56 protein-coding genes and 1 pseudogene (2 of these 57 cut by a window edge) are annotated in these 57487 nt (G+C 53.0%); 26 read left to right on the forward strand and 31 right to left on the reverse strand.

Translation table 11 applies throughout. From position 1 onward, the window contains the following. From ACR0B3_RS14670 to ACR0B3_RS14690, 5 genes are all read left to right on the forward strand, one after another. Positions 1-343: the 3' end of an aromatic ring-hydroxylating oxygenase subunit alpha gene (locus ACR0B3_RS14670; protein WP_480809733.1), read on the forward strand. It extends 749 nt beyond the left edge of the window; 343 of the gene's 1092 nt are visible here — the last part of the coding sequence; its start codon lies off the left edge, out of view; it ends in the stop codon at positions 341-343. A gap of 19 nt (positions 344-362) precedes the next feature. Next, entirely contained in the window at positions 363-797 is a 435-nt protein-coding gene (gloA, locus tag ACR0B3_RS14675; protein WP_480809734.1) for a lactoylglutathione lyase, read from the forward strand. A 4-nt stretch (positions 798-801) separates the two neighbouring features. After that, positions 802-1200 carry an AraC family ligand binding domain-containing protein gene (locus tag ACR0B3_RS14680; RefSeq protein ID WP_480809735.1) on the forward strand — a complete coding sequence of 133 codons (399 nt, stop codon included), beginning with the start codon at positions 802-804 and terminating at the stop codon, positions 1198-1200. Between the two features lie 102 nt (positions 1201-1302). Further along, positions 1303-2742 (forward strand): glutamine synthetase family protein, encoded by a 1440-nt coding sequence (locus ACR0B3_RS14685; protein WP_480809736.1) that lies wholly within the window; start codon positions 1303-1305, stop codon positions 2740-2742. 16 nt (positions 2743-2758) lie between these two features. Next, complete coding sequence (locus ACR0B3_RS14690; RefSeq protein WP_480809737.1) at positions 2759-3775, forward strand: alpha/beta fold hydrolase; 1017 nt, start codon at positions 2759-2761, stop codon at positions 3773-3775. A 579-nt stretch (positions 3776-4354) separates the two neighbouring features. Here ACR0B3_RS14690 and ACR0B3_RS14695 read toward each other — a convergent pair. The 5 genes from ACR0B3_RS14695 to ACR0B3_RS14715 all read right to left on the reverse strand — a co-directional run bounded on the left by ACR0B3_RS14695 (position 4355) and on the right by ACR0B3_RS14715 (position 6548). Continuing rightward, the gene (locus ACR0B3_RS14695; protein WP_480809738.1) at positions 4355-4702 is read right to left on the reverse strand and encodes a hypothetical protein; all 348 of its coding nucleotides are present in this window, start codon (positions 4700-4702) and stop codon (positions 4355-4357) included. A 922-nt stretch (positions 4703-5624) separates the two neighbouring features. After that, the gene (locus ACR0B3_RS14700) at positions 5625-5762 is read right to left on the reverse strand and encodes a hypothetical protein (RefSeq protein ID WP_480809739.1); all 138 of its coding nucleotides are present in this window, start codon (positions 5760-5762) and stop codon (positions 5625-5627) included. 11 nt (positions 5763-5773) lie between these two features. Next, entirely contained in the window at positions 5774-5932 is a 159-nt protein-coding gene (locus tag ACR0B3_RS14705) for a hypothetical protein (protein ID WP_480809740.1), read from the reverse strand. Between the two features lie 21 nt (positions 5933-5953). Beyond that, a complete protein-coding gene (locus ACR0B3_RS14710) occupies positions 5954-6304 on the reverse strand; it encodes a hypothetical protein (protein WP_480809741.1) in 351 nt (116 codons plus the stop codon). A gap of 115 nt (positions 6305-6419) precedes the next feature. Beyond that, the gene (locus tag ACR0B3_RS14715) at positions 6420-6548 is read right to left on the reverse strand and encodes a hypothetical protein (protein ID WP_480809742.1); all 129 of its coding nucleotides are present in this window, start codon (positions 6546-6548) and stop codon (positions 6420-6422) included. 257 nt (positions 6549-6805) lie between these two features. On the opposite strand from ACR0B3_RS14715, the gene ACR0B3_RS14720 reads away from it, so the two are divergent. Continuing rightward, a complete protein-coding gene (locus tag ACR0B3_RS14720) occupies positions 6806-7618 on the forward strand; it encodes a hypothetical protein (protein ID WP_480809743.1) in 813 nt (270 codons plus the stop codon). A 394-nt stretch (positions 7619-8012) separates the two neighbouring features. On the opposite strand, the gene ACR0B3_RS14725 is transcribed toward ACR0B3_RS14720, so the two are convergent. The 3 genes and pseudogenes from ACR0B3_RS14725 to ACR0B3_RS14735 form a co-directional block, all read right to left on the reverse strand. Further along, on the reverse strand, positions 8013-8693 hold the full coding sequence (locus ACR0B3_RS14725) for an IS6 family transposase (RefSeq protein WP_480809744.1): 681 nt from the start codon (positions 8691-8693) through the stop codon (positions 8013-8015). 82 nt (positions 8694-8775) lie between these two features. Then, a pseudogene (locus ACR0B3_RS14730) lies at positions 8776-8931 on the reverse strand (IS110 family transposase); the annotation flags it as partial. 305 nt (positions 8932-9236) lie between these two features. Then, a complete protein-coding gene (locus ACR0B3_RS14735) occupies positions 9237-10415 on the reverse strand; it encodes a TIGR00180 family glycosyltransferase (protein WP_480809745.1) in 1179 nt (392 codons plus the stop codon). Positions 10416-10630: 215 nt separating this feature from the next. Here ACR0B3_RS14735 and rfbF point away from each other — a divergent pair, with 215 nt between their 5' ends. The 10 genes from rfbF (at position 10631) to ACR0B3_RS14785 (ending at position 19168) form a co-directional block, all read left to right on the forward strand. Next, positions 10631-11398 (forward strand): glucose-1-phosphate cytidylyltransferase, encoded by a 768-nt coding sequence (gene rfbF, locus ACR0B3_RS14740; protein WP_480809746.1) that lies wholly within the window; start codon positions 10631-10633, stop codon positions 11396-11398. Next, positions 11398-12453, forward strand: coding sequence for a CDP-glucose 4,6-dehydratase (rfbG, locus tag ACR0B3_RS14745; RefSeq protein WP_480809747.1), 1056 nt, complete (start codon positions 11398-11400; stop codon positions 12451-12453). Before rfbF ends, rfbG begins: the two co-directional genes overlap by 1 nt. Continuing rightward, entirely contained in the window at positions 12444-12992 is a 549-nt protein-coding gene (gene rfbC / locus ACR0B3_RS14750) for a dTDP-4-dehydrorhamnose 3,5-epimerase (RefSeq protein WP_480809748.1), read from the forward strand. The genes rfbG and rfbC overlap by 10 nt, the downstream gene beginning before the upstream one ends. After that, complete coding sequence (locus ACR0B3_RS14755; RefSeq protein WP_480809749.1) at positions 12989-14212, forward strand: class I SAM-dependent methyltransferase; 1224 nt, start codon at positions 12989-12991, stop codon at positions 14210-14212. Before rfbC ends, ACR0B3_RS14755 begins: the two co-directional genes overlap by 4 nt. Then, positions 14212-15333: a DegT/DnrJ/EryC1/StrS family aminotransferase gene (locus ACR0B3_RS14760; protein ID WP_480809750.1), complete on the forward strand. Its 1122-nt coding sequence runs from the start codon at positions 14212-14214 to the stop codon at positions 15331-15333. Before ACR0B3_RS14755 ends, ACR0B3_RS14760 begins: the two co-directional genes overlap by 1 nt. Then, positions 15330-16016 (forward strand): methyltransferase domain-containing protein, encoded by a 687-nt coding sequence (locus ACR0B3_RS14765; RefSeq protein ID WP_480809751.1) that lies wholly within the window; start codon positions 15330-15332, stop codon positions 16014-16016. Before ACR0B3_RS14760 ends, ACR0B3_RS14765 begins: the two co-directional genes overlap by 4 nt. Next, a complete protein-coding gene (locus tag ACR0B3_RS14770) occupies positions 16013-16681 on the forward strand; it encodes a formyltransferase family protein (protein ID WP_480809752.1) in 669 nt (222 codons plus the stop codon). Before ACR0B3_RS14765 ends, ACR0B3_RS14770 begins: the two co-directional genes overlap by 4 nt. Beyond that, complete coding sequence (locus tag ACR0B3_RS14775) at positions 16669-17397, forward strand: WbqC family protein (RefSeq protein WP_480809753.1); 729 nt, start codon at positions 16669-16671, stop codon at positions 17395-17397. Before ACR0B3_RS14770 ends, ACR0B3_RS14775 begins: the two co-directional genes overlap by 13 nt. Further along, a complete protein-coding gene (locus ACR0B3_RS14780; RefSeq protein ID WP_480809754.1) occupies positions 17384-18169 on the forward strand; it encodes a cephalosporin hydroxylase family protein in 786 nt (261 codons plus the stop codon). Before ACR0B3_RS14775 ends, ACR0B3_RS14780 begins: the two co-directional genes overlap by 14 nt. Before the next feature lie 324 nt (positions 18170-18493). Continuing rightward, positions 18494-19168, forward strand: a complete 675-nt coding sequence (locus tag ACR0B3_RS14785; RefSeq protein WP_480809755.1) for a hypothetical protein — start codon at positions 18494-18496, stop codon at positions 19166-19168. Between the two features lie 264 nt (positions 19169-19432). On the opposite strand, the gene ACR0B3_RS14790 is transcribed toward ACR0B3_RS14785, so the two are convergent. Next, positions 19433-20242: a hypothetical protein gene (locus tag ACR0B3_RS14790; protein WP_480809756.1), complete on the reverse strand. Its 810-nt coding sequence runs from the start codon at positions 20240-20242 to the stop codon at positions 19433-19435. Between the two features lie 241 nt (positions 20243-20483). Beyond that, the gene (locus ACR0B3_RS14795) at positions 20484-20696 is read right to left on the reverse strand and encodes a hypothetical protein (RefSeq protein ID WP_480809757.1); all 213 of its coding nucleotides are present in this window, start codon (positions 20694-20696) and stop codon (positions 20484-20486) included. Between the two features lie 1157 nt (positions 20697-21853). On the opposite strand from ACR0B3_RS14795, the gene ACR0B3_RS14800 reads away from it, so the two are divergent. Continuing rightward, entirely contained in the window at positions 21854-22714 is an 861-nt protein-coding gene (locus ACR0B3_RS14800; RefSeq protein ID WP_480809758.1) for a pentapeptide repeat-containing protein, read from the forward strand. A 435-nt stretch (positions 22715-23149) separates the two neighbouring features. On the opposite strand, the gene ACR0B3_RS14805 is transcribed toward ACR0B3_RS14800, so the two are convergent. Both ACR0B3_RS14805 and ACR0B3_RS14810 read right to left on the reverse strand, forming a co-directional pair. Beyond that, positions 23150-23593 (reverse strand): hypothetical protein, encoded by a 444-nt coding sequence (locus ACR0B3_RS14805; RefSeq protein WP_480809759.1) that lies wholly within the window; start codon positions 23591-23593, stop codon positions 23150-23152. Between the two features lie 37 nt (positions 23594-23630). Then, positions 23631-23999 (reverse strand): antibiotic biosynthesis monooxygenase family protein, encoded by a 369-nt coding sequence (locus ACR0B3_RS14810; protein ID WP_480809760.1) that lies wholly within the window; start codon positions 23997-23999, stop codon positions 23631-23633. 139 nt (positions 24000-24138) lie between these two features. Between ACR0B3_RS14810 and ACR0B3_RS14815 the strand changes: the two genes are divergently transcribed. Then, positions 24139-24585: a MarR family winged helix-turn-helix transcriptional regulator gene (locus tag ACR0B3_RS14815; RefSeq protein WP_480809761.1), complete on the forward strand. Its 447-nt coding sequence runs from the start codon at positions 24139-24141 to the stop codon at positions 24583-24585. A 305-nt stretch (positions 24586-24890) separates the two neighbouring features. Next, positions 24891-25367: a VOC family protein gene (locus ACR0B3_RS14820; protein ID WP_480809762.1), complete on the forward strand. Its 477-nt coding sequence runs from the start codon at positions 24891-24893 to the stop codon at positions 25365-25367. A 429-nt stretch (positions 25368-25796) separates the two neighbouring features. Here the strand turns inward: ACR0B3_RS14820 and xylA are convergent, their stop codons facing one another. From xylA to xylF, 4 genes are read right to left on the reverse strand one after another with little or no spacing between them, the layout of a single operon-like run. After that, positions 25797-27104 carry a xylose isomerase gene (gene xylA, locus ACR0B3_RS14825; protein WP_480809763.1) on the reverse strand — a complete coding sequence of 436 codons (1308 nt, stop codon included), beginning with the start codon at positions 27102-27104 and terminating at the stop codon, positions 25797-25799. Positions 27105-27113: 9 nt separating this feature from the next. After that, a complete protein-coding gene (locus tag ACR0B3_RS14830; protein ID WP_480809764.1) occupies positions 27114-27917 on the reverse strand; it encodes an ATP-binding cassette domain-containing protein in 804 nt (267 codons plus the stop codon). Beyond that, entirely contained in the window at positions 27917-29215 is a 1299-nt protein-coding gene (locus tag ACR0B3_RS14835; protein ID WP_170685390.1) for a sugar ABC transporter permease, read from the reverse strand. Before ACR0B3_RS14835 ends, ACR0B3_RS14830 begins: the two co-directional genes overlap by 1 nt. A 60-nt stretch (positions 29216-29275) precedes the next feature. Then, a complete protein-coding gene (xylF, locus tag ACR0B3_RS14840) occupies positions 29276-30295 on the reverse strand; it encodes a D-xylose ABC transporter substrate-binding protein (protein WP_170663757.1) in 1020 nt (339 codons plus the stop codon). Positions 30296-30446: 151 nt separating this feature from the next. On the opposite strand from xylF, the gene ACR0B3_RS14845 reads away from it, so the two are divergent. Beyond that, a complete protein-coding gene (locus ACR0B3_RS14845) occupies positions 30447-31664 on the forward strand; it encodes an ROK family protein (RefSeq protein ID WP_480809765.1) in 1218 nt (405 codons plus the stop codon). After that, on the forward strand, positions 31654-33165 hold the full coding sequence (locus tag ACR0B3_RS14850; protein ID WP_480809766.1) for a CRTAC1 family protein: 1512 nt from the start codon (positions 31654-31656) through the stop codon (positions 33163-33165). The genes ACR0B3_RS14845 and ACR0B3_RS14850 overlap by 11 nt, the downstream gene beginning before the upstream one ends. Here the strand turns inward: ACR0B3_RS14850 and ACR0B3_RS14855 are convergent, their stop codons facing one another. The 4 genes from ACR0B3_RS14855 to ACR0B3_RS14870 all read right to left on the reverse strand — a co-directional run bounded on the left by ACR0B3_RS14855 (position 33166) and on the right by ACR0B3_RS14870 (position 38023). After that, on the reverse strand, positions 33166-34467 hold the full coding sequence (locus ACR0B3_RS14855; protein WP_480809767.1) for a cytochrome-c peroxidase: 1302 nt from the start codon (positions 34465-34467) through the stop codon (positions 33166-33168). 1 nt (position 34468) lies between these two features. Next, positions 34469-35416, reverse strand: a complete 948-nt coding sequence (locus ACR0B3_RS14860; protein ID WP_480809768.1) for an aldose epimerase family protein — start codon at positions 35414-35416, stop codon at positions 34469-34471. Then, positions 35413-36870 carry a xylulokinase gene (gene xylB / locus ACR0B3_RS14865; protein WP_480809769.1) on the reverse strand — a complete coding sequence of 486 codons (1458 nt, stop codon included), beginning with the start codon at positions 36868-36870 and terminating at the stop codon, positions 35413-35415. Before xylB ends, ACR0B3_RS14860 begins: the two co-directional genes overlap by 4 nt. 724 nt (positions 36871-37594) lie before the next feature. Next, positions 37595-38023 (reverse strand): hypothetical protein, encoded by a 429-nt coding sequence (locus ACR0B3_RS14870; RefSeq protein ID WP_480809770.1) that lies wholly within the window; start codon positions 38021-38023, stop codon positions 37595-37597. Positions 38024-38145: 122 nt separating this feature from the next. Between ACR0B3_RS14870 and ACR0B3_RS14875 the strand changes: the two genes are divergently transcribed. Together ACR0B3_RS14875 and ACR0B3_RS14880 are read left to right on the forward strand one after the other, a co-directional pair. Next, a complete protein-coding gene (locus ACR0B3_RS14875; RefSeq protein WP_480809831.1) occupies positions 38146-38892 on the forward strand; it encodes an MmyB family transcriptional regulator in 747 nt (248 codons plus the stop codon). A 256-nt stretch (positions 38893-39148) separates the two neighbouring features. After that, complete coding sequence (locus ACR0B3_RS14880; protein ID WP_170687585.1) at positions 39149-40477, forward strand: MATE family efflux transporter; 1329 nt, start codon at positions 39149-39151, stop codon at positions 40475-40477. Positions 40478-40812: 335 nt separating this feature from the next. On the opposite strand, the gene ACR0B3_RS14885 is transcribed toward ACR0B3_RS14880, so the two are convergent. Together ACR0B3_RS14885 and ACR0B3_RS14890 are read right to left on the reverse strand one after the other, a co-directional pair. Beyond that, complete coding sequence (locus ACR0B3_RS14885; RefSeq protein ID WP_480809771.1) at positions 40813-41268, reverse strand: hypothetical protein; 456 nt, start codon at positions 41266-41268, stop codon at positions 40813-40815. 92 nt (positions 41269-41360) lie between these two features. Then, positions 41361-42443, reverse strand: coding sequence for a class I SAM-dependent methyltransferase (locus ACR0B3_RS14890; protein WP_480809772.1), 1083 nt, complete (start codon positions 42441-42443; stop codon positions 41361-41363). 353 nt (positions 42444-42796) lie between these two features. On the opposite strand from ACR0B3_RS14890, the gene ACR0B3_RS14895 reads away from it, so the two are divergent. The 3 genes from ACR0B3_RS14895 to ACR0B3_RS14905 are packed head-to-tail and all read left to right on the forward strand — an operon-like array spanning position 42797 to position 44337. After that, positions 42797-43318, forward strand: a complete 522-nt coding sequence (locus ACR0B3_RS14895; protein WP_480809773.1) for a hypothetical protein — start codon at positions 42797-42799, stop codon at positions 43316-43318. Next, positions 43319-43648, forward strand: a complete 330-nt coding sequence (locus tag ACR0B3_RS14900) for a hypothetical protein (protein WP_480809774.1) — start codon at positions 43319-43321, stop codon at positions 43646-43648. Next, positions 43648-44337 (forward strand): hypothetical protein, encoded by a 690-nt coding sequence (locus ACR0B3_RS14905; protein ID WP_480809775.1) that lies wholly within the window; start codon positions 43648-43650, stop codon positions 44335-44337. Before ACR0B3_RS14900 ends, ACR0B3_RS14905 begins: the two co-directional genes overlap by 1 nt. Before the next feature lie 48 nt (positions 44338-44385). Here ACR0B3_RS14905 and ACR0B3_RS14910 read toward each other — a convergent pair whose 3' ends face one another. From ACR0B3_RS14910 to ACR0B3_RS14950, 9 genes are all read right to left on the reverse strand, one after another. After that, positions 44386-44841 (reverse strand): GNAT family N-acetyltransferase, encoded by a 456-nt coding sequence (locus tag ACR0B3_RS14910; RefSeq protein ID WP_480809776.1) that lies wholly within the window; start codon positions 44839-44841, stop codon positions 44386-44388. A gap of 417 nt (positions 44842-45258) precedes the next feature. Next, positions 45259-46818, reverse strand: coding sequence for an acetolactate synthase large subunit (locus ACR0B3_RS14915; protein WP_480809777.1), 1560 nt, complete (start codon positions 46816-46818; stop codon positions 45259-45261). Between the two features lie 585 nt (positions 46819-47403). Further along, complete coding sequence (locus ACR0B3_RS14920; protein WP_480809778.1) at positions 47404-48687, reverse strand: TRAP transporter large permease; 1284 nt, start codon at positions 48685-48687, stop codon at positions 47404-47406. Positions 48688-48702: 15 nt separating this feature from the next. Next, positions 48703-49164, reverse strand: a complete 462-nt coding sequence (locus tag ACR0B3_RS14925; protein WP_480809779.1) for a TRAP transporter small permease — start codon at positions 49162-49164, stop codon at positions 48703-48705. Between the two features lie 70 nt (positions 49165-49234). After that, a complete protein-coding gene (locus tag ACR0B3_RS14930; protein WP_480809780.1) occupies positions 49235-50218 on the reverse strand; it encodes a C4-dicarboxylate TRAP transporter substrate-binding protein in 984 nt (327 codons plus the stop codon). Positions 50219-51087: 869 nt separating this feature from the next. After that, positions 51088-53748 carry a molybdopterin-dependent oxidoreductase gene (locus tag ACR0B3_RS14935; RefSeq protein WP_480809781.1) on the reverse strand — a complete coding sequence of 887 codons (2661 nt, stop codon included), beginning with the start codon at positions 53746-53748 and terminating at the stop codon, positions 51088-51090. Next, positions 53748-54080 carry a nitrite reductase small subunit NirD gene (nirD, locus tag ACR0B3_RS14940; RefSeq protein WP_480809782.1) on the reverse strand — a complete coding sequence of 111 codons (333 nt, stop codon included), beginning with the start codon at positions 54078-54080 and terminating at the stop codon, positions 53748-53750. Before nirD ends, ACR0B3_RS14935 begins: the two co-directional genes overlap by 1 nt. After that, entirely contained in the window at positions 54077-56512 is a 2436-nt protein-coding gene (nirB, locus tag ACR0B3_RS14945) for a nitrite reductase large subunit NirB (RefSeq protein ID WP_480809783.1), read from the reverse strand. The genes nirD and nirB overlap by 4 nt, the downstream gene beginning before the upstream one ends. 4 nt (positions 56513-56516) lie before the next feature. Beyond that, positions 56517-57487, reverse strand: the 3' portion of a protein-coding gene (locus ACR0B3_RS14950; protein ID WP_480809784.1) for an ABC transporter ATP-binding protein. 709 nt of this gene lie beyond the right edge of the window; the window shows 971 of its 1680 coding nt (coding positions 710-1680); its start codon lies off the right edge, out of view; it ends in the stop codon at positions 56517-56519.

Below are 57487 nucleotides of genomic sequence, written 5' to 3' on the forward strand. Positions count from 1 at the left end.
GGGTGTCAGCTCTCGTTATCTGACACTGTACCCCAATTTCATTCTGGGTCGTTACTTCCCGGATCAGCTGGGCGTTTATTTAAACGTTCCCATTGGCCCTGGAAAAATGCGCCAATACCGAGCGCTTTATACCACCGAGGGCCAGAAACTGAGCATCGAAGAAGTACAAGCTCTCAGGAACCTATGGTGGGATGTCCATAAAGAAGACCACGAGATGGTCGAGCGCATGTTTGAAGGCCGCAAATCCCCGGTCGCCGAGGATGGCGGGCTTTTGTCGCCCGCCTGGGAGGATAGTGTGCGCGCCTTTCAAGATTTGATCGAGCGTGACGTGGCCGGCGAATAAGCAAGAAGGAACAAAGACAATGAGCAACTCCATATCCAAAGGGTTTCGTCTGGCCCATACGATGATGCGGGTCACAAACATGGAGAAGTCGCTGGACTTCTATTGCGGAATTCTTGGTATGGAGGTGCTGCGGCGCACGAATTACCCCGAAGGAAAATTCACCAACACGTTTATCGGTTATGGGCCCGAGGCCGAGTTTCCCACGCTGGAGCTGACCGCCAATTGGGATCAGGACACGCCTTATGACAAGGGTAACGGCTGGGGACACATCTGTATCGAAACACCGGATGTCTATGCCGCATGCGAACAGCTGGCTGCGGCCGGAGTAAACATTACCCGCCCGCCGGGACCGATGAAAAACGGCACAAGGGTCATCGCCTTTTGCGAGGACCCTGATGGTTACAAAGTCGAATTAAACGAATCCATACTAAAACATCTGTCGCAGGAAGGCTGATCACATGGGTGAAACACCTCAACTTTTCAAATTCGATCTGGTTCAAAACCGTTACGACTCGATGGGCGACAGCGATACCTACATCAAACCGATGGTGACTAGCGAATTCAGCAAGTCGATGTGCGGCGGTATCAATGTACTGAATAACATCAAGGTGCCTTGGGATCTGACCTGTGACGAGATCATTTATTGTCTTGAGGGTACCTTCCGGTTGGTCTGCGACGGTAAAAGCTTTGTCTGCAACCGTGGTGACGTGCTGTTTGTTCCCAAGGACAACCACATTTCCTACGAGGCGGACGGCAAGTGCGTGATCTTCTATGCCGCCTACCCTCACAACTGGAAACAGCTTGCCGGGATCACTCAGGTTCCGGGCATTGACCCTGAAGATTTTGTACCCGGCTGAGCACCTATTCGCTGAGCGACAAGACGACAGAAACCAGTACAAACGCCGGGGCGTCACCCTCGGCGGACAAAATCTAATAGCCATTCGATGGGAGGATGCCGAATGCCCAAGGATAATGCCAACGCCCGCATCTATTTTGAGACATTCCACGACGCTGTAGAGCGGAACCGCCCGCATATCCCAGAAGTTCAACAACGTTTGGAAGAGACAGGTGTCAAGTATGTTATGGCCGCGTGGATCGACCTGCATGGCATTCCAAAAACCAAACCCGTCCCGATAAGCGATTTTGAACAGCTCTGCCTTGGGAAAGGCCCGCAATTTGCGGTGCATTCGATTTCGTACGTGCCCGAACTCAGCCCCGCCGACAGCGATCAAGTGGTGGTGCCGGATCTTGACGCCGTCTACGTCTGTCCATGGGACACATCAATGGCGATCATATTCTCGGACCTGTACTGGGAAGATGCGCCTTATAACGTTTGCCCGCGTCAGGCCCTGAAGCGCGCAATGCACGAAGCTGCGCTGGAAGGGTACACCGGTTATGCCGGGGTAGAGCCCGAGTTCATCGTAATGAAATACGACGACGCCGGTCAGCCGGTGAAGGCCTTTGACGACGACCCTTTTGTCGGCGTCCGACCACGCCGTCAGGCTTTTGGCTATGACGTTGAATACTCGATCGACTCGATGGCATTTTTGAAAGACATGATCGACATCATCGAAGGTCTGGGTTGGAACCTGCATGACGTAGTCGCCGAGGGTGCGTATTCACAGTTCGAACTTGATTTCCACTATACCAACATGCTGGAGATGTCCGACCGTCTTGCGTTTCTGAGGATCACTTTGAAAGAGGTGGCAAAAAAGCACGGGATGTTCGTGACCTTTATGCCGAAACCGACAGTGGGCGACTGGCGATCGGGAGCGCATATCAACATGTCGATGCAGCATGAAAGCCGTCCGGGTGAGAACATTTTCGAAACGCCCGATGGCGACTGGAGCGACGAAAGCCGATGGGCCGTCGGCGGATTGATGCAGCACGCTGAAGCGATCACCGCGATTACCTGTCCGACGGTGAACTCCTACAACGGCCTCGTGCCTCGTGTCGGTGGATTTGAGGGTGGCACAGTCACCTGGGCACCAACCAATATCACATACGGTTTCAATAACCGCTCGGCCCAGTTCCGCCTGCCGCAGAGCCGCCATTGCATCGAAAACCGCGCCTGCGACATGACCATGAATGTCTATCTCGCGATGGCGATGCATCTGAGTTGCGGAGTTATGGGCATCAAAAACAAGATTGACCCGGGTAAACCGACAGATTTCGACCTGTATTCCAAAACCGAAACCGAGCTTGCTGAGCTGGGGATCCGGCGTTTGCCGCGCACTTTGTTCAATGCGATCGAAGCCTTGCGCAGTGACGAAATGGCGGAACATGTGATGGGGCCAGTGATGCGTAAATCATACCTCGATTACAAGAACGACGAGTGGGAGCGCTATCATCAATCAGTCACGGATTGGGAAGTTAAGGAATATCTGCGGCTTTACTGAACCCAGGACGGACCAGATGATGGCGGAATTTCAGATATACGAGCTGGGTGACCTGCCGCTCCTGTCGGGCGACACATTGAAGGACGCCAAACTTGCCTATCAGACTTATGGCACATTGTCGGCGACAGGTGACAATGTCATCGTCCTGCCGACCTTTTACACAGGTACAAATTCTCGCAACGAAGGGTTTTTTGGCCCAGGTCGAGCGATTGATCCGGCACGGCATTTCATTGTCAGCCCAAACCTGTTTGGCAATGGTCGTTCGTCGTCGCCATCGAATACGCCTGCGCCGCAGGACGGCCCTCGCTTTCCGCTGATACAGATGTGGGACAACGTCGCCGCGCAGCATCGGTTGATCCACGATCACCTTGGCATCAAAGAAATCGCTCTAGTCGCTGGCTGGTCCATGGCGGGCTGTCAATCCTACCAATGGGCGGCGCAATACCCAGACATGGTCCAGGCGATATTGCCCTTTTGCGCGTCGGCCCGAACTTCACCGCATAATTTCGTATTCCTCGAAGGGGTCAAGGCTGCCCTCTGCGCAGATCAGAATTGGAAAGATGGCAACTATGTTAAACCGCCCGAGGTAGGTCTCAAGGCCTTTGGCCGCGTTTACGCGGGTTGGGCCTTCTCTCAGACCTTTTACCGCGACGGGCTTTATCGCCAACTCGGGTTTCAAACCATCGAAGAGCTGATGCAGGATTGGGAGCGCGACCACGTGCTGGGCTGGGATGCCAACGACCTGCTGGCCAAGCTTGCAACCTGGCAAGCTGGCGATATCTCTACCGGGCCGCTTTACAATGGGGATTGCAAACAAGCACTAGGTGCAATCGAAGCTCGTGCCATCCTGATGCCGTGTACGCAGGATCTGTATTTCCCACCCGAAGATAATGAAATCGAAGCCCAACACATGCCTAACGCCATCTTCCGCCCTTACGACTCGCCATGGGGTCATTGCGCCGCAAACCCGGGCAATGACACAGGATTTACGGCACAGTTGGATCTCAATATCCAAGAGCTTCTGCAAGATTAAAGCTTAGCAAAGAATATGAAATTGTACTCGGCCCTTTGTGACCGGCACTTTCTTCAAGTGAAGAGCGGCAAGTCGGAAACTGAACTGCAAACATAACGACTTAAGTAACTTTACCCTTTGGACAATTTGTCCCATTTTGCAATGTCCGCTTTTCTGCGTTTTACTGACAGTGACACCAGTTGCAGAATTTGACACAGTGGGCTCCTTGCAGAACTCGGTGCAGACGCAGCACAAGCCACTGCCCTGCTTTCCACGATACATCCAACGGCCCCAAGGAGACATTGGGCGGTACCCCGAGATGCTGCGATCGCAGCCCGCTTTCCGGTCATTCGCTGCGAGTGCGAAACTTTAGATAGGTCGAACTCCACAAATGCGGACTTTCCCGACATCCGTTTCGGTTGCTCCAATGTCGGCTTCCGGGAACGTCGGCAGCCAAAGATCCAAAACGGTTGTCGTCGCCCGATGAGCTGCTCATAGCGAAGAACTGTGAATATTAATCTTCCTTTGGCCCAATTGATGGTTCCCCACGGCGCAATTGCTTTCATCTTTTCCGGATAAGTTGCGCCGACAGCGTAACGGTTACTCTAGATTTATGTAAACGATTTTGCATCCGTCATCCGGATCGGTCGACTCTTCTATCCTAATATCAGTCATTTGATTGCCAACTTTCGCGGCTAGAATTGCTGTGAGCACATTCTTTCCAGCTGCACTTGTTGGGTCGAGGCGCAAATATTCACCCGCTTCAGGAATACAGCCAAGTTGAGTTTCGTCTCCCGATGTAGAAATCCAAACCGGATCACGATCAGCGCGTAGCGAGATAACATCAATAGACACGTCCTCACAACTAATACCGGAACACTCTGCAAAAGACGCATGTGGCGATGTAACTAGAAGCATCGAAGCGAACAAAAAGAGACTTTTTTTCAATGTTCTATCCTCCTTGCAAGATTAGTTCATTGAATGTGAGATCAAAGGAATAATTGCCGCCGGTCGCGGTGGGTACTTTTGTTCGGGGTTGCAAAAGAGCCGCTTTTGCTTGATTACATATGCCCCATTGTGAACACCAGTCACATACCACTGCGAGTGTTCACTCACATTTTGCGATGCCCAGTACTCTATGTGATCTACCATACCAACTACATAGCGAGGTATAGTTCCACTCGCAGAGTCGAACTTCTCCCTCGCGGAACTGGCTCCTTGGGTTCCCGGAATAATCGCGTCTAGGGCCGCTCCGAATAGGCAGTCGCCATTCACCGACATTGCCCTGACAAATGCTGCCGTTTTGGTGCTACCTCCTCTGGCTCCGTTGCTGAACTGCGATGAAATCCGCCACTCACCATCTTCGGCTAGACGTACATCAGTGAACGACTGCACCTTATGTCTGTACTCATGCCATATTGGTTCACCATTCAGATAGCGATTTGGATCAAGTCTGCGCACCTCCTGGGCCACTGAACTCGATATGTTCAGCAACACGGTACTCAAACACACAAGAATTATGCGATACGCGCCCATGATAGCCTCAGCTTGCGGCATCACTCAAATTCCAGTCAAGAATTTAATCCCCTGACAGCTCAGCAGACCCGTCCCGGGATTGGGCCTTGGTTCACCTTCCGGACCTACACTCACGTTAGTTAGCCTCGCACAAACGGCCGTCTTGGCCGCCGTTTCAAGACCGGACCTTCCAGCACGGCGCAGCATCCGTCATAGTTGGGCTCTCTCGTTGAATCCACCGCGCCGTGTGCGAATAGCCGCCTTGCCAAAATCCTTTAGAGTGTCATTTCGCCCCGTTCCCCAAAGGACCCCATTATAACTATAAGGCCCCGGATCTCCCCAGGGCCTCGCCGCCTTAGTGGTTATCTTCCCACCAGCAGAAGTCGACGATCTCAGTGCATTTGCACACCCAAACATGCGCTTCGGCGGTGCCTGAGCTGAAGGCGGTAAAGCCTCCAGCAATTAGCAGGCTTAAGATGAGTATTTTGTTCATCGGAACCTCCATTATTTGATGACACAGATGTAGCCTTTGTTTGTGCACATGCTTCCGGAACCGCAGTCATTGGTCTCGAACAGCTTGTTCCAGAAGTATCCGTTTCCGGCCTCGGCGGTGCCGGTCGATAGACTGGCCGCTAAGAGGACGGCGGGGATCAGTACTTTCATGGCTTTCTCCAGTTTTTTGAGTTAGATGACTGCGCAACCGGCGTAGGCTTCCTCAACGTAATTGTCGCGCCAGCAGACGATAATGAACGAAGCGAGATCTACCTCCTCCGGCGTGGCTACCTCAGCCGATACCGGGATCAGCTCACATTCATCGTACGAGACATCAGGCAGACACTTGTCGAAGGGCGACGAGATTGCGAGTTGGCGGTTGCCTAGCTGTTCACACTCTTCATAGGTGCCTAAGCACGCTTCATAAGCCGACGAGATTTTGACTGGACCCTGGTGCTCAGTGCAACCACCTGTATCGATGGCCAGTGCCTGGGTGGTGACGAGTGCCGCAGATGCGACGGTGGCGATAGAGAGTTTCTTCATGACTTTGGTCCCTTTATTTTGGGGCTGCCTAGAAACAGCCGATGAATGAAGAAGTACGGTGGTAGGCCAAGCTCTGTGGCGAGCTCGACCTTGGTTTTGGGCGACTTGCGCTCCATTATTTGACAACCTCACCGCATATGACGAAGCCACCAAAGGCCTTGATACACGCTTCCTCTGCCAGGGCAGAATTGGCTGCCAGGGTGGTTGTTGCGACGATCATGGCCGCCAAAAACTTGATCTTCATGTGTCTTCTCCTGAGTAAATTTTCAGTTTGTGATAGGTCACGAATCGATTGGTAACTCAGCGAGCGATTCTTTCCAAAACATTGAAATATTGTAATTATTTTTGAAATCAGAAGTATTTTCCCGGATCTGGATCGAGACTGGCTGTGGTAAAATAGTTTGGAAATCCATTCTATCTCGAAAGTTGATGGACAGCTTCGCTGAGCCATTGGTAAGTTGGCCTTCCGCAACACGCGCAGACATGCCTAGGAGGTTAAAGATGACCGACCAGACACGACTGAACACTGAAACCGCGGAAGCGGTAGATGCGAGCTCCTCATATATGCAGCGTGCATTTGTACGCATGGCATCGGAGTCAAATCGCCAAATTATGAAAAACAGAGCATGGAGAAGTGTATTCAACATTGATCAGCATTTCAGCAGCGATGAGCAGATTGTTGTGGGTTTTGCAGGCTTCATCATGAAGTATCTTGGTGCTTCATGCTCGCCTTATACGTGGCTGGGCAAAGACGAGGCCTATGGTCTTGTCGCGCAGCTAATTCGCGACCCGATCAAGATCGAGAATGGCAAAGCCAAGCGTATCACTGACGCGAAGATTGATGCGTTCCTGTCGGGTGCTGCCCAGCGTGGCTTGGTTGAGGTCATGCGTGAAGACAAGCGAGATAAGCGATTCAAGTGGTATCGTCTTGCAGAGGGTGTCTTGCCTAAGTTTGAACAGTACCTCCAAGATTGCGAGAAAATCGATCTCGTTGTGAAGGCTCAGATTGAAAATCCGGATAAACCCTTTGCCGGTAAAGAACTACTGCGAGAAGAGAGTATCTATAGCAACGCCCTTGATCAGCAATTTATCGATCCGCGGGCTTGTGAGATCCCATACTACAAGGATTCGAACGGAGACACAGTTTTGAAGACGGAGGGAAAAGTGCTAACACGCCCAGCAATGAGCCTTGCCGCGCTCGCTCTCGCGGCATTCGTAGGTTTTGGCAGCTATTTAGTTTCAGTCCAGGGTGCGCAGGCAGACATGTCTGACGCTCTAGGTGGATCGAAGCCAAAGCTGATCCAGACTCACTAAAACGTTGCTGTTCTTGTTGACTCAACAAGAACAGCAATGAGTTCAGAAGGTACTGTGAAAGCACAGTTAGTAGTCTGCCGTGATTGCGAAAGTATCGTGCTAGATGTTGCCGCAATGTGACCGAATCTTGAAAGATCGAGATTCGCAAGAGCCATCAACATCTGATAGTCATAACTGAATTTTGTTACACCTACTGAGCAATTGCCAAGAGATTGCCAACTGCATCAAGCATACGGTCCTGAAGCACTCCGCAGATCAGTCCAAAAAAGGCTGCCCAACGCCAGTTTGGTGTAACCTTTGCAGTAGGAAGCAATGGAACAGCAGTGGCTATGGCGAATAGAAGGTTTCGTTGCAAAGTTTTAGGTCAGCCAAATGGTTCTGCGATCACTTCAGTTCAGATTGCCAACGCGGAAAATTGACGAAACGGACAGAGTCCGGGCGTGAACTGGCCTTTACGGATCATGTGCGCAACCTCGAAGCCCGCCAGAGTCGCTGATGCCGAAACAAGAGACTTGAAGCCGAGCATCGGGCGGGTTCGTCTTTTGATGAATCGATGGTCCTGTTCCACGATGTAGTTCAAGTATTTCCGCCTGACCATTTCAATTGGGGCCGGGCAACCAAAACCTTTCAGCATCTTGTTGATGGCCTTGATGCCAGCCGTGTTAGCTCCACTTTTGTCGATGACAATCTTTCTCGGAAGGCCGTTGACCTCCAGCATTCGGGCGAAGAACATGGTGGCCGCGGGTTTGTTTCGACGCTGGGAAAGCATAAAATCAAGTGTCTTGCCGTGCTTGTCGACAGCTCGATAGAGATAGACCCAATTGCCTTTCACCTTGATGTAAGTCTCGTCCATTCTCCAGGAGCGGTCGCACGGTCCCTTTCGACGACGCGCCGCTTCACCGATTGCGCTTGCATACCGCGTCACCCAGCGATTCAGCGTCGTGTGATCCACTGCAACGCCTCGCTCATGCATGATCTCTTCTAGATCGCGATATGACACACCGTATCGGACATAGAAGAACACAGCGAATAGGATCACATCCTTCGGATACTGCGCGCCTTTGAAAGAGATCATAAAAACTGACTTTCGACTTCAATATTTCGATATCCAATCACTCGAAGCACTTATGAGCGTCAACGGTCAAAAGTTTGCAACAGATCCCAACCACACAACGCGGCAGTTCTGCGAAGAACTCAAGGAGCTGACCCCTGCGCAGTTTCTTCCGGAGAACAGCGTGACCTGTTCTAACCGCTCCGTGCACCTGGAAAATGTTCTTCGCCAAATCCAGGCCAATAATGCTAATCTCTTCCATAGACGCCTTCATTCAAGTTGTTTGCAAACCCACAATGGCACATCGAGGCCAACAGGGGCGCCTACACCTTCACAACCAACAGGAGTGGTCCCAAATGGAAGAAGTTTGGTCAAGTTATCCATTGTCCCATCGCTGATCTTCAAAACTATATCTCGCAATTAAGCCGCCTGTTTATTCATGTGGTTGTACCTGCTGATACGGATTGTGCTTAGACCGCTGTATCAAATGACCAAATGCACAATTAGAAAGGCCTATTGGTAGCGTTACTTGCGATGCTTTGAGACGGTTGACCTTCCGCTCAGCATTCATTGTAATTTGTTAAATCCAGACTTAATTCGCTGCAAAACGCCAGTCTTAGCGTCAGATGACCTCGTCTTCTTTTTGGACGGCAGACCGTCTTTGGTCGTTTCGGGTTTCTTTTCCTTGTTGAACCGCTTGGCAAAGGTGTCGTGGTCATTGATTGTTTCACGTGCATGGCGAAGAACTGGCACAAAAGTTTCAATAGTCGTATCGACATCACCGATTACCAGACCGTCATCCAAAGTCCCGAACAGCTCTAGGTCTGGAAGATCAAAGCGGCGATTTTGAACCTTTGGAATGCTTGGCGGTGGATCTAGCCTGTGAAGGCTTTTGTCACGAAAAAGTGCGTCCAACCATTCTTGCTTGCTTCGAAACGCAACTTCATAACGAGACTTGGCGTTAATTTCGTCTAGGCTCGGTTCCACCAATTCCGCTAATGCTTCAAGTGTCGCGGTATAGGTCGCTTTGATATTTGGATCGTTCGAAAAAACATGGCGCTGAGGACGCGCCAGGGGATCCGCGTTTCGTGGCATGATGCTTCGGACGCATGACGCCTCGGGCACCACTATGTAATCACCCTGCAAGGCAAGCCCATAACCCAGACAACCCTCACCCAGATAAGTCTCTTCTGCGCCCTTTTTTACACAAGATTGCGCAATACGGTATAGGCATGTCGTTCTATGTACAGCCCATACAAGCTGCATAATGTTTTGTGTCAGATATTCCATCCGACCCACTATGTTTTGGGATGCACGACGTGGAAACAAATTCTGCAGGTACTGCACCAAATAAAGAAGCTTAATATCTACCTCATTGGCTGAGTGGACCTGATATTGATAGAATGAGCCGACGGCAACAGAAGCGCCCGGATCGTTATTCAAAGCGGCGACGCAGGATTTGGTGCCATCTAAAAGAACAAAATCATCGTCCGCAGACATCAAGCAATAGGGTGTCGAGCAGGCCGATGAGCCATCGACAATGCGGGACATTACCGACGATTTTGGCCTGTGCAGATACGTGACTGCATCATCACCATCAAAGTTTCCCGGGTAAGCGACATCGCTACCATCAGCGACAATAATGTTGAGCCCCAGTTCCGTCTTTATGTAGTTAACCATCAGTCGCAGCTTTTCATGCCGATTAATGGTCAAGATCAACACTTCAACTTGATCTTTGAGTTGCATAATAGCTGCTTCCACCAAGCGATTATTTCGCGACTTTCTATATTCATGAGTGTCACCAAAAACAAGCGACGTTGTTCACTACGTCTTGTGCAAATTGTGTCAATAAGATAGCGCTCAGCGCCAGTAACCCTGGTTAGGTTCTATACTCGCGAAGTACCGAATGTATTGGTTTCGTATTGAGAGCCCGACCCGTGCAACTCAACTGGAGGGTGTTGATGAAGGCCGTCATACTTGCAGGGGGATTGGGTACACGCATCAGCGAAGAATCCCATTTGCGGCCCAAGCCAATGATCGAGATTGGGGGTCGTCCGATCCTTTGGCACATCATGAAAATCTATGGCAATCACGGCATTACCGATTTCGTTATTTGCTGTGGCTACAAAGGCTACTTAATCAAAGAGTACTTCGCGAACTACTTCCTTCACATGTCGGATGTGACATTCGATATGAAAAGCAATGAAATGGAAATCCACCATCGTAAAGCTGAGCCCTGGCGTGTTACGTTGATAGATACGGGTGAGATGACACAGACAGGTGGCCGTATCAAACGCGTCAAGGAACATCTCGACGATACTTTTCTGCTTACTTATGGTGATGGTCTCAGTGACGTTAACGTCAAAGAATTGGTCACCTTCCACAGGGCGCAAGGAGTTCAGGCGACGGTCACTGCCATCCAACCAGCGGGTCGCTTCGGATCAATACAGATGGAAGGCGCTAGGGTAAGCTCGTTCATGGAAAAGCCCAAGGGCGATGGTCAATGGATTTCCGGTGGTTTTTTTGTTTGTGAACCAAGTGTCATCGACTTGATTGAAGGCGACGATACACTTTGGGAGCGCGCACCTCTGGAAGCTTTAACAAAACTGGGGCAATTGGCGGTTTATCAACACAAAGGCTTCTGGGCCGCTATGGATACGCTGCGCGATAAGGTTTTTCTCGAAGAGCTCTGGCAGTCCGGTAAGGCACCTTGGCGGAGTTGGAGTTGATGCACGACTGGCAAAATTGTAGGGTTCTGGTCACCGGGCATACAGGCTTCAAAGGAGCTTGGTTATCACATTGGTTGTTAAGGCTAAATGCGGACGTAGCGGGTCTAGCATTGAAACCAGAGGCAATGCCAAACCTGTATGATGCGCTCGAACTTTCGAAGCGAGTCAAAAGCTTTATCTGCGATATTCGCGATCAGAATGCAGTTAAGACGACAATTGATAATATTCGACCAGATATCGTCATTCATATGGCTGCGCAGCCTTTGGTCCGTCAATCTTACCATGAGCCTATAGAAACATTTGATACCAATATTATGGGCACCGCCCATATCCTTGATGCGCTACGCGAACAAAACCGATCAATGGGCGTCGTAATTGTCACAACCGACAAAGTTTACGAGAACTTCGAACGTGACGAACCTTATGACGAAAGCGACAAGCTCGGCGGATTTGATCCTTATAGCGCCAGTAAAGCCGCTGCTGAATTGGTGACATCCGCCTATCGATCTTCATATTTTTCTGGAACCGCATGCCGTGTCGCGAGTGCGCGAGCCGGCAATGTCATTGGTGGTGGTGACTGGGCAATCGACCGCATTATACCAGATCTTGCTCGTGCTTTTGCCCGCGGTGAACCGCTTGAAATAAGAAACCCCAATTCTGTGCGACCGTGGCAACACGTATTGGACTCACTCCATGGGTACATGAAACTTGCCATGGGGCTATATGAAGGCAAATCCGGGTTTGAAACAGCTTTCAACTTCGGTCCTCCCCCTGAGGCAGACAAAACGGTCAAGGCAGTGGTCGAATTGGCAAGGGAAAATTGGGCGGGCGACGTTCGATTTGCCAACGAGTCCACGAGCCATCACGAAGCAGGTCGTCTGGTTTTGTGCAGCAATAGGGCCATGACCGATATTGGATGGCGACCGACATGGGATTTTGAAGCAGCCGTTTCGCACACCATTTTATGGTATAAAAAGTACTACGAAGGAGAAATGCCAGTTAACCTCGTGAATTTGGACATCTCAGAATTCGAGGCCATGGCCCTATGCGACTGACGGAACTCTCGATCGCAGGTCCGCTTTACATCGAACTCGACCAACTTGAAGACGAGCGGGGTTTTTTTGCGCGCAGCTTTTGTTCTCGAGAATTTGCTGAACACGGTCTATTTCAATCCATTGCACAGGCTAATACTTCCTTTACGACGAAAATGGGTACGGTGCGGGGGATCCATTTTCAAAGAGAACCATACAGCGAAGCTAAGTTGGTCCGTGTTGTTCGCGGCGCAATATTTGACGTTGCCGTCGATTTGCGTGCGGAGTCCCCGACTTTCGGCCGTTGGATAAGTAAAGAACTATCATCTGAGAATAGGGCGATGCTGGCCATCCCCGAAGGATTTGGTCACGGCTTCCAGACACTGACTGATGATGTAGAGATGATTTACCTGCACTCCGCGCCCTACGTTCCGAATTGCAACGGTGGTGTGAGATTTGACGACCCAGCCATTGGGATAACCTGGCCCTTGCCGATCAATTTGGTTTCACCTAAAGATTTGGGGCTTCCCTCAATTGATGATTTGGAGCCACTTGCACCATGAATTGTCGTCACTGTCATGCATTATTGGGGAAGGCATTTCTGGACCTTGGATTTGCACCGCCTTCAAATGCCTACTTGAAGGAAGAGGACCTCAGTGCGCCGGAAGTTACCTACCCGCTACGACTGTGTGTGTGTGAGAAATGTTGGCTTGTTCAGACCGAAGATTACGCAAGCGCTCAAGGTATGTTTGATGACGAATATGCTTATTTTTCGTCCACATCCAAGTCTTGGCTGAAGCACGCAGCCGAATTCAGCCAGATGATCACCAAACGTCTTGATTTAAGCAAAGCCTCGCTGGTTATCGAGGTCGCTTCAAATGACGGATACCTACTGCGTAACTTCTGCGACCAGAATATCCCATGCTTGGGTATCGAACCAACGAGCGGTACCGCTGATGCTGCCGAAGCTTTGGGAATTCCTGTCGAGCGAGCGTTTTTTGGCGAGAAACTGGCCCAAAGACTGGTTGCGCAGGGGAGAAAAGCCGATCTTATTGTCGGTAACAATGTCTTTGCCCATGTGCCGGATATAAACGATTTTACAACAGGTCTTGCAGTCGCCCTAAAAGCCGAAGGTGTGATCACTTTGGAATTTCCGCATTTACTGCGGCTGTTGCAAGACTGTCAGTTTGACACAGTATATCACGAACATTTCTCTTATCTGTCTTTGTCCGCCACTCTAAGGATTTTCGCCAAAGCAGGATTGCGTGTTTTTGACGTTGAAGAACTTGATACCCACGGAGGAAGCCTTCGGGTTTACGGGTGTTTAGACGACGCCAGTTACGCAACGACCGCAAATGTCGAGCGGACATTGAAGGCTGAAGACGCTAGCGGACTGAACTCAAAAACACCTTATGACGCTTTCCAGAATCGGGCTGAAGACATAAAGAATTCCGCTTTGGAATATCTTTTGAATGCCAAACGTCTGGGTAAAACCGTCGCCGCGTACGGTGCGGCTGCCAAAGGCAACACGTTGCTCAACTATGCCGGGATAAAGGCAGATTTGCTGACCTTTGTCTGCGATGCGGCGCCGTCAAAACAAAACAAATTTCTTCCGGGAAGTCATATCCCGATCTGCCACCCTGACCAGTTGCGGGAGAACCGACCCGATGTAGTCGTCATCCTGCCTTGGAACATAGCACCGGAAATTCGCGAGCAACTCGTCGAACTCGCAGACCAGGGAACACGTTTTGTAACTTTTGTCCCAGAATTGGTTGAGGCGTGATGGAACGAATACTCTACACGAAACCTTCGATTACAGATTTAGAAGTATCATATGCTAGCGATGCCGCAAAAAATGGCTGGGGCGCCCAGTGTTACGACTACATTAACCGCTTTGAGTGTGAATTCAAAAAACACCTCAATGTATCGCATGCCATCGCAACATCCAGCTGTACCGGCGCATTGCATATGGGTTTGTCTGCCCTTGGGGTAGGCCCCGGCGACGAAGTCATACTTGCCGATACGAATTGGATCGCCAGCGTTTCACCAATCGTGCATCTTGGCGCTACGCCAATTTTTGTGGATATTGAACCCGATACTTGGTGCATTGCTCCAGCGGCTGCCGAAGCCGCTATAACGCCAAATACCAAGGCTATCATCGCCACACATCTCTATGGCAACCTCGCAAATATGGACGAGTTGCTAAAGGTGGGAGATAGGTATGGGATTCCAATAGTCGAAGATGCCGCAGAAGCCATTGGTTCAGTCTGGAAAAACGCCCGTGCCGGATCAATGGGCCTGTTTTCAACATTTTCATTCCATGGAACTAAGACTTTGACAACAGGCGAAGGTGGGATGTTCGTCACGAACGACAGTAAACTCTTTGAGAGGGTACTGACCTTGTCGAACCATGGTCGAGCGCCAAATCAAATGAAACAGTTTTGGGCAGACGTTGTTGGGTTTAAATACAAGATTTCGAATATACAGGCGGCAATTGGCTGCGCTCAGTTGGAGCGCATTGAAGAACTGATACAGCGCAAGCGCGCGATACTAGAAATTTATCGCGATCGTTTTTCCGAGGTGCACGGTCTGTCAATGAACCCGGAACCAGAACACGGTATGAACGGCGCTTGGATGCCTACGGTTGTATTCACCAAAGAAACCGATATCAGCCGCGAGATGCTTCAGGCAGCCTTTAAAGATGCCAATATTGATGCGCGCGTGTTCTTCTGGCCGCTAAGCTCGCTCGATATGTTCGAAGCTCGACCTGAGAATCAGTATGCTTGGGATATACCGGGACGAGCGATAAATCTTCCCAGTTATCATGACATGACCACATTCGATATTGACCGGGTCGCGTCCGTTGTTAAGTCGTTGAATTTAGAACGGTTTCGCAGCAAATGACCCAAAAACCAAAGGATATTAGCACCGCGTTTGGTGCTCACTACACGGCTACCTTCAAACTTCATGGCGCCACTCACAAAGGTCTCGATTGGGGGGACGATCCTGCTGACCACCAACTGCGCCTAGACCGTATGTTGGCAATTACCGAACTTGGTTCGAAGGCGTCGTGCAGTCTGATCGATGTGGGGTGCGGTTTTGGTAGCCTGCTAGAGCGGGCTAACGACTTGAGAAAGACGTTTGAGTATACGGGCATAGATGTTTCTGACGCGATGATTGGAGAAGCGCGTCGACGTCACCCGAATGCAAATTGGATTGTCGGCGACATATTGGAATTGCCCGCACAGAAAACCTATGACTATGCGGTGTGCAACGGCATTTTGACTCAAAAACTGACCGCCTCACAAAGTGAGATGGACACTTTCTTAAAAACAGTTGTCGCGCGAATGTTTGCAATCACCAAGATTGGCATCGCTTTCAATGTAATGACGACCCATGTGAATTTCATGGCGGAGAACCTTTATTATCGAAATCCGACAGAGCTCCTTGGGTGGTGCATGACTGAGCTTAGCCCGCGCGTGCGGCTTGATCATGCATATCCATTGTTTGAATATACGATCTACCTTTATCACCCGGATGCGCCCGGGTTGGGCTATGGCGATCACCGCGGAGGTAATCAACCATGAGCCGTATCGGTCTGATATGTTCCGGAGGTGGGGCAGTAATGTCCAACGCCTTTGATTTGCTTGCCAAAACGGGCTTTGAACCTGATTGGGCAGTTGTGACAGATCGCCCATGCGGAACCGAAGAAAAGACAAGAGAAAGAGGAATCCCGCTCAACCGAATTAACTACTCAGATTGTACGCAGTTTAGCGTCGAGGCCGGAAAATGGTTGTTCAACGATATGGAGTGCGATCTTTGTGTCTTGTTGATCACTCGCCTTATTGGGCCGGAAGTTTTTGCTGCAGCGCCGTGCGTGAATATCCACCCCTCACTGTTACCGCTTTTTCCCGGACTTGGCGCACTTGAAGCCACAATAAATTCAGAAATGCGGGTAATGGGAGCAACAGCTCACCGCGTCGATTGCACTACGGATGGTGGCTCAATTTTGGCGCAAGTCTGGAGCGCCACACCTGGCAGTACAGAGATGATCCGGCGAGTGTCATTTGCACAGAAACTCTACTTAATGCTTTGGGCCTGCAGGGAATTCTCGGACGACACCGTTGTCTCCAATGTCCGTTGCAGTGCATCTGTGACACCATCATGGGCGCAACCTAGTTTTTCGGATTCCGCTCTATTCGCAGCATTTCTGGATTTTGTGAAATTGGAACGAATACCGTGGCCCCAGTAACTGTTGTCATTTCTCAATCCATGTATTTTCCTTGGGTTGGACTTCTTGAGCAGATCCGGATGGCGGATATTTTTGTGCATTATGATGATGTGCAATTTGCCAGGGGATTTCTAAATCGTGTTCAGATAAAATCAGAAAATGGTCTTCGTTGGATGACGGTGCCTACGCGCGATAGACACCGCGGACAAACAATAGATGAAGTCCTTATTGATGATCGCAAACCCTGGCGCGACGACCATCGAAATCAGATCAAATTGGCCCTAAAGGGCGCTCCCTATGTGGATGATGCACTGGGTCTGATGGATGAAGTTTTCAATCTGCCAGCAGTTACGTTGGCTGATGTATCCCGCGCGTCAGTTAAGGCCTTAGCGCGGTATTTTGAGCTCGACACCGCAACACAGTTCTTGAAGTCAAGAGAAATGGACCGACCCGGAAAATCAAGCCAAAGGCTCAGGGATCTGACACAGGCAGCTGGTGGTCAAGTTTACCTCACTGGTCATGGCGCAAAAAACTACCTAGATCACGAACTTTTTGAAACCGCGGGTTTAGAGGTTCGATATATGCAATATGCTTGCTCAGCTTACCCGCAACTTCACGGCGAGTTTACACCATACGTTACGGGACTGGATCTCGTTGCCAATCTCGGTAAGTCGGGAAAAGAACAAATCTGCTCCAGCTCTGTTAATTGGAAGGAGATCATTAATGGATCCGATTGAAGCCTTCAAGGAAGAAGTAAACGACAATATTGAAGGACTGCAACAAGATAGCGATCTTAAAGCCCTTTCCCGAATATGGGTTAGGGAGATCGCAATGCACAAATGGGCCTACAACTTTACATGGTTGGGCAGACCCGCAATTCAGTTTCCCAATGATGTTTGGGCACTTCAGGAAATCATCTGGTCGACACGACCTGATCTGATAATTGAAACTGGTATTGCCCATGGAGGCTCGCTGGTTGCGTCTGCTTCACTACTCGCCATGCTGGATTATTGTGATGCTGCAGAGGCCGGTGAAACACTGGACCCAGCGGTACCCAAGCGAAGAGTTCTGGGCGTAGATATCGATATTCGCCCGCACAACCGCGCCGCTATAGAAGCGCACCCACTCTCCTCGCGCATTTCCATGTTGCAAGGCTCTTCCATAGACAAAGATATCGTCGAGCAAGTACACAAGTTCGCAGCAAGTTATGAACGTGTGTTGGTTTGTTTGGACAGCAATCATACGCACGAACACGTTTTGGCTGAGTTGGAAGCGTATGCGCCTCTTGTGACACCCGAAAGCTATTGCATTGTGATGGACACAATTGTCGATGATATGCCTGTCTCGATGTTTCCAGATCGCCCTTGGGGACCAGGTAACAATCCAAAAACCGCTGTTCACGAATGGCTCAAGAACCGTGAGGATTTCGAAATCGACCGATCGATGGATGCAAAATTGCAAATCTCAGTGGCACCGGAAGGATTTCTACGAAAACGTTCATTAGCGTAGTTTTGCAATGGAAGCATGAAACGACTGCGCGGGATCAAATGTCTTAGCCGGTTGTCAACGTTGCTGAGAGTGCGATGATTGATCAAATACTTTGGGGTATCTGTCATGGTCGCAGCTTATGAAGGTGTTGAGAAAATCAAATAAACTCGTCAGCGGTGCAAAACTTGCCCACCGCTGTCGCTCTAGGGGTTCAGAATTGAACATTCTTGTCACTGTACCCTAATAAATCAGAATCTTGTCTGAAATTTTCCTTCAAAATCAACGGTAGTTTGTACTCTTAATTTTCATATTGTACCATTAATTACCGTACTACCGGAACTGTGGATGAGTGTCGGCCCATTGGGGCGGGGGATTTGCGTGGTCGACGATCGTATTGCGACACACTGTGCAGCGGTTCTTCGGCCGATCTTGGAGCTTGAAAAGAGAGGTGAGCCGATCAGCGCGGCGATCGGAGATGCCGCTTGGGAACTGGGCTTGGCGAAAAGCCACACATGGTCGCTATATCGGCGTCTGAGAGAGAACGATGCACGTGCTACGGCGTTGGAGTTGAACCGACGCGGGCCGAAACCAGGATCGAAACGGATTGCGGAATGCGTCGAAATCATCATCAATGAGAGCCTGCGAAAATACTATCTGGTCCGCGAACGCTCGAGCTTTCTTCGCATCTGGCGCGAGATTCGTGCCGAGTGCCTGGCGAAGGGGTTTCAGCCTCCGACCCAGAGAACGGTCAAAGCTCGCCTCGACGCGATGGATCAGCGAGAGGTCTTCCGGAAAAGGCGTGGGGCAAAGGAGGCTAACAAGGTCTTTGCTGCGCGTCCTGGCCGCCTTGAAGTTTCAGCCCCGCTGGAAGTCGTTCAGATTGATCATACAACTTCAGACATCACGTTGGTCGATCACGTCAATCGACGGCCACTTGCGCGCCCCTACGGGGTAGAGCGGAGCCGCTTAACCTGCTGGGTGAGGCAGCCGGTACACCCCATTAGCGGACCTCAGAGCTGACACAGCATGGGGCCTCTTCCCTGTTATCCACTATCTAACTGATGCGGCCCAAACCAGACCTTGGGCAGAGCACTGTCGCGGCACGTGTTCACATGCGGTAGACACAAAGCGATGTCGATGCTCGCGTTGCCAATTTGGTCATTCAGTACTTCGACTTTTTGAGAACCAAGACTGCACATTCTTTTCAACCGCGATGAACCACACAATCCGGGACAAACCCACCATCTGAGTGTATTTGTCGCCGTACAATTCGGTCCAAAACAATCAACGCAAATCTGTGTCACGCCGCTCAAGGTCCAGAACAGCATTGAATTCATTCTCCGGGTCCATCCAGGCAACTAGGATCGCGTCTTCGTCGATGTCGTATGTGTGGATTTCTGCTGGGGTCACATGGATAATGCGCTCATTCCCTAAGAATGCGCCGCCATGGGTTTCTCCGAACACGACACGGATCATCCGGGACCCCGGAGCAAACATGCGCAGATACGGATCTGCGGGCTTGCCCATGTTCAAAACCTCTGCCTTGCTACGAACCCAAGTTTCGCCAGCAATTCGCTGCTCAGGACTTCGCAAAGCCGAGACTGCGCCTTCTGCAACAGAAGCGACGGCTGCTGACAGCATGATCGCACCAATTGCCATCTGGGCTGCACCTGCGTTTGTCCCGCTGTAGTTCGTCCAGGCAGCAAGGCGCATCAAGCGCCGCTGCGGGTGATAGAGCACGTCGACCATGTCGCCGACCTCGACCGCGTTCCAAAGGTCTATCGGAGCAACTTCTTTTAGGGAAAATGCGCGCGGGTCATCCAAAAGTTGGAAGCGCAAAAAGTGACGTTTCGAAGGTTGCGTGCGATTCCGTTCGTCGCGACCAACGTGGCCCTTCTTGACCCACTTGTCGGTCACACGCGCCTGCCCAGGTCGACCGGCTCGCTTCAAATATGTCGAATTCAGATAGTGCCGATAGCCCCGCGCGGTGATGACCAATCCTACTACGCCGAGCGCAACCATCCCAAGAAACGGAAGCCAATTGAAGAGAATGTCAGCTACTGGATCTCCGGGGAGATGTATTTCTTGGATCAAGCGACTGTCTCCTGCGGTGGCGCGGCCATTAGAAGGTTGCCGGGCTGGTTTAGTCTGGAATGTAGCTAGAAAATGCCACTTCTGAACATGTCCCGGGAGTTAACCTCATATCTATAGGCCAGGTGTGGGCTGAGATCGCTAAAAAACGGAAAATAAAGCTATTACTGGATGTTCATTCACTAGGTCGGGGGCATTGGTTTTCTCCCTGTGCCCGCCCACACGTTTCTAGCGAAGATATGGGTCATGGTCCTTCACAGACCAGCGGAAAGACCCCGACCTCCGGGATCTTGAGCGTGCCAACGGTGATTTGGTCGTCGCCTTCAACAGCCGTTATCAGCCGCACTGATGCAACAATGCGGTCAAACTCAGGATCGGCGAAATCCAGCAATGTGTGCGTGTTCTCCGCAGCCCCCTGTGCCAAAACAAGGGGCAGCGCACCTGCTGTCTCTGTCATGCTCCAGTCCTGTCCATCCGCATGGATAGTCGCGCTGACAATCGCAAGGCCGGGTACGGATCCAAAGCCAAATGCTACCGCAACGCCTGACTCATCAGGTGCTTCACAGGACACAAGAAACGTCGCAAAAGAAGGGCTTGCAATGACGCTTGCCACAAACGCGAATCCGATTGTTCGTATAATGATTGGTTCCTCCGTTCGCAGCCCATTTCACAGCCTATGACGTTTTGGTCTCAACATGAACCGCCAATGCACTGTCGCGTTTTTGGCACTGTTGTGACATTGGCGATTAGAGGCAGTTCAAGTGAATACTGAAACTCTGAAATGTCAGCTCCGTGCTCGCATTGTGAGTCCATTTTCCGATAAGTGCTAAGGTTGTCTCTACTGACTGGTTTTGAGGCCGCGTTTCAGCACGAGAATTCGCGCAGCTGCAGAAGGATTTGTGCGACAAGCGCACGTATCGAGAATATTGAACTCACAGCGAGGGCTCGGAGCAGAACTGCGGGCAGTCCGCTTTGACGGCAGCCGTTGGTAGCGGCCCTTTCCGGACCTTTGATCTACCTTCAAGATGCTGCGGTCGCAGCCTGCTTACCGGACATTCGCCGCGAGAGCGAAGTCTGATGGAGGTCGAACTCACAGTCTGCGGGCTTTGGTGCCTTTCGCTGCAGATGCGCCAAGGTTGGCTTTGGGCGCTCCAGCTGTGTCCCCCCCCTGCGCAGACAGGGCCCAACCGCGGATCAGAACCTTCATACTTCCCCTTCCCATCAACTCCCGTCATACTCGTGTTGGGGGGCGTGACTTTTGTTTCTTGACGAGATTATAGGACGCGATCTCTTCTGGTCGCTTTTCTACGGAACATTGCTTTTTGTTTCTGTTCCTTTGCTTATGTGGCTGTTTTGGAACAAGCCCATTACCTCACTGCGCACGCGTATCGGGCTTGATGGCCTGCCCCGACCGCTGATTGCGTTTCTTGCTTTGCTCTATGTCGTCATCTTTCTGACCGTTTTACTGGGCCTCTTCGCCGTCATCTGGCAAACCGTATCCTGGAGCGTCAACGACACGCGAGAAGCCGCGGCAAACAAGACTCTTGCTCAGGAATTCCTTTTTTTGTTCTGCGGATCGCGGGCCTCACGACCGTCCTTGGCGCGGTTGTCGCCTTGCCAATTACCCTGAATAGATTGAAGATTGCCCGACAAAACCGGGACCTCGACCGCAAACGCACAGCGACCGTCCAACGCACCTTCTTTGATGACCGACTGAATACTGCTTACCAAGGGCTCTATTCCCGTCGCGAAAAATCCGAAGGACAAGGTTGGGAAGACGATATTATCCGTCGCAATGCGGCAATCGACTGGCTGGAACGTCTTGCCCGCGAAAGCCCGGAATCCGCACCGGATATCGCACGCTCCCTAGCGCTTTATCTACGGGAAATGAGCGCGCATAATCCGGCACAAGATTCGGCGGAGGTTACCTCGGACGAAGACCATGTCCGCTGGGCATTGAGCCTGCCCGTTCATCGATCGGATATGGAATCTGCTGCGCAAGCTCTCGGGCGCCTAAATACCGCTTATGGGCTCCCCTCGGATTCACTGCGGCTCGACCAGACCAACTTGCAAGGCTTTCAACTGAACCATCTCTCGTTCGAGGGCGCTTCCTTTCGCAACGCTTTCCTTGATGGGGCGAGTTTTGCCGACGGCAATCTGACTAGGGGGGATTTTCAAGGTGCACGCTTGATAGGTGCCAACTTTGCCCGCAGCAATCTATGGGAAGCGCAGTTCTTGTCAGGTGCAACGGACCTAGCCTACATCCCGCACAAAGTGCGTCAAGACCTCGATTTTGTGGTTGGCACTGTCGAAGAAGCTTTTTCTGTGGATCCAGTAATGCACAGCGATGGACATATTGAGATAAGAACAAGGAGAATCGGCGAGAAACGCAGCGATATCGAAAAGCTCATTCTGGCGGGACGGCGCACCACTGCTCAGCAACTTCGGCATCACGCTCCACGAACCGATGTCTGAGGTAAAGAAACTCAACCAGATCCCGTGCCGACGAGACCAAACGGCTACAAGATAAGGGTGTGGATAAGGTCACGCAGGTTATAGGGCTGCCTCGTGTTCCTCTCAAACAGTTGACAATGAGCTGTCGAGGGTCTGTCGTCAAATGACACCGCAACAGCGCAGCAGGTTATTGCTCGTCTAAAGACGCGTCTCGAAGAAACCTCAATGCGGTAGGATTAGATTCTTACCCAAAGATGACGCTCGTACAGAGTGCAGCATCGGTCATTCTGGGCTCACTGCGGTCCTACGCCGCGGCTGACTTCAAGGTCTCCCCGCAGCCCAAATCTGACCTTCTCAACCAGGCTTTGCAATCTCCAATATGCGGACATAGCACTAGTTCGCTGCGTTGGCTCGAATGTCGGCAATCTGGCCAACGCTTGGACTAGAATCGAGGTTTCAGCGAGGCCTTCGAATTTTGCCGGTCATTCGCAAACCATCACGAATGTTCAGTCCCATCATCGTGAGGTTGGCCGCCCCGGCGACTAGTTCAATCACCTGAACCGTGTAAAAGGTGCTGTCGAATTCGCCAGAGGCGGCTTTGCCAGCCAGAAACCAAGCCGCTGGCACGAGGATCAGTAAACCGTTTAGCGCAATGATCGGCATACGGGTCTTCTTTGCTCTCGTAAGCGCATCCTTACGTTTCCTGCCCATTGCCATGCCCGATCCGCCAGCAATCGCCATTGCCGGTATAAGGATGAACATGCCTTTCAGGATCAATGCCTTGACGGTTGCGACTGTTTCATGGCTCGCAAAGAGTTCGCTGGTGATCGTTGATGTCCAGAAGAGCAGGATCATCACAAAGCCGATGCCGCCTGCGATGGCGTGAATCTTTGTTTTCATTGCGATTCCCTCAAATTGGCTTCTGAAACGGGTTTCGTCAGGCCGTGCAGCAATTCGGCACCGCAAACTTCTCAAACAGATGGGGTGCTGTCACAGCGCTTGAGGGATAGTGGCTGAGTTGCTGCTGAAACTCGGGGTTTGAAAACGCAGCGCGAAAATCCACAACAGAGTCCCAGACCGCGTAGTTCATATACATGCTGCCGTCACCAACGGCTTTGTGCAGTTGGGTGCTGATGTAACCCGGCTGCTTTTTCATCCATTGGGCATCGCTCTTCCAGGCTTCAACGAGGGCGTCTTGGTCAACGGGATCTACTGTGAAGAGATTGACGAGAACGACGGGTCCAGCGGCGATGTCCAATTGCCGTTCAATGGGAAACTCCGGGTCGAGGGGTTTGAAGCTGACCATTTCGGTACTCCTTGAAAGTGGTTTAATTTTGGTGTCATGTTGTCATATTTAGGAAGTATCAAACATAATGACAACGTGTTGTCAAATGAAATGAGGAATCGACATGCCGGATGCGCGAAGGACTGAAGAAGGAGAAGCCGTGACAGCGCTGATACTGGATGTGTTTCGGTTGAACGGTCGATTGCAGCTTGCCGGTGATCGCCTCGTATCAGAACTCGGTCTGACAAGTGCCCGATGGCAAATCCTTGGCGCGATTGCTTATTCGGATCGGCCGGAATCCGTTGCCTGGCATGCACGGACGATGGGTGTTCACCGGCAGGGCATACAACGGATCATCAATGAATTGAGCAAAGAAGGCATCGTGGAGTTTCGGCCAAACCCGCACCACAAACGTGCGCATCTTGTTGTTCTGACGCAAAAGGGGCAGGAGTTGTACGAAGCCGCAATTGCGAAGCAAATCCCATGGGTCAATGAACTCTCGGTAGGCCTGTCGCCAGATGATATTGCGACAGCGCAAAATGTTGTTGGTCGTCTCAAGGCACGCCTCGAAGAATCCTCAAACGCCGGTGCCTCGCACTCATGCTGAGAGGTACTACAATGAATTCAAACAGGACGGGTCGGATTGTTTGGCATGACTTGTTTACAGCCGATGCACACTTGTCACAAAGCTTCTACGAAAGAGTCGCGGGCTGGAGTTACTTGGTCGCGCACGCAATCAACTTTGCATGGGGGGGAGGCGAGGGAGACTATTACCTAAGCGTATTGTCCAATGAGGCAGGTGCCGGGATCGTGGAACCCAGAGTGCCGCACCTACGTGGTTGAGTTCCGTATGTCGAGGTTGATGATGTCGACCGGGCCGCGGAAAGGTGTGTCGACCTCCGCGGCAGAGTTGTGAAACCTCCCTTCGAGGTCCCTGGTGTCGGGCGCAACTGTCTTTTATGCGATCCCAATGGGGCGTTCGTAGGCATTTGCTTTTCCACACACGACTTTCCAGCACCAACTAAACAATTTGGACCCGAGGTCTACCTATCGCAAAACAATGACTTTCCAGACGATTTCTACGATGAGTTGTTTGGTTGGAAACTCCACACCGAGAGCAACCGTGATGATGTAACTCATTCCATTATGCGAGCCGATGCCAATGTCGGTTTGCATCCCACAACAGTTGTCGATCCTTCGAGCCCAATGTGGGTTCCCACTGTTCGGGTGGAGAAACTCCCCGACGCTTTGGATCAAGCGCTCGAAATGAATGGCGAAATTGTTGCGCAGCAGAAGTGCGAGTTTGAAAAACATGACATGGCACTGATACGCGACACGAACGGTACCTACTCGTACCTCCTCGATCAGCCAGAAAACGGAACGGGTTAAAGTTCAGTTTGTGTGTACGTCGTATGTGAGACGCTTCTCAAATTGATCGATCTGGTCTGCTACTCGACTATCACATCTTCAATGTTTCTTCTCGGCGCCTTCGTCGGCAAGTCCGCAGGGTACCCAACCCGAAATAGAATCTGTGGGACACCATTTATCCCAGCAATATTCGCAAGTCTCGTTCGCAACTCCGGTAGTTCAATGGGTTGGTTCAGATAGCTTACACTGGATGGAATCGAGGTGACGCACATTATCCGCAAAGGTCAACTCTCGCCCGGAATCTACCCGTTTCGTCAATTTGCAGAACTGGCGGCATAAGCTGCAGGTTCGGTTTCAACTCTTCGTAAAACCAGAAACTTCGCAACAGATCCATTGCCTGGTTGTGGGTATTTTGGGTCAAACGCGCCCAGAGTTGTTCCACTAATGCGGTTACACAAATCTATTCACGTAATTCTCTAGTATTTCCTGTCGGCCAGATTTGGGATCGGGATTTATCCCATCACGTAAAACTCGGGCGGAAATTTCTTCCAGGCCTTTGCCCAACATGGACACTGCACATGGTGTATTCCAACCTGAGTACCGTTCCGTCAGAGAGTCCTCCAATCCCCCATCATCAATCATAGCAGCCGCTGCTTTCAAACCACGTGCGCATATGTCCATTCCACCGATATGAGCCGCCACCAGATCGAAAGCGTCAATCGATTGCCGGCGAATTTTGGCGTCGAAATTTGTGCCGCCGGTGGTAAAACCACCAGCTTTCAGGATGTAATAGTAAGCCAGTGCAACTTCCGGTGTGTTGTTCGGGAACTGGTCTGTATCCCATCCAGATTGGTAGTCGTTGCGGTTCATATCAATCGAACCCAGCATCCCTTCAGCTGCCGCGACCGCTATTTCATGCTCAAAGCTATGCCCGGCAAGGATCGCGTGGCCCTGCTCGAGATTCAGCTTCACTTCTTTCTCCAAACCGTACTTCCTAAGAAATCCGATGCAAGTAGCTGCATCATAGTCGTATTGGTGCTTGGAAGGCTCCTGAGGTTTCGGCTCCACAAGAATAGTGCCTTTGAACCCAATCTTGTGTTTGTATTCTACGACCATGTGCAGAAAACGGCCCATGTGGTCCAGCTCAGTTGTCAGGTCCGTGTTCAGAAGGGTTTCGTAGCCCTCACGACCACCCCAAAGGACATAGTTTTCGCCGCCTAGTTTGTGAGTTGCATCCATGCAGGATTTCACGGTCGCTGCAGCGAAGGCAAAAACGTCGGGATCAGGATTGGTACTGGCGCCAGACATCCAGCGACGATGACTGAACATATTGGCCGTACCCCAAAGCAGTTTGCTGCCAGAAACTTGCATCTTTTCGCCGATGTAATCGGTGATTTCTTCCAATGTGCGCAGGTTATCGGCATAATTTCCCTGTTCGGGCCGGATATCAGCGTCGTGCCAGCAAAAAAATGGCTGCCCCAAAAGCTCAAACAATTCGAATGCAATATCTGCCTTCTGGCGGGCCCGGCCCATATCGTCCTGAGGATACCATGGACGTTCGAACGTAGGTCCACCAAAGGGGTCTCCGCCCTCCCACGCGAATGAATGCCACCAGGCCACAGCAAACCGCAGATGGTCCTCCATACGCTTGCCCATGATGATTTCATCCGGGTCGTAGTGACGAAAGGCCAACGGGTTCTTGCTATCCACGTCTTCAAACTGGACCTTCTCGATCCCTTCAAAAAATCCACTTGGCATTTCTGCCCCCTATTCTGCTTTTTGTGCTGGCTGCTTGCCGAGAATGATCATCGACAAAAGATCGTCATCCGTTACATCTGCGATATCGACCGTCCCAACCAGTTTTCCGTTCTTCATGACCGAGGCGCGGTCGCACAGTTTCATGACGGCATGCACGTCGTGGTCGATCAGAAATATCCCGATGCCTTGCGCCTTTAGCTGGTGGATCAGATCCGCCACCATCTGCGTTTCATGCGGCCCAAGCGCTGCTGTGGGTTCATCCATGATCAGGATACGGGCGTTGAAATAGACGGCCCGAGCGATCGCCACAGATTGTCTTTGGCCACCTGACAAGGCGGAAACCGGGTCGCTGAACTTCTGAAAGTTCGGGTTGAGCTGCGCCATGATCTTGCGGCATTCGGCCTCCATGGCTGCGTCGTTGACCAACCCAAAAGGTGTCGTCATCTCGCGCCCAAGAAAAAGGTTCGAGGTCGCATCCAGATTGTCGGCCAAGGCAAGCGTTTGATAGATAGTCTCAATATTGTTCGCCCGGGCGTCACGGGGATTGCCAATCTCAACCGGATTGCCATCGATCAGGATCTCGCCGTGATCCATCTGGTAGGCGCCGGACAATACCTTGATCAACGTGGACTTTCCGGCCCCGTTATGGCCAAGCAGGCCAACGACTTCACCCGGGTAGAGATCGACCGACACATGGTCAACGGCCTTGATCCCACCGAAAGAAATCGAGATGTCGCGCATCTCGACCAATGGCGGCGCGCCTGAACCGCGCCCAGTGCCAGAAGGTTTTTTCTGAGTATCCTGAGCTTGCATCACTTGGCCCCCAGTCTCTTGCGGTAAACGATGTCGATATAGACGGCCAACACGAGAACGCTGCCGACGACTATGTTCTGAAACGGCGCGTCGACGCCAACCATTGCCATGCCCGATTGCAGCGCCTGCATGATCAATGCACCAAGGATTGCGCCATAGATGGTACCGATACCACCCGACAATGCAGTTCCTCCGATTACTGCAGCGGCTATCACCCGAAGTTCATCGAGCGTTCCAATGTCGTTCGAATGGTTTGCCAACCGGGCCGAGGCGACCACCGCAGACACAGCGCACAAGAAACCCATCAAAGCAAAGATTTTCACAGTCAGCAGCCGAGTGTTAATACCCGAAAGCTCTGCTGCATCAGGGTTGCCGCCAGTGGCAAAGATGTACCGACCAAACCGGGTTTTCCTTGCCACGATCGTCAGGGTAACCGCTACTATGATGAGAATTAGGACAGAAATCGGTATACCGTATCCTACAACCAGCCCTTCTGGCATTGTCTCGCCGCGCGCTTCAAACATACGTTGCAGCCTGCGTGTCGGAATGGCGTAGCTGTTTACGATGTAAACGTACCCAAGGATGGCGATTGCGATTATCCCGGCCAGAGTGGCCTCGGCCCAGACAGGTTTGACAGGGAAACCATGTGCCGCTTTTGCACGGCGGCCACTCCACAAAGCCCAGATCGCGATTGCGGTAGCAAACAAGCCGAACAGCCAGCTTGTCGTCGTTCCCAATGTTCCGTTGGTCCCGCCAAACATCAGGAATGTACTATCCAGAGGACCAATCGTCTGGCCGCTGGTCAAATACCACGCCACGTTTCGCCAAACCAGAAATCCACCAAGCGTAACGATGAAGGCTGGTATCGTCAGATAACCAACCATCCAGCCATGAAACGCACCAATCAGCGTGCCGACAAACAACCCGACGACAATGGTGATCGCCCAGGTTGCAGGATTGTTCAAACCCATCCCAAGCACCTGCGGCAAAAGCTCGGTCTGCGTCATTGCCATCACAGCCGAGGTTGTTGCCAATAGTGCGCCAACCGACAAGTCGATGTGTCGCGTGACGATAATGAACACCATCCCACATGCCATGATAGCAACCGATACTGTCTGGATGGACAGGTTGAACAGATTGCGCGGCGTCAGGAACCTTCCATCTGTGAAGATGTTGAATCCGATGCACAAGATGACAAACGCGCCGATCATTCCCAAAAGCCGCATATCCAGTTCCAACTGCTGGAACAGGCTGGGTTTTGCTTTTTCCGGTATCGGCTGAGACGAAGTTTCGGTCATTTCCGATCTTTCATTGTCAGCAATTGTCCCCGGCCCACAAAGGGCCAGGGACCAGGGAGTTTAATTGCAGGGCGCAGGGCCGTTTTCGACACCCTGGCAGAGGTCAGCCAGCGGGATCCATCCGGCATCCACAACAACAGACAGATTGTCCTTGGTAATCGGAACCGGTGCCAGGAAAACCGAGTTCATCTCGGTGCCACCTGGTGAAGTCCAGCTCACTGCACCTTCGACATCAGCAGGACTTGTGCCGCCGCTCAGCGCAACAGCGATTTCGCCAGCGGCCTTTCCAAGTTCGCGAGCATCCTTCCAAACCGATACCGTCTGCGTTCCCAGTGCAACACGGTTCAACGCTGCGTGGTCGCCGTCCTGACCGGAAACCGGAATGCCTTCCATGCCCTGTGCGGTCAGCGCTGCAACAACACCGCCTGCAGTACCGTCATTCGACGCAACGACTGCATCCACGTTGTTCTCGTTCGCGGTCAGGATTTGTTCCATGTTCCGCTGCGCGTTTGCGGGCAGCCAGCCATCCGTATAGGCCTCGCCCACGATAACGATGTCACCACTGTCAACGGCCGCGCCGATGATCTCTTGCTGGCCACCCCGCAGGAAATCCGCGTTTGGATCGGTGGGTGAACCCTTAATCATCACATAATTACCCTTAGGCATGGCTTCAAAAACAGCCCGGGCCTGCATTCTGCCTACCTCGACATTGTCGAAGGTTAGATAGAACGCACGGTCGTCCTCAATCAGGCGGTCATAGGCAATGACCGGAATACCTTCGTCCGCCGCAGCCTGTACAGCCGGTCCTATTGCCTGCGCGTCCTGCGCCAGAATGATAAGCGCGTCTACACCTTGGGCGATCAAGCTTTCAATGTCCGAAAGCTGCTTTGCGGAAGACGATTGCGCGTCAGCCGAAATGTACTCGGCGCCCCCAGCTTCAAGCGCCGATTTGATGGCCGCCTCGTCCGTTTTCCAACGCTCTTCCTGAAAGTTCGACCAGCTTACGCCGACCACTGGCTCTGCGAATGCGGTCGAAGCCAACAAAGTGGCCACAGCCGAAAAGCTGAGAATTTTTTTCATGATTTCCTCCCATTTGCCGAGCCATCGCACTTCGATTCGCGGCTCTCACGAATTTCAATACCATATTTAATTCAGTCGGTAAAATATTTACTCTACAAGAGGCGTTAAAATTCAAATAGATTGGACCAACGGCAAGATTCGCGAGGACAAGATGCTGAAAAGCAAAGCCTCTCCGGTTTCTTTGGAACAAAGAAACGCAACCCGATTGCGGGTATTGGAGCACATCAGAGCCAAGGGGTCCGTCTCGCGGATCGATATTGCATCCGCCTTGCAAACCAGCCCTGCGACTGTCACCGCCGCAACGGCTGATCTCATTTCGGCCGGGCTGGTCAAAGAGACTGAAAGCCAAGCTCAATCAATGTCGGGGAAGAGAGGCAGACCCAGAGTATTGCTGCAATTGGACGGCCAGATGCACCTTGTGGCCGGCCTCAAGGTGGCCCGGCAAGTAATCTCAGTTATCTTGGTCGACTTTGAAGGTAACGAAGTCGCATCCCATAAATATGCTCTGGATCAAGCCAGAATGTCGCCGCAAGAATTTGTATCGGCGATCCGCGAAGCTCTTGAAGAGACCTGTAGTCAGATCGATCGTTCTGTCGCTCATTTGGCAGGTATTTCCATCGGGGTGGCTGGACTAGTCGATGCCGACAAGAATTTTGTCCACTGGTCTTCCTCGATTACTGAGAGAAATATTGATTTCAGCCATTTGCTTTCAAATGAGCTGCCTTGCCCTGCATTCGTTGACAACGACGCCAATCTTGTCGCCAAGGCCGAACAGCTTTTTGGCTTGGGCAAGGGCTTAAAGAACTTCCTCGTCGTTACGATCGAACACGGTGTTGGCCTTGGTATCGTATTGGACGGTAAACTATACCGCGGAGAACGAGGCTGCGGCGCTGAATTTGGGCACACCAAAGTTCAACTTGACGGAGCCCTTTGCCAATGCGGTCAACGCGGATGTCTTGAAGCCTATGTGGGCGACTATGCTTTGATCCGCGAGATGACGGTCACCGGTCATATAAACGGCATGGAATCCGTTTCCGACATACATGACCGCGCCAACTCAGGCGACGACAGAGCATCGTCGGTGCTTGCCCGCGCAGGTCAGATGTTTGGCCTCGGGATTTCCAATCTGATCAACTTGTATGACCCAGAGTGCATTATCGTCTCAGGGGCACAAATGAGTTTCGAACATCTGTGTTCCAACGAAGTAATGAACCGTATTCGAAATGGGGTCGTGAAGGTCGATGCGCCTTTACCGGAAATCAAAGTTCATCATTGGGGCGACATGATGTGGGCAAAGGGTGCCGCAGCATATGGGATCGAGCAAATCTCGATCCTCAAAGTTAAGGAACTTTCTGCGAATGCGTCCTGAGCTTGCGATACTTGTGGCTTTTGCCTCTGTTGCGAACGCGAACACTGACGTTCCTAAGTTTTCAAACGTGGATGTGCCGAAACATATCTATGATGGCGGCTGGGAGCATTTTGTTGGCGGAGGCGTCGCCGTTTTTGATTGCAATGGGGATACCCTGCCAGAGCTCTTCTTAGCAGGCGGATCCAATAGCTCTCAACTGTTCATAAACACATCGAGAGAACAGATATCATTTAAGACGGAAACACCAGAAAGCTTGTCGCTGACAGGCGTGACCGGGGCTTATCCTCTCGACGTTGATGGTGACGGCATAATGGATCTGGCGGTTTTGCGTGTCGGCCCGGACCTGCTTCTTCGGGGCCATCCCGACTGCCAATTCAGCCCTTTCGATACTCTCGGTTTTCAAACGGAAGATCACTGGACCACAGGTTTCTCAGCAACATGGGAAAGCGGACAAACCTTACCGACCTTGGCATTTGGCACTTACGTAGATCGGTTCGATCCCGAAGGTCCTTTTGAATCATGCGGCCCGACCCTTCTCTATCGCCCCGAAGGTGGTTTATACCGTGACCCGCTGCACCTTGAACCCGGTTATTGTTCGCTGTCTATTTTGTTTTCGGACTGGGCCCGAACTGGTCGCGCGGATCTTCGCGTCAGCAATGACCGTCACTACTATGTGCGCGACGGTCACGAACAATTGTGGGCGATGGCGCCCGAACCCCGGCAATATACAGAAGACGAGGGCTGGCTTTCTTATTTAATCTGGGGAATGGGGATCGCCTCTCGAGACCTCACAGGGGACGGATTTCCCGAAGTTTACCTGACTTCGATGGGTGATCAGAAACTCCAGGTATTTGACCCAGTTACAAACGGCCCGACTTGGCGCGATGCGACTTACGAAAAGGGTACGACTGCTCATAGGCCGCATATTGGAGGAGACGGAAGGCCATCGACAGGATGGCACGCACAGTTTGGCGACGTCAACAACGATGGCCGGGACGATATATTCGTGGCCAAGGGAAACGTAGAACAGATGCCCGATGCGGCTCTGAATGACCCCAATAACCTACTACTACAGATCTCCGACGGTCAGTTTATTGAAGCTGCAGCAGATGCCGGTGCTGCCTCGATGGCTAAGTCTCGTGGCGCGGCGCTTGCTGACCTTAACAACGATGGCAAGCTGGATCTGGTGGTCGTCAACCGAGGTTCTGAGCTTGAAGTCAGTCAGAACACTACTCAGAGTGGCAACTGGCTATTGCTGGATGTCACTCAGGATCAATCCAATCGCGCAGCAGTTGGTGGATTTATTGAAGTCAAAACCTCGCTGGGCGTTCAGACCCGCGAGCTAACAATCGGCGGCGGTCACGCTGGTGGTATCGCTGGGTTTCAGCATTTTGGGCTTGGGAGTGAGGACCAGGTGCAGGTTCGTATGATCTGGCCGGACGGGTCGAAAAGCGAGTGGTTGAATTATCAGCCCAACCAAATCATACGTCTTCGCCGCTAATTACTTTTCAAACGGTAACCCGCTTGGAACTTGGTCAGGCACACCTAGCCGCTCTGCCGGGTCTTCCAGGCTTGCCAGAAATCTGAGAAGAGCGTCGATTTCCTGGTCCGTTAGGTTAACATTCGACAAGCTGTTGCTTTGGGCAATCGCCTCCACGTGCTGATTGTCCGACATTGCCTTTTGATCTTTGGAGCCTGGGAAGTCCGGCAATGCGGCCAACTCGATCGAGTAGTTTTTTAATGACGAAACCGCGTCCAGATGATGCCGCACGATGTCCTCAAGTTCGGCAAATGCTCCGTTGTGTCCGTACGGAGCTGTCAGTGTCACGTTGCGCAAAGATGGCGTGCGGAAAGCAAACGCGTCGTCGGGATTACCGGTCACGCGAAGACGCCCGTCGTCCCTGACATGGTTTTCAAATCGCGCCGCCTTTCCCGGGCCAATCTGCGGTATTGCGATCGAATGAAACTTGTGGTCGGTCTGGAACCAGCCCGAGTGGCAATTGCTGCATCCGGCTTTTCCATAAAATAAACCCATACCAATCTCGGCCTCTTCTGACAGCTCAGCCTCACCTCGCATCGCGCGATCGAACGGGCTGTTATCCGCACGCCACTCGAATGCGATAAAGTCCGCGATTACGTTGGCAATCGCCGTGAACGTAATTTCATCATCCGGCGCTAAGTCATCAAACCTCTGCTCATACTCCGGAATGGCCGCAACACGTTCTGCAATCAGATCCCACGCGCCGCCTTGCTGCGTCAGAAATCCGAGGCGAACCGCTTTGCTAACGTCATTCTCAGAATAGTGACCCGCCATTTCGTCTGCCGACAAAACCGGGAACATGGCCTGTGCAGCCAGCGCTGAATTGAAACCAGAACGCATATGAGTACCCAACGGGGTTCTGATGCCATCAGGTTGCGTTGTGTCTGCCTCCAGCCGCCCATCATGGAAAAACGTCGTGAACTCAGTTGCTCCAAGGTTCCAGAGCCCTGGTGAGTTTCGAGGAATACGCTGTTCCGGGGTGTTCTCTGGGCCCAATGTTCGCTCTGGACCCAACCCAATTCCCCCTTCCCCGATACCAAGGGAAACACCGTCGGACGTGCCAAGCCTGGGATGATGACAGGTCGCGCAGCTAATATTCTTGTTGCCAGACAAAATCGGGTCATAGAACAGCAAACGCCCCAGCTCAGCACTTCCAAAGTCAGGTTCGAGGAACTCCGGCAAAGGACCAAGCGATTGGGCACGCGCACCGCTCTCCACCGAGATTACTAATCCGAAAGCCAAGAATAGCGAAACTGCTCTCATGTCATTCCTCAGAAACTTCTAGAATAAGTTCCTGCCGATACGGATTCTCCGGATTATAGATGATTGAAGGAAACGACGAGATATTTGATGCGTTAGGATAACCCGATGGCTCGATACACACTCCACGCGAAGCGCGAAGCGGTTTTGTCATCTCATAGCCCGAATAGACCTGTGCTCCGGGTTGGTCTGAGTAGACGGTCAAAGCAAGGCCTGAGAGTGAAGTGATTTCCGCCACCGAGACTTTTGGGTCGCGATCATGATCAAAGCAGAAATAGTGATCGATCCCTTCGGTAACACTTCCAATCGTATTGGGCGTTGAAAAATCCAACCCGGTTTCGTTGGCCGCAAGCACTTTGCCCGACGGAATGCTTTGATCGTCGATTTCCAGATACCGATTTGAAGCGAGTTTCAACTTATGCTCGTCCACACCTTCTGCAGCACCCAAAGTGTAGTAGTTATGTTGCGTAATGCTTATCGGCGTCGGTCGATCAGGCTGTGCAGCTATTGAATAAGCCAAGCGTGAGCCCTGTAAGCATATCCTGACTTCGAACCTGATATTCCCCGGAAAGCCGCTCTCGCCGTCGCGAGAAACATACCTCAGAAAGACTTCGTTCTGCGCAATCTGTTCGAGATCCCAAAACTGTTTAGACAGTCCATCGTCGCCACCATGCAGGGTGTTTTTTCCCTCATTGGCGTTCAATTCAAAACTGGTGCCATCCAAATCAAACGTCGCGCCGCTGATCCGGTTGGCAACGCGCCCAACAATTGCGCCCAGGTAACGCGTATCGGTGAGATACTCATTTGGGTCCTCGAACCCAAGGATGAGCGAGACGTCCTTGTACCACCACCCCTGCGTGATAGCCCCATAGTTCAGGACTGAAACACGCATATTCCCATCCGTGATAATCGCAGCTTCAATCCCAGAGGCTTTACCCGTTTCTGGTTTCATCTTACTGCCAGCGGCGCAAGCGCCTGATAGAATTGCTTGTATCTCCGGTATTCGTTTTCGTAGGCGTCAATCAGATCGCCGCGTGGTTCAATGCGTTCCTGAATTTCCGGCGGCGTCATGACTTGCGCCGGTTCAGCGTCGTTGGCAGCACATATCGCGAGGCGCGCAGCGCCCAAAGCGGCACCGAATTCGCTGCCTTTTGGCAAATCCAGCGGAACTTGCAAAACAGTAGCCAAGGTTTCCAGCCAGAACCGAGATCGTGCACCTCCCCCTACTGCCATAAGGCTATTTGGCTGGGTTCCGGTGCTCCTCAGTGCTTCCAGGCAATCTCTCATTCCAAAAGAAACACCCTCCATTACGGACTGGGTCAACTCAGCGGGTTCCGACGAGATGTCCACGCCCAAAAACGCGCCTCGAATATGGCTATTGTTATGCGGCGTCCGTTCTCCTGACAGATAAGGCAGAAAGGTGATCGAAGAAGGCCCTTTCAGTTGTTCCGGCATTGCTGCAGCCAACTTATCCACGGGTTCGCCTAGATTTCGCGAAAGCCAGTTCATGCTGTTCGTTGCTGAAAGCATGACACCCATTTGTATCCACCGATCAGGAACCGCATGACAAAAACAATGCACGGCTGTTTCCGGATCAGGCGCATAGGCTTCCCGCGCAACAAGCAACACTCCAGACGTTCCGAGTGAGACAAAACCGGTGCCGTCGTTGACGCTCCCGATCCCGCAGGCAGCAGCAGCATTGTCGCCAGCCCCACCAGCCACGACAACCGGATTCGAAAGCCCCCACTCCTGCCTCAAACGGACCTTCAACTCTCCACCCGGATCACTGCCCTCGACCAAGCGCGGCATCTGCTCGGCGCGCATGTGGCACATGGCTAGTGCCTTTTCTGACCACTGCCGAGTGTCAACGTCCAGCCAGGATGTTCCTGCGCTATCAGACACGTCTGAAGCATATTCGCCAGTCAGCCAAAACCGCAAATAATCTTTCGGCAGCAATACCTTACCCACCTTTGAAAACACATCCGGCTCATTCGCACGCAACCATTCGAGTTTCGGCGCCGTAAACCCCGGGAACACGATGTTTCCTGATATTGCGCGCATCTCAGGTGTTTGATCTAGTGTCCGCGCTTCGTCGGCTGACCGAGTATCGTTCCAAAGAATACAGGGCCTCAATATTTGGCCATCATGATCCAGTAGTGTGGCGCCGTGCATGTGTCCGCTTAGGCCAATACCTCGCAATTTTGAGAATGCTTTAGGGTTGCCAACGCGAAGCTTCCCAACAACCTCTTCGCAAGCGTTGGTCCAATCCAAAGGATCCTGCTCAGACCAGCCAGGCTTGGGCGTTGAAGTGGAGATGCTGACTTCGGCATCACCGACAACGTGTCCTGTGTCATCTACCAGAATCCCGCGAAGACCTGACGTTCCCAAATCCAAGCCCAGATACATTCAACGCCACCCGATTAAATATTTTAGCGATTGAAATTATTCAAAACCGTGTTCTTGTCAAGGCTCTGTAAAAGAAATGTGCTCCAATCACGACTGGTTCAGAATGTCCGTCTCTGTGCCACGCAAAATTCGAGCAACTGGACAAGAGTCGCGTGCCGTTTCTGGTTAAACGTGTCTTGCTTGAATTGTCTCAGACACATTGTTTCAAGGCATCAAATATATGACGGCGGCAACAGGACCGGTCACAGAAAAGAACACTGTTGAACACTGAAATTTACGGTCAGGATAGACCTCCTTTGCCAAGTATGTTCCGAAAGCGGCCTATGCGTGTTTCTGGGCAGCGGCACCAAACACGACGCTCGCCATCCCGCAGCGGCTCTGTCGGAATGGGCTCGAACCTGACCTCCGAAGCAACGCAGCATCTTTCGGTTACAAGACATTGGGCCTGCTGCTCGACAGCCCTAAGCTGCCCTTCACCACATCCCGCCATCGCTGCGGCGCGGCCCGTCAGACCGGACTTTCGCTGCAGACGCGAAATCCGACGATCGTCCAACTAGCACTTGGCGGACATATATGAACGGCTCAGGCCAGGTCTCGAACGCGGCAATGCCTTCGGTAGCTCAAGTATGTCCGACATGAAACTGTCGTTGAACTAGCATCGACTTAAAAAGGTTTTCTAGAATAGCCAGTCGTTTCCTTCAAACCCAGTGAATTCCACTTCACGTCAAGTTGTTGCCTGCTTGCTCGCCATGCCGGTTCGGCAAGACAACAGGATCAGGACGAGAAAGGATAGATTTAGTACAACGTTGAAGGGCGCGCCTACCAAAATGGAGCCTGAACTGTCGACGCAAAACCAGGACCATGCCGTAATCTGAGCGGTCTTGGCCGCGGCGACCGCCGATACCGGGGCAACGTATGTTCCCAGCGCCCATTGCATGCCTCCCAGGCCAACCGTTAGGCCGCCGGTGATAACCAACAGTAAAGGCAATGGAACCGTCAGTTCCGCGGAAACGGCGTGCATTGGCCAATACGCGATTTGCAGAAAGATATGCGCAACGGGATGAAGAAACTGAAACGCGGCCAGCGCAAAAAGCGCCCCGATTGCAACAAGCACACCGCCTGATATTCGCATCGCTGACTGTTGTCGGGTCATGAGTTTCTCCTTTCGATATGCGCCCTTCATGCAGCTTGCGGGGACGCAAATCAATTACCTCAGAAGTAAGTGAATTCTGTCCGGACCCTTGCTAAACTCAGGTCATGACACCCTATCCCGGCATGCTGAAAGAGTGGCGAAAGCGACGCAGGATGAGCCAGCTGGCTCTCGCGATCGAAGCTGAGGTCAGCGCGCGCCATATCTCCTTTCTTGAAACCGGGCGGTCCCGGCCCAGCCTGGACATGATCCTTCACCTGTCCGAGGTCATGGACCTACCGGTCGAAACCCGGAATCAGATGATGCGCGCCGAAGGCTTCGCGCCGCGTTTTGCGGCAACGCCGATTGATGACGCGGCGATGTCGCCAATCCGGGATGCGGTCGTATGGACACTTCAGCAACATGCCCCTTACCCAGGCATGGTACTGGACCGGCTCTGGAATATTGTGATGCTCAACAGCGGAGCACAAAGGCTTTTCAAGCCGTTGGGGATCAGCGAAGGGCAAAGCCTGCTGGACCTGCTGACTAGCTCGATGATGCCTGAGCTTGTCGAAAACTGGCCCGAGGTCGCGCATCACACGATGTTGCGGCTTCGCGCAGAAAGCGCCAATGCTGGCGGCATACCCGCACTGGATGCGGCGGCGCGCACCTTGTCGAAGCAAGGGCACGCCCGCAGTGACACGGTGATTGGGCCAACAATTTCTACGACCTACCGCTTTGGTGGTCAGCGGCTTTCCATGTTTGGAACGATTGCGCAGTTCAGCACAGTCACGGACGTCACGCTGGACGATTTGAAGATTGAGTTGTTTTTTCCGGCCAACGACCAAAGTGCCAAATTTCTGCGTGACATTGCCCTCGTGGCTGCCAGTTAAATGATGATCTGATCAGAGCCTCACCGCGTCCCGGTGAACCTCGTGTGTTCCTGACCTCGGCAGGTTTCGGTAAACAGTCGCGCAAAAGCGATCTGGACGCCGAACAATTCTTCACCTAGAACTTTACCTGTTATCCTGTCCCTAAAAGGACCAATTTCATGGTGTTCCCGTCGCAGGGCTGAATAGCCCCTCTTCATTCTGAGCCTTTAGCTCTTTACCGCGACTTGTTCGCCGGACGTTGTCCGGCAGGTGGCCCATGACAGACCAAATCCTGATTTCACAGGCGCCCACCCGCGCCGAATTCACACCGCTGATCCGGTTAGCCGTTCCGCTGATGGTCGGGCTGGCCGCAGCGCTATTGATCGGCGTCGTAGATACGGCGATGATTTCTCCGCTCGGGACGGTCCCGCTTGCGGCGGCTGGTGTGACCACGGCCGTTCTGATCATCCTGATTTCCGCTCTTTGGGGCGTGATCACCGCTATTTCCGTACAGATCAGCCAGGCAAAGGGCGCATGCGATGCCGCGCGGGTTGCGCTGGCGTTGCGCAGCGGACTTTTGCTGTGCCTTCTGGGCGGCGGCGGCGCGGCGTTGGTGATGATGGCGCTCTATCCGTTGCTGGGGCCTTTGGGGCAACCGAAGGAGGTTCTGGCAATCCTGCTGCCATACTGGATGTCGATGGCGATCTGGATCGTGCCTTTCACTCTGTTTTTCGGCCTGAAAGCTCTGTTCGACGCGGTTGGACGGCCTTGGACGGCTGTTGCGCTGTCCTATCTGGGCGTCCTGTTCAACGTACCCGCAAACTATGCCTTCATTCACATCTTTGATCTTGGAATTCTGGGCGCTGGTCTGGCCAGCATACTCTCACAATGTACGTCGCTGGTTGCCGGGATCTATGTATTGATAAGCGCGCCGGGGCTCGCGGCTTTTCGCCAGCGAGTGACCGTTGCATGGGCGGATGTCTGGTCGCAGGCCAAAGACGCCCTGCCGCTCTGTCTCGGCTATGCGGGTGAGGGTGGAGCCTACGCCGTGGTGGGCCTGATGATGGGCTGGTTGGGGGCCGAGGCGCTAGCCGCCCATCAAATCGTCAACGCGCTTGCAGGGCTGGCCTATATGATCCCGCTTGGCATGGCAGGTGCGGCCTCGATCCGAGTGGGTCTTGCGGTCGGCGCTGGCAATCGGGAACGGCTCAGACCGATCTTGAAGGCGTCTTTTGTGATGGTAACACTCTGGCAGGCGGTCGCCGCCATCGTCTTCATTACTGCGGGCCGGATGCTGGCGGAAACCATGTCGGATGACCCTGCCGTCATTGACCTCGCGGTCACGCTGTTTTTCATCGTGGCACTGCTGCAAGTTGCGGACGGCGTTCAGGGTACTGCGTTGGGTGCGCTGAGGGGAATGTCGGACATGAACTTGCCCACGATCATAACCCTGACGGCCTATTGGCCGCTTGCCTTGCCGGCCAGCTATGCACTGGGTTTCCTCTTTGATCTCGGAGCCGTCGGCGTCTGGATTGGCTATACTCTGGGTCTGGTGGTAGCAGCCGTCGCCCTACCCTTGCGGTTCTGGGCGCTAACTCAAGCTTGAATTTAGGGTAGATCGATTGGAGAAACCTAACCGCGAACCACTTCGCGACGGAGTGATATGACTTGCCAGATCTTAGGGCTGCGACATCTTGGGCGTCAGGCGTGATAGGAGAGATACGGGATCAAAACCCGCCATTGCGGTCAAACCGGACATTGATCGACGCTTTCCATCAATGCGATGCGGTCAATTAGAGGAGAGTTTCGCTGCAGGTGCTCGATGCTAAATAGCGCGGAACGCAAAGAACGCAGACAGAGTCGCTGCCTGTTTTCATCTAGGCCAATAGTAGCCAGTAGCTTGCTTTACTTCTAACCTCCCTCGGTACTTGAAGACTTTGGCTAACCGGTGCATTTGACATCAAACTCGGCAGCGCGCTTGTTGTCTTTTTTGAAGAACTTCACCTGACCACTTGCGCCTTTGAACACGCCAGTGCCACCGACGACTGCCAATTGGGTTTCGAAGTGGGGCACGGTGTCGGGACTGCTCGGGGCTGGGTACGAACCAGAATAGATTAGCTGGTTGCTGTCGATTGTTAGGTAGGCGTTAACGATAAGCTGGGTTTTGCTCTCACTTGCGCCAGGCGCTATCAACGTGGTGACATTCTGCATACCGATAACCTGTCCATCTTCGCCAAAAACTGTGACATACCCGACTGCAACATCCCCGACACTGTCGCCATCGGACGTTATCTTGAGGTCTTCCAAGTAGACTGTAAATGGGCCACATTCCGGCGTGTTGTTTGCTGAAGCCGGAAGGGCGTGGGTGAGAAGAAGTATTGCGGCGACAAAACGCATTTTGACACTCCTATTTAATAATGGGCTAAGCGATTCAGTTAGAAACGCGTTGCAATATCGTAAGGTTGAAACAGGCCCGCATAAATGTCCGCTCATTGTTTTCTAAGCTCAATCGTTAACAACCAGATTTCAAAGGCGTATTTGCCCATTCCTTCTTTGATGAGCGCTTCAAAACGGTCGTAAAACTCGTTCAGAAGAGTTTCGGTTGCTTGGTTGGTCTCACTGCGTAAAAAGGATTGTCTGAACGTGGACTCGGTGAAGGAGCGAACGAAACCCTTATAGCTAGCCGCGTATTCTTGGGGTGTATTGATCTGGTCTGCAAAGATATCCTCTGGGTATTGCTGCGCCGGAGCTACCTCTGCTCTTTCGATCAAAAAGACATCTGCCAGTTTCTTGTTGCGTTGAAAGGGTTCAAGCGCTTCCTCCTTGGACATAAACCAGATTGGCATAATAAAGTGGCGAAGCGTGCGTTCAGAAATCAACTCATCGTTCACCATCGCTTTGGCAACATCGTACATCGCGCGGTAGGTATGTCGGCCAGAACTGCAAATTCCATTGACCTCAGCCGCATCAGGAATAGCGCCCAGCGTCGAGACCATAAGCCTGCCGCCACTTCGCAATTCACGGCTTCGCAAAGTCAGGAAGCTTTCCCAGTCTCGTTGCGCTTGTCTTTTAAGCTCCAGGCGCGCTTCTCCCTGCATATCTGCGAACCAAAGCGTGCCCTTTGAAGAGATAATGGGTTGTGAGCTGAGCCAATGGCTCGCCCCAAATGAAGTCCCGACGTCAATGGAAGATGCCGGTGCCGCCATCGAGAAAAAACTACCGACACTTGCGACCGGGCGAATATTGGAAGAGAGGTTGGTGTAACCGTCCTGGCCAGCAGCATAATCGAATAGGGTATTCCAATCGTTTTCCGCCTGATCGACGTGGTGAACAAAAATGGAGCGACCTGGATAGCGGTCTACAAATGACCTAACCGCGGGCTCGACCGACAAGATCGCGTTTGATCCCGTGCCACAGCCATAGTCAGCAATGTGTATTTCGTCTGATGAGGCCAGAACCTTGTCGGCCATTTCCCGAACATCGTCTGCGCGAGATTGAATAGAGTGCTTCTGCGGGAGGGAATTCCCTGCATAGTCAATCATTCCATCAGTTGGGCTGCTCCTATCGTCCATTCGATCCTCCCAGGTACAGTTGGGTTGGTAGATAGAGCTTACAGTTTACATTGTTTGTTGCTCAAAATCGATGAATTGCCGGACCCAAAGCCGGTAGCAAGTAGCCAACCGAAAAGCCGCGATCGCCGACCACCCGCCGGCCACTTGATGCGAACAGAAATCGCTCAAGTTGGCCTCTGATCCGCAACCGACTTGCGGGACGTATTGGCAAACGCTACGTTGACCTGAGGCCGTTCCGAGGCGGCCCCCTGGTCCGCGGAAAGCTGTCATCGGCACCTCGCACAAAATGTCTGAAAACCACATCGGTTTCTCAGCCCGGATCAGCGGACCGTCGGGCAGTGGAGGGAAGACCGGTGGCCAAATCACTCAATCAACTGCGCCGTGATGCCAAGGCTTTGGGCACAGCGCTGGCCGAAGGCGAAAAAGGCGCAATGCTTCGCGTCCACGGCATTGTCGCATCCCCCGCAAACGGGGTCTACAAACACGCGGATTGTCTGCATGTCATAGCGCGCGAGACCGGATACGCTTCGTGGCCGGCATTGAAATTTGCTGTTGAAACGCAGGGCATGGATCGCGCACAGAAACAGGGACGGCTGCGTTGGGCGCTCTACAACGGCTCAAATGAGACGATCGAGCATCTGCTTGCGGATGAGCCGGACCTCGCAGACGGTCAGGTGCCTCTTCTCGTCGCTCTCTATGACGTGGCTGCGATGCGCAAGATCCTGGCGCAAGATGCGATCGCCGCGACGCGCGAATACCCTCCGCGGCGACCAATGTGCCACCTGGCTTTTTCGAAATACATCAATGCGGCGCCCGAGAAAGAAGTCGAGATGCTTGCCATGGCGGAATTGCTTGTCGAACACGGGCAGACGTGAATGACAGGTTTTGCATTCGAGCCAGAGACAGATCACCGATTGTCCGCGCTCTACGGCGCCATCGGCCATGCAAACAACATGCCTTTGGCCAGGTGGCTATTGGAGCATGGAGCAAATCCCGACGACAATGATTCCCTCTACCATTCCACAGAACTGGGCCATACCGACGGTCTTCGTACTTTGCTGGAACACGGGGCAATTCCGAAGGGAACAAATGCATTGCCGAGGGCGATTGACTTCAACAGCACCGATGCTTTCGGCTGTTGTTGGAATAAGGTGCTGATCCCAATGAAGGCATCAATCCTCACCCGTCGGATGAACCTTCCTTAGTGATCCCCGCCTTGCATCAGGCGGCCCGGCGTTTGGTTTCGGGCGAAATCGCTAGGCTCTTGTTGGAGCATGGCGCAAACCCAAATGCTGTTAGCCGCGACCACTCTCCCTATGCTTTTGCCCGCATCTTCGGAAACAGGGGTGTCGCGACGGTTCTGGAACGCGCAGGGGCATTCACGCAGTTGACGTTGACTGAAGAGCAACTCGCACGGGCCGCGGACGGAACGTCAAAGGAGGACGACCAGATTGACATGAATGCCCTGTCGCAATGGATGAAGTTTCTTCTTTGCCGCCTCGTCTGGCGCGAAGGGACCCTGCCTCACATGCAACGTCTGGTCGAAATTGGCTTTGAGCCAAATCTGCCGGACGAGATGGGAATGCCGCCCCTGCACCTTGCCGGTTGGGAAGGAATGCCCGACGTCATGTCGTATTTTCTAGACCAGAACCCAGACCTCGACCATACAAATGCCTACGGAGGGACACTGCTTTCAACGATCGTTCACAGGTCCGAACACTGCCCGCAAAAGGCACATCGCCATCACATCGAATGCGCGCACCTGGCGTTGGAGAAAGGTGTGGCGATTCCTCGAAAGGCCTCACAGTTCGCAACCGTACCCGAGATATCCGCCTTTCTTGCTGATTGGGCGGAAGCGCATCCCTTGCAAGTCTCGAAACACGGGGTGGTTTAAGGATCGGAACGCTTGCGTCCGGCCTACAGGAAGGCGCAGCCAGATTGTCTAACGGCTGACCTTCATCGGCAGGATCGGTCCCCAGGGCGTTTGCCGCGCAGGACCAAAGGCAGAGAAACCCGTCTTCTTATAAGCGGCGATCGCGCGCGCATTGTCCGGGTGCGGATCTGTTACGACGACCGGGGCTTCCGCGGCAAACACCTTATTTAGATGCTCTGAGATAAAGGCCGGGCCGTGCCCTCGCCCGATCATATCTGGCTTACCAATGAACTGGTCAATTCCCCGAGATCCCGGCGGAAGGGAATAGAAATGGTGATCCTCCCAACCGTGAACAGTGTAATCCTGGATATATGCAAATGGGCGTTCCTCAAGCAAAACGATCCAGCGTTCAACCCGCGCGTCTCGCAGTTCTTTGTTCGTGCTCGGCTCGTCGGAATCCCACCATTCGCGAACATGCGGGTGCGATTGCCATTCCGAGATCATCGCAAAATCTTCAGACGTCATCTTGCGAAAAGCATATCGGTTCGGGGTAAGCATGGACAAAGGTAGCAAACAAGTGGAGAGTGTTTAAGACCATCTGCCAGCCCGCTGGGACGTGATACTATGCCTTATGGACCAAGGGTTTGTTTTTGCGCTACTCCGGCTCGCGACTGCAACTAAATGACCTGAAAACTCGACACAGCATTGGCGGCCCAAACCGGACCTTGATCGACTAATCAAGATGCTGCAGTCGCAGCCCGCTTTCCAGTCATTCGCGGCAAGCGCAAAATCTGGACAAAACCTAATTCACAGTCTGCGGGACAAAACGGCAATTTCACCGCCGTTTGAACCATCGCAAAGTCTTTTCACAGAATCAATTTATACCGATCCGCAGTTTGCACCCCAAGTCTCATCTGCTCTTCAGGTTCCGTGTCACAATACTCATGCTGGCGGGGGACACACAACTTCGATCAGAGATGGCCCGTCGCTGGAGAGACCGGCAGAGAGCGCCTTCGCAAAGCTGTCCATGTCATCTGCGCGTGCCCCAGGAACACCGTGGCCTTTCGCCAGAGATACCCAGTCCAGTGTCGGGTTCTCCACGTCAAACATAGCCTGAGCATTCTGACCATAGCTCGCTACACCGACATTTGTGAGTTCATCGCGCAGAATTTGATAGCCTCGGTTTGCAAACACAATAACGGTCACGTCGAGATTTTCCCGTGCCATAGTCCACAGAGACTGTAGCGTGTACATCGCCGACCCATCCCCAGTCAGGGCAATAACTTGTCGGTCCGGGCAGGCGATGGCCGCACCCGTCGCACAAGGCAAACACAACCCAATCGCACCGCCGGTGCCTGCGAGTAGGTCATGCGCGTGGGCGGTAGCTGTCAGTGGTATGACATGAAACCCGGACGTCACGGATTCATTGCAGATGATCGCGTTTTCCGGGATCAGCGCGGCCAACGCCAAACCAACTTTTTCGAGGGTCAACTGTCCGATGGGAATGTCTGGCAGGTCGAGCGGATGGGTTGCTGCCGCCGTTTTACTAGTGACCCCGACCGCATCGGCGAGCGCTTGCAGCGTCCACTCGATATCATCTGTGGGTGTGCACAAGTCCGTAATGGGGCAATGCGGAGGTTCGGGCACGCTAGGTTTCCCGGGATAGGCAAAAAAGGCGACTGGCCTATCTGTTCCAAGCAGAGTGACCGAAGAGGTTGCCTCAAGCTGAGCGATCTTGGGCGATATCGGATAAACTAGTTGATCTAGCCTTGCTGTTCCTGCGCCTTTGGAAATGCGTGGTATCAGAGTATCAGCCAACAAACGGCACCCCGTCGCGGCAGCGATCTTGCCAGCCAGTTCACGCTGGGGTCCAAACAGGGCTGATCCGCCAATCATCAGTGCGGCGTTCGGTGTCACAAGACGGGCTGCTGCGGCCTCTATGTCGCCTATTGAAGGTCGATGGAGGCTTTCGCTGATGTCTAAACGGTTTGTCGCTGCGTTCGCTTCGTTCCAAGCTGTGTCGGCAGGCAGGACAAGGGTCGCAATCTGACCGTTGCGCGCGCGGGCCGCCTGAACCGCAGCCGCTCCATCCGTAGCCACGTCGGTGGCATTGGATGACACACGCGTCCAATGACTGACCGCTTGGCTGATACCGAGGATGTCTCCTTTCAAAGGGCTTTCATAACGAAGGTGATGAGTTGCGTGATCTCCCACAACATTCACAAGCCCGGACCCGGCTTTCCGTGCGTTGTGCAGATTGGCAAAGGCGTTGCCAAAGCCAGGCGCAAGATGCAGGAGCGTGCCCGCAACATCTCGTTTCATGCGAAAATACCCGTCTGCAGCACCGGTCGTGCCGCCTTCGAACAGGCAAAGACAGCAATTCATCTCCGGGTGCTCATCCAAGGCAGCGACAAAGTGCATTTCCGAGGTGCCGGGATTTGCGAAGACCGTATCCACACCATTGTTCAAAAGGGTTTCTACGAGTGATTGAGCGCCGTTCATTTTTTCCTTAGCCTGATTTCAAGCGATCATTTGATTGCAATGCTTGCACGAAAAGGCTTTCGTTCTAAACATGTTTTCCTCTCGGCACGACACTTCGCCACGAAAGGTACCACAGCCGTTCGCGACGTGGAGCAGTCTCCGGACTTCAGGCCATTCCTTTTGGCGGAGCCAGAACTTGGAGCGAAAGTATTCGTACTTGAGGTGAGATGGGCACGGCGCGAGCACGTCCGCTTCGGGCTCTGTTGCAGACCTCTGATCCGGTGCAGCATTAGCACGTTCGCCGAGATAAAGATCTTCAGACAACGGCCCAAAGCCGCCGTCCATCAGAAGTCGCCGATGCTGCATTGCGGCTTCATCAGACCGGCCATTCGCCGCAAGTACAAAATTTTACCACGGTCGAATACACAGTCTGCGGACAAAGCTACCATCCGCATTTTACTCCAAACGACTGCAATCAGCCCAAATGTATGTATTCAACCGTAGACGCTGGACCGAGCTCTGGTCGCGCAGTACTCGTATTCATGGGCTCGCATGGACGATGACAATTTGAAAGCGCGGACAATAACCAAAAACCCGGTAGAGAGTTTACAGAAGCTTGGGCAGGAACAACACGAGTCCCTCTGAATATGTCAGCAACAATAGCACCGCTAATAGCGCGAGCAGCAGTGGTATCACTTCCTTAACAAAATCCAGGATTTTGACCTTTAGGATCGAGCATACCGTGAACATCATTGATCCAAAAGGCGGTGTCACCCCGCCTATCATGATGTTCACAATCACGATGACCCCAAAATGAACGGGATTGACGCCCAAATTGAGTACGGCTGGTAAAAGAAGCGGGGTCAGAATAATCATCGCGGCACCACCCTCGATGAACATTCCTACGACGAGCAGCAACGCGTTGATGAGCAGCAAGAGCACTAGCTTGCTATCAGTCAATTCGATGAGTGCAGACGCAATATTGTGGGGGATCCGCTCTAACGTCATGTAGTAGCCGAACAACAGTGCACCAATGATAATGAACATCACGGTGCTGGTGCCCTGAACGGTCTCTCTTAGAATGGGCGCGAAGTCCTTAATCTTAAGTTCTTTGTAAACAAAGAAACCGATAAAGGTGCAGAGGAAGACGGCGACTGCACCAGCTTCGGTCGGAGTGAACAAACCAAACCGCATTCCCAATATGACGCCAAATGGGATGAGAAGCGCCGGTATGGCTTCAGCAAAATAACGAAGTCGCTCGTTGGCCGAAGCCGGTTCGGACCGCGATGGCTTGTAGCCACGACGGTTGGCAATCACGGCAATGGTTCCCATCAGCGCCAACGCCATCAACAGCGCCGGAACATAGCCAGCAATGAACATGCTGTGCACGGATACGTTTGCGAGCAATGCAAAGATTATGAGATTGATGCCCGGAGGGATCACGGGGCTGATGCACGACGACGCAGCGGTGACAGCAGCTGTAAACGGCAGATCATAACCACGTTTCGTCATTTCGGGTGCGAGGATTTTCGATTGCATGGCTGCATCGGCGTTCGCCGAGCCGGAAATACCGCCCATCATTGTGCTCAAAATGACATTGACCTGAGCAAGTCCGCCCGTCCTGTGCCCGATAAGTGAGTCCGCAAATCCAAGCAGGCTGCGGCTGATTCCGGAAAAATTCATCACAGAACCGACCATGATGAAAAAAGGAATTGCCAACAGCGGGAAGGATTCCGCAGAAGTAATAAAGCGCTGCATGACCAACGCAATCGGCAGAGAGTTATTGATGAACAGGAAGTAAACCATTGCCGCTGCAATCAACGAAAACGCAATTGGGATGTTCATCAGGAAGAAGACGAACAATAAGATCATCGGAATGTAGTCTTCCATGCCTCAGCAACCCTGTTAAGATTCTTTAGATTTGTTTAGCTCGTCCAAGATTAGGCGGATGGTGTGAAACGCCATCAGTCCGAAAGACAAAACCAAAACAATGTTGACCCAAAAATAAGGCATCCCCATCACGGGCGTGGTCTTGTTGGAAAGCATGGTATATTGAAAGCTCAGGTAGCACAGGAGGCAATTCAGCCCGAGTAAAAACAAATAAATCAGCACATTAAACGGAACCAGGGCGCTTCTTGGCAAGATCGCAAGGATTGCATCGACGCCCATGTGTAATTTGTTTTTGTAGCACGAGCTTATGCCCAGATAGACCGCCCATATGAAACAGATAACCGAAAGCTCCTGCCCCCAGGGCAGCGTAAATCCAAATCCGTAGCGCAACACCACGTTAACGATCACCAAAACCACGGTGATGCTAATGGCGATCGAAGCGAGAATCTCTTCGAGGTTCTTTAAGACGGTAGTCAAAACTTTCCTGCCTGTCTTTCTTGTTGCGCTGCCCGGCGCACATGGCGTCCGGGCTGCGTCAGTTTAGGCATTAGTTACCGCGGATCTTGTCCAGTTCGGCACCAATGACAGCGCGAATGTTCTCGCTCCACTCAGGGAACTCATTGTAGACGCCAGCTGTCAGTTTACTGAATGCGGCAGTATCGGTTTCGGCAAAGGTCACGCCCTGTTCTTCCAGCAATGCACGATACTCTTCATCTAGTTTGATCAGGTTTGCGGTGTTTGACACTGCGCCGGCAGCAAATTCTTCTTCCACTATCGCTTGCTGTTCAGGGGTGAGCTTATCCCAAACAGAAGGCGAGATGTAGATTCCAACAGTCCCTAGAAAATGCTTCGTCATGGTCATGACGTTGGCTACTTCGTAGATCTTGGTTGAGTACATTGTCAGGATTGACCCTTCGAGCCCCTCGACTACCCCTTGCTGCACACCGGAATAGGTTTCGGTAAACGGTATGGCCTGCGGAGACGCGCCCATCGCGTCAAGCGTGCTGATAAATATCTGGCTGCCAGGCACCCGGATCTTCATACCCTCCAAATCTGCAGGCGTTTCGATGGGTTTATTGGTGATCATGTGCCGAAACCCGAACATGTAGTCGGCATTGATGATCTTGATACCCTTTTCTTCGGCCTGTGCCGTTAAGTCGGCTACAAGATCGGTATCCATCATTGCCAAGTATTCGTCATAGCTGTCGTAAAGCATCGGCCCGGCGAGAGCGCCAAAATCCGGCACGTAGTCACCCACATATGTCAGATCCTCTACTGCGATCCAGTCGGCGCCATTTACGACCTGCTCGAGATTGTCCTTGTATGTCGGCAGTTGGCCGCCGGGGAAAACCTGAATGTCTACATCACCGTTTGTGCGCTCTCGGATTTTGTCGGTTACCTTTATCAGTTCTTGAGTCAGCAACTCAGATTCCTGGAAAATCAAACTCATGTTAATTTGAATTTCGTTTGCTGCGACGGTCTGCGCGGTCAGCAATGCTCCAATTGTCGCTGCGGTAAGTTGTTTGATCATCTCAGTTTCCTCTCTGTTTTTGACTTACGCGAGGGCAAGCAATCCTTCTTTTTTGGTAACGTATTTTGACGTTTGCCGGGCTGGCACTGGTGTGCGCTGTTGTTGTGTTATGTTCGTTTTAGCGCCGAGCGTTTTATGCATACCACTTAGGGCTGCCCAACGGCCCCAATTGCCACGCAATGTTTGCGCAAATCTCCTCCCAAGAGCATTTTCATTCAATTTTGTACGGTTTTGCAAGAAATTATCTTTCACCCGACAAGCCATGCATGGGCCGGTTGAAATCGCAAAGTTGGCTCAGCGATTCCGCTGCTAACCTGGAGATAAGAATAGCTAAGTAAACCAGATATTGCTGCTTAACACCGCCCTCAATTCAGCGCCGAAGTTCGATCCGTGAAGCAACAGATAGACGTATTTCTTGATCCTCTAGTCGGCACAGGTCATGACGTAATTCGGCTTGGTGCGATCCTCCTGACTAATTTCAACCTGCCGGTTTGAATACGTTTTGTAGCCAGTGCAAAAGCTCGACACTAAAGAACGCTTGACCGCTTTGGGCTCAGAGCGGACCTTGGAGCCGTTGCAGAAACCGTCCCTGCCCCGCCAATAACTGATCACAGAAATCGGCCCTAACCTGCCGTTCGGCTTCGATCGCCTTAGCCGTTGTGCGGCGCGTCAGAGGAGACATTCGCCGCAAACGCGAAACTGGGACGCGAGTGTTGGTCTGGAGCACAGGGCTAAGCCATCGTCTGACCAAGTTGTTCGAACCGGTTAGGAAGGCCCAATTTGATCTGTTCTATAGATTGAATGGAACCTGCGCTGGCTTTGAAAACCAATCATAGCGGACCGCAGTACCGTTCAAAAGAATCTTAAATCTACGCAGATTGTTCTTGCCGGCAGTTCTTCTGTTTGTTGCGGATTGAATTCGAATGCTCGGTGAGCAAGTCAGCCAACTCTGGCCGGCAAGACCCGCAATTCGTTCCAGCCTGAAGGGCATCTCCGATATCGTCCACACTGATCATATGCTGGTCATGAATGACACGGATGATGGTTTTTAGCCCGACTTCGAAACAGGAACAGACAATTGGTCCGCGATCTTCTGAAGACGCAGAGGAACGGCCAGACAAAATCTGCTGAGGCGTCACCTTGGGAAAGCTTGCCAAATAGTCTCGCATCAGTGTGATAGGTTGGCGCGAGACGAAGAGCGCTGCCAATACGCGCCGCCCGTCTGTTAGCGCTATTCTGTACGAGCCCCTCTTTGGATCTTCTACTACAGTGGCCTCGGCATCCGGTAGCCCAAACCAATCTCGGGCAGTGCTTTCCCAATCGTCTATCATCTGTTTACCTGCCAACTCCATCCTGTAGCCGTTGGTTGTTTTGGCAGTTGCCAAATACTCTGCGCCAGGGGACCCTTCTGCAACTGAAACGGCAAAGCCGTACCACGCGGCATGCATGCGCCGTACAGATACTGCAGTTGACTTACTTTCCGGCTGTCCTGAAATCGGATCCGTCACGCTTGGAACAAGTATATTCACACAGGCTGACGGGGCCGTTTCTCCCGTCCAGTGAATTGGCGCAAACACTTGACCTGGTGCCACAGACCCCGTGATGCGAAGCCGAAATATACCGCTTCCAACTGAGCTGTTGAGTTCAACCAAATCTGCGGCACTAAGGCCCAATCGATCAACGTCATTGGGGTTAACGTCAACATAAGGCTCGGCAAGATGGGCAGACAGGCGCGGCGACAACCCGGACCTTGTCATGGTGTGCCACTGGTCCCTGTTTCGCCCCGTGTTCAAAAGAAACGGAAATTGTTCAGAAGTCGTCGCTTTAGGTGGACGATGAGAAACAGGCACAAAACGTGCTTTACCATCAGGATGAAAGAACTGCCCATCGCCGAAAAAACGGCCATCTGATTTACGAGATGTCGTCGGCCACCGTGTTGCGCTCAGCGCTTCATAGCCTTCGTCATCAAGGTCCGAAAAACTTGTAATATCCAGATCCTTGCCAAATGATACGGCGAGCGAAGTCATCTTAGCGTACTCTCGAAAAACCTGTGCTGGGGTCTCAAAGCTGAATGCTTCTGCCCAGCCCATGCGGCGGCCCACTTCGGCCAAAATATCCCAATCCGCGCGCGCTTGTCCCGGAGGCGCTAAAACGGCGCGTTGTCTGCTGATCGTGCGGTCTGAATTGGTCACTGTACCGCTTTTTTCGCCCCAACCCGCTGCTGGCAGCAATATGTCTGCGACACGCGCGGTATCTGTTCTGGCGGTCAGGTCGCTGACAACTGTGAATGGACAGCTTTCAATGGCCGCCTTCACGCGGTCTGCATCTGGCATAGTGGCCGCCGGATTGGTGTGGATGACCCACAGTGCTTTGATTTGGTCGCTTTCGACAGCGCGAAACAAGTCGACCGCTTTGAGCCCCTGCTTCTGTGGCATATTGGGTGCCTTCCAGAATTTCCGGACGGCTGCATTGTGGGCTTTATTCTCGATATCCAAATGGCACGCGAGCATATTGGCCAAGCCGCCCACCTCTCGACCACCCATAGCGTTTGGCTGACCGGTGACTGAAAACGGACCCATTCCCGCACGACCGATCCGTCCGGTGGCTAAATGGCAGTTCAGGATCGCGTTGACTTTGTCGGTTCCGCTGGAAGACTGGTTCACACCCTGACTAAAGATCGTCACAACGCGCTCGGTCCCGATCCACATATCGCAGAAAGCTTCAATCTCATCAGGACTCAGCCCCGTCTCATCAGGATCGTCAAGCTGTGCCAGCTCAACCGCCTCATTGAACCCAACACTGCGATCCAGAAAATCCGTTGACACATGCCCGGTTTGGTGAATTCTAGCCAACAAGCGGTTGAACAATGCGACGTCGCTGCCCGGTTGAAGCGTCAGTTGGAGGTCGGCTTGATCGCAGCTCGCTGTTCGACGCGGGTCAATAACCACAATCTTCGCGCCGCGCGCCTGACGCGCAGCTATAACCCGTTGATAGAGAACGGGATGGCACCAAGCGAGGTTCGAGCCGACCAGCACAACCAAGTCAGCCTGATCCAGATCCTCATAGGTTCCAGGCACCGTATCGGTACCAAAAGCGCGTTTGTGTCCGGCCACGGTCGAGGCCATACAAAGCCGAGAGTTGGTGTCGATATTCGCCGAGCCCATAAAGCCCTTCATTAGCTTGTTGGCGACATAGTAATCCTCGGTCAACAACTGCCCCGAGACGTAAAACGCGACGCTGTCCGGACCGTGTTCAGCTATCGCGGCAGAGAACCGGTCCGCGACCAGTTGCAACGCGTTATCCCAGCTGGTGTCCTGACCAAAGGCGCGAGGAGCCAGCAACCGGTGTTCCAACCCCACGGTTTCACCCAAAGCCAACCCTTTCGAGCACAAACGACCATGGTTCGCTGGATGATCCGGGTCGCCCCGGACAGTCAGCCCTCCAACCCCATCAGGTCGCAGAAGCACACCGCAGCCAACGCCGCAATACGCGCAGGTCGAGCGAACTTCGGGCAGACCAGTTCCGTCCATCAGGCCGCGCTCCGCCGGGAAACCGCGCTGTCGTCCAGTAGGATACGACCGTCTTCAAGATGCACCGGATAGGTGGTGATGCGACCATCATCCGCGCCTTTAGCTTCGCCCGTGTTCAGGTCAAAGACCCAGTTGTGCAGTGGACAGGTGACCGACTGGCCGTGGACGATGCCCTCGGACAATGGGCCGCCTTTATGCGGACAGCTGTTGGTCGCGGCGAATACTTCCGCCTCGGCGGTGCGGAAGACAGCGATACAGCCGATATTGGTTTTCACCAGACGCGCTCCGCGCACCGGCACCTCATCAATATGTCCGATGTCGATCCAGCTCATTCTGCGGCCTCCAGGGTGAAATCTGCAATCGGCGCGTAGGTCTGCGCTTTTTCCTGCACATGCTCGGCCCAGGGGTCCTTGCGATAGATGCTTTGCGACAGCTCGAACCGTTCGACCAAAGCGGCACGGCTCTCAAGGTCGTCCACGACCTGCGCCTTGACCCAGTCCATGCCGACCCTGCCCAGCCATTTGTACAGACGATCCAGATACTTGCTGCCTTCGCGATAGGCCTGGGTCACTGCCATCACGACCTCGATGGCGTCTTGCTCGGTTGGGACCTGACAGAGCAGTTCCGTCTCTTTGACATCCATCCCTGCGGCCCCGCCTATACTTATCTGATAGCCCGAGTCCACACAGACCACGCCGATATCCTTGCAGGTCGCCTCGGCGCAGTTGCGCGGGCAACCCGACACCGCCAGTTTCAGCTTGTGAGGTGTCCACGACCCCCACAGGATTTTTTCAAGCTTTATGCCAAGCCCGGTGCTGTCCTGTGTCCCAAACCGGCAATGATCGGTGCCGACGCACGTTTTCACCGTGCGCAGACCCTTGGAATAGGCATGGCCCGAGACCAGCCCGGCTTGGTTCAGATCCGACCAGATCGCAGGCAGGTCCTCACCTTTGACGCCCAGCAGGTCGATACGCTGGCCGCCCGTCACTTTGACGGTTGGCACATCGTACTTGTCCGCCGCATCCGCGATGGCGCGCAGTTCCTCAGGCGTGGTGATGCCACCCCACATGCGCGGCACAACGCTGAACGTGCCGTCTTTCTGGATGTTGGCGTGTTTGCGTTCGTTCACGAACCGACTTTGCGGGTCGTCCTGATACTCCAGCGGCCAATCTGCCAGCAGGTAGTAGTTGATGGCCGGACGGCAGACGTGGCAGCCATTGGGCGTGTTCCAGCCCAGTTCCTGCCAGACGGCAGCCTGGCTTTTCAACTCCTGCCCCTTGATAAGACGACGCACATCCTCATGGGTCAGATCGGTGCAACCGCAGATCGGCTGCGCAGTGGGCATCTGGAACTCATCGCCCAGAGTGACCTGCAGCACCTGTTCAACCAGCCCCGTACACGTCCCGCAGGACGCGCTGGCCTTGGTGCCGGAACGCACTGCACCTAGATCGCTGGCGCCTGCGTTGATCGCTTCGACAATGTCACCCTTGCATACGCCGTTGCAGCCGCAAATCTCCGCCTCAGGCGGCAATGCTGCAACGGCTGAGAGAGGGTCCGCGGTATCGCCCCCCTGATATGCCGGGCCAAAGATCAGCGTCTCGCGCATTTCTTCGATGCTGGCGCCATCCTTGATCAGACCGAAGAACCAGCTTCCGTCGGCGGTATCGCCGTACATGACGGCGCCAATCAGACGGTCTTCTTCGATCACGAGGCGCTTGTAGACGCCGCGCGAGGGGTCGCGGAACACGATATCTTCACGACCGGGCCCGTCTGCAAAATCGCCCGCGCTGAACAGATCGCAGCCGGTAACCTTCAGCTTGGTCGAGAGGGTCTTTTGCGCAAACGCCGCCTCTTCCTCCAACAGAGCCTGCGCGGCCACCTTCGCCTGATCGTAGAGCGGCGCAACGAGGCCGAAGATCTCTCCGTCATGTTCAACACATTCGCCGACGGCGTAGACATCCGGGTCCGAGGTCCGCATCTGGTCATCCACATGGATACCGCGCCCAGTTGCGAGGCCAGCCTCTTGCGCCAGAGCCGTGTTGGGACGGATGCCCACGGCCATGACCAGCAGGTCGCAGGGCAGTTCGGTTCCGTCCTCCAGCAGCAATGCGCGGACCTTGCCTTTGCGCCCGAGAATCTCCTTGGAGTTCGCTTGCAGACAAATCTTGATACCTTTGTCTTGCAGCGATTTCTTCAGCAGGTAGCCTGCGGTTTCGTCCAGCTGACGCTCCATCAGGTGACCCATGATGTGCACCACAGTCACGTCGACCCCATGCGCGGCCATGCCCGCTGCGGCCTCCAGCCCCAGTAATCCGCCGCCAATTACGACGACTTTGTTGGCGGGGCCCATGCCCATCATTCGCTGGGTGTCTTCCAGATCGCGATAAGCGATCACACCGTCCAGATCATGACCGGGGAGAGGGATGATGAACGGATTTGACCCCGTCGCAACAATCAGCTTGTCGTAGGGCACATGCCCATTTTCGCCCTCGACCACCTTCATCTCGCGGTCGATCTTGGCCACATATTCGCCAAAACGACATGCGATACCGCGCTCGGCATACCAGGCGTCGTCATGGGTGACGATCTCTTCATAGGTTTTTTCACCCGACAGTACAGGGCTGAGCATGATGCGGTTGTAGTTCCCACGCGGCTCAGCGTTGAACAGCGTGATGTCGAACGCGTCGGGGGCGGCGTCGGTCAGATGCTCCAACACCCGGCCCGAGGCCATACCTGCGCCGATGACAACAAGTCTTTGTTTCATGGTTTCACTCCGCTGCAATCGCCTTGGGGGCGGGTGTCTTGGGCTTGGCGCCGTGTTCGTATTCTTCAAGGAAATCGAGGACTTCCTGCCGGTAAGCGTAATAGTCCGGGTGCTCCAAAAGCGCCTTGCGGGTCCGGGGACGAGGCAGGTCGACCGATGTGATCTTGCCGATGGTCGCTTGAGGCCCGTTGGTCATCATCACCACCCGGTCGGCCAGCAGGATCGCCTCGTCCACGTCATGGGTCACGCAGATCGCGGTCACCTTGGTGCGGGACCAGACCTCCATCAGAACTTCCTGCAGCTCCCAGCGCGTCAGACTGTCGAGCATCCCGAAGGGCTCATCCAGCAGCAGCAGTTTGGGTGACAGGGCAAAGGCGCGCGCGATACCGACGCGTTGTTTCATGCCGTTCGACAGGTCCGAGGCGGATTTGTCCATCGCATCAGCTAGACCTACCCGTTCCAGATAGTACTCAACAACATCCTGCCGCTCAGACATGCTGGCCTTGGGGTAAACCTTGTCGACCCCGATCGCGACGTTCTCTTTGGCGGTGAGCCAGGGGAATAGGTTGGGCGACTGAAACACCACCGCACGTTCGGGATCAGCGCCTTCGACGTGGCGGCCATCCAGCTTGATTGCGCCATTCGAGATGTCGTTCAACCCGGCGGCCATGGTCAGAACTGTTGATTTGCCACAGCCGGAATGGCCGATCAGTGAAATGAATTCGCCCTTATCGATCTTCAGGTCAAAATCCTCGACCACAGTCAGCGGGCCTTTAGGCGTCGGATAAACCTTGTGCAGTTGCGAGAAGTCGAGGAACCGGTTTTGGATCATCCCCTTCTGCGCGTCGGCCACCGCTGTGGGTACGCCATGGATCGGCGTGACATCGGGCAGAAGGCGCGAGCCTTCGACCTTAGCCTCGATCCCCACATCCATCAGGTACTTGGTGACGTCGGCGCGCAGGCGTTTGAAGGCTT

The sequence above is a fragment of the Ruegeria sp. CE9 genome (genome assembly GCF_056537425.1).

What these genes read in the sequence shown, in the direction of transcription:
- rfbG (WP_480809747.1), top strand. Translation starts at nt 11,398, where the DNA reads ATGCACGACTGGCAAAATTGTAGGGTTCTGGTCACCGGGCATACAGGC.
- ACR0B3_RS14680 (WP_480809735.1), top strand. Translation starts at nt 802, where the DNA reads ATGGGTGAAACACCTCAACTTTTCAAATTCGATCTGGTTCAAAACCGT.
- ACR0B3_RS14855 (WP_480809767.1), bottom strand. Translation starts at nt 34,467, where the DNA reads ATGAGAGCAGTTTCGCTATTCTTGGCTTTCGGATTAGTAATCTCGGTG.
- ACR0B3_RS14770 (WP_480809752.1), top strand. Translation starts at nt 16,013, where the DNA reads ATGAGCCGTATCGGTCTGATATGTTCCGGAGGTGGGGCAGTAATGTCC.
- ACR0B3_RS14700 (WP_480809739.1), bottom strand. Translation starts at nt 5,762, where the DNA reads ATGAACAAAATACTCATCTTAAGCCTGCTAATTGCTGGAGGCTTTACC.
- ACR0B3_RS14690 (WP_480809737.1), top strand. Translation starts at nt 2,759, where the DNA reads ATGATGGCGGAATTTCAGATATACGAGCTGGGTGACCTGCCGCTCCTG.
- ACR0B3_RS14705 (WP_480809740.1), bottom strand. Translation starts at nt 5,932, where the DNA reads ATGAAAGTACTGATCCCCGCCGTCCTCTTAGCGGCCAGTCTATCGACC.
- nirB (WP_480809783.1), bottom strand. Translation starts at nt 56,512, where the DNA reads ATGAAACAAAGACTTGTTGTCATCGGCGCAGGTATGGCCTCGGGCCGG.
- ACR0B3_RS14795 (WP_480809757.1), bottom strand. Translation starts at nt 20,696, where the DNA reads ATGACAGAGACAGCAGGTGCGCTGCCCCTTGTTTTGGCACAGGGGGCT.
- ACR0B3_RS14725 (WP_480809744.1), bottom strand. Translation starts at nt 8,693, where the DNA reads ATGATCTCTTTCAAAGGCGCGCAGTATCCGAAGGATGTGATCCTATTC.
- rfbF (WP_480809746.1), top strand. Translation starts at nt 10,631, where the DNA reads ATGAAGGCCGTCATACTTGCAGGGGGATTGGGTACACGCATCAGCGAA.
- ACR0B3_RS14715 (WP_480809742.1), bottom strand. Translation starts at nt 6,548, where the DNA reads ATGAAGATCAAGTTTTTGGCGGCCATGATCGTCGCAACAACCACCCTG.
- xylF (WP_170663757.1), bottom strand. Translation starts at nt 30,295, where the DNA reads ATGAAAAAAATTCTCAGCTTTTCGGCTGTGGCCACTTTGTTGGCTTCG.
- xylA (WP_480809763.1), bottom strand. Translation starts at nt 27,104, where the DNA reads ATGCCAAGTGGATTTTTTGAAGGGATCGAGAAGGTCCAGTTTGAAGAC.
- xylB (WP_480809769.1), bottom strand. Translation starts at nt 36,870, where the DNA reads ATGTATCTGGGCTTGGATTTGGGAACGTCAGGTCTTCGCGGGATTCTG.
- ACR0B3_RS14850 (WP_480809766.1), top strand. Translation starts at nt 31,654, where the DNA reads ATGCGTCCTGAGCTTGCGATACTTGTGGCTTTTGCCTCTGTTGCGAAC.
- ACR0B3_RS14930 (WP_480809780.1), bottom strand. Translation starts at nt 50,218, where the DNA reads ATGATCAAACAACTTACCGCAGCGACAATTGGAGCATTGCTGACCGCG.
- nirD (WP_480809782.1), bottom strand. Translation starts at nt 54,080, where the DNA reads ATGAGCTGGATCGACATCGGACATATTGATGAGGTGCCGGTGCGCGGA.
- ACR0B3_RS14915 (WP_480809777.1), bottom strand. Translation starts at nt 46,818, where the DNA reads ATGAACGGCGCTCAATCACTCGTAGAAACCCTTTTGAACAATGGTGTG.
- ACR0B3_RS14860 (WP_480809768.1), bottom strand. Translation starts at nt 35,416, where the DNA reads ATGAAACCAGAAACGGGTAAAGCCTCTGGGATTGAAGCTGCGATTATC.
- ACR0B3_RS14845 (WP_480809765.1), top strand. Translation starts at nt 30,447, where the DNA reads ATGCTGAAAAGCAAAGCCTCTCCGGTTTCTTTGGAACAAAGAAACGCA.
- ACR0B3_RS14765 (WP_480809751.1), top strand. Translation starts at nt 15,330, where the DNA reads ATGACCCAAAAACCAAAGGATATTAGCACCGCGTTTGGTGCTCACTAC.
- ACR0B3_RS14755 (WP_480809749.1), top strand. Translation starts at nt 12,989, where the DNA reads ATGAATTGTCGTCACTGTCATGCATTATTGGGGAAGGCATTTCTGGAC.
- ACR0B3_RS14735 (WP_480809745.1), bottom strand. Translation starts at nt 10,415, where the DNA reads ATGCAACTCAAAGATCAAGTTGAAGTGTTGATCTTGACCATTAATCGG.
- ACR0B3_RS14870 (WP_480809770.1), bottom strand. Translation starts at nt 38,023, where the DNA reads ATGACCCGACAACAGTCAGCGATGCGAATATCAGGCGGTGTGCTTGTT.
- ACR0B3_RS14720 (WP_480809743.1), top strand. Translation starts at nt 6,806, where the DNA reads ATGACCGACCAGACACGACTGAACACTGAAACCGCGGAAGCGGTAGAT.
- ACR0B3_RS14780 (WP_480809754.1), top strand. Translation starts at nt 17,384, where the DNA reads ATGGATCCGATTGAAGCCTTCAAGGAAGAAGTAAACGACAATATTGAA.
- ACR0B3_RS14810 (WP_480809760.1), bottom strand. Translation starts at nt 23,999, where the DNA reads ATGGTCAGCTTCAAACCCCTCGACCCGGAGTTTCCCATTGAACGGCAA.
- ACR0B3_RS14830 (WP_480809764.1), bottom strand. Translation starts at nt 27,917, where the DNA reads ATGCAAGCTCAGGATACTCAGAAAAAACCTTCTGGCACTGGGCGCGGT.
- rfbC (WP_480809748.1), top strand. Translation starts at nt 12,444, where the DNA reads ATGCGACTGACGGAACTCTCGATCGCAGGTCCGCTTTACATCGAACTC.
- ACR0B3_RS14880 (WP_170687585.1), top strand. Translation starts at nt 39,149, where the DNA reads ATGACAGACCAAATCCTGATTTCACAGGCGCCCACCCGCGCCGAATTC.
- ACR0B3_RS14890 (WP_480809772.1), bottom strand. Translation starts at nt 42,443, where the DNA reads ATGGACGATAGGAGCAGCCCAACTGATGGAATGATTGACTATGCAGGG.
- ACR0B3_RS14785 (WP_480809755.1), top strand. Translation starts at nt 18,494, where the DNA reads ATGAGTGTCGGCCCATTGGGGCGGGGGATTTGCGTGGTCGACGATCGT.
- ACR0B3_RS14875 (WP_480809831.1), top strand. Translation starts at nt 38,146, where the DNA reads ATGCTGAAAGAGTGGCGAAAGCGACGCAGGATGAGCCAGCTGGCTCTC.
- gloA (WP_480809734.1), top strand. Translation starts at nt 363, where the DNA reads ATGAGCAACTCCATATCCAAAGGGTTTCGTCTGGCCCATACGATGATG.
- ACR0B3_RS14685 (WP_480809736.1), top strand. Translation starts at nt 1,303, where the DNA reads ATGCCCAAGGATAATGCCAACGCCCGCATCTATTTTGAGACATTCCAC.
- ACR0B3_RS14900 (WP_480809774.1), top strand. Translation starts at nt 43,319, where the DNA reads ATGACAGGTTTTGCATTCGAGCCAGAGACAGATCACCGATTGTCCGCG.
- ACR0B3_RS14710 (WP_480809741.1), bottom strand. Translation starts at nt 6,304, where the DNA reads ATGAAGAAACTCTCTATCGCCACCGTCGCATCTGCGGCACTCGTCACC.
- ACR0B3_RS14885 (WP_480809771.1), bottom strand. Translation starts at nt 41,268, where the DNA reads ATGCGTTTTGTCGCCGCAATACTTCTTCTCACCCACGCCCTTCCGGCT.
- ACR0B3_RS14835 (WP_170685390.1), bottom strand. Translation starts at nt 29,215, where the DNA reads ATGACCGAAACTTCGTCTCAGCCGATACCGGAAAAAGCAAAACCCAGC.
- ACR0B3_RS14910 (WP_480809776.1), bottom strand. Translation starts at nt 44,841, where the DNA reads ATGACGTCTGAAGATTTTGCGATGATCTCGGAATGGCAATCGCACCCG.
- ACR0B3_RS14805 (WP_480809759.1), bottom strand. Translation starts at nt 23,593, where the DNA reads ATGAAAACAAAGATTCACGCCATCGCAGGCGGCATCGGCTTTGTGATG.
- ACR0B3_RS14760 (WP_480809750.1), top strand. Translation starts at nt 14,212, where the DNA reads ATGGAACGAATACTCTACACGAAACCTTCGATTACAGATTTAGAAGTA.
- ACR0B3_RS14935 (WP_480809781.1), bottom strand. Translation starts at nt 53,748, where the DNA reads ATGGACGGAACTGGTCTGCCCGAAGTTCGCTCGACCTGCGCGTATTGC.
- ACR0B3_RS14920 (WP_480809778.1), bottom strand. Translation starts at nt 48,687, where the DNA reads ATGGAAGACTACATTCCGATGATCTTATTGTTCGTCTTCTTCCTGATG.